The organism is Paraburkholderia ferrariae NBRC 106233 (assembly GCF_000685035.1).
Taxonomy (GTDB): Bacteria; Pseudomonadota; Gammaproteobacteria; order Burkholderiales; family Burkholderiaceae; genus Paraburkholderia; species Paraburkholderia ferrariae.
In genome coordinates, this window is the sequence record NZ_BAYB01000013.1 from 1 (window position 1) to 57,671 (window position 57,671).

Annotated in this window: 42 protein-coding genes and 3 pseudogenes (1 of these 45 running past the window's edge); 11 read left to right on the forward strand and 34 right to left on the reverse strand. The window is 61.0% G+C overall.

The window, feature by feature from the left end; all coding sequences use genetic code 11:
* Positions 1 to 573, reverse strand: a pseudogene (locus BFE01S_RS15335) (MotA/TolQ/ExbB proton channel family protein); the annotation flags it as partial.
* 86 nt (positions 574 to 659) lie between these two features.
* Positions 660 to 1,364, reverse strand: a complete 705-nt coding sequence (locus BFE01S_RS15340; RefSeq protein WP_062871682.1) for an energy transducer TonB — start codon at positions 1,362 to 1,364, stop codon at positions 660 to 662.
* Here BFE01S_RS15340 and BFE01S_RS44300 point away from each other — a divergent pair.
* Positions 1,347 to 1,802 carry a hypothetical protein gene (locus BFE01S_RS44300; protein ID WP_156967022.1) on the forward strand — a complete coding sequence of 152 codons (456 nt, stop codon included), beginning with the start codon at positions 1,347 to 1,349 and terminating at the stop codon, positions 1,800 to 1,802. The genes BFE01S_RS15340 and BFE01S_RS44300 overlap by 18 nt on opposite strands.
* An 819-nt stretch (positions 1,803 to 2,621) precedes the next feature.
* A complete protein-coding gene (locus tag BFE01S_RS15345; RefSeq protein ID WP_028226289.1) occupies positions 2,622 to 5,264 on the forward strand; it encodes a TonB-dependent receptor in 2,643 nt (880 codons plus the stop codon).
* 352 nt (positions 5,265 to 5,616) lie between these two features.
* Here the strand turns inward: BFE01S_RS15345 and BFE01S_RS45815 are convergent.
* A pseudogene (locus BFE01S_RS45815) lies at positions 5,617 to 5,718 on the reverse strand (IS5/IS1182 family transposase); the annotation flags it as partial.
* Between the two features lie 330 nt (positions 5,719 to 6,048).
* On the opposite strand from BFE01S_RS45815, the gene BFE01S_RS15350 reads away from it, so the two are divergent.
* Positions 6,049 to 7,266: an MDR family NADP-dependent oxidoreductase gene (locus BFE01S_RS15350; protein ID WP_218002913.1), complete on the forward strand. Its 1,218-nt coding sequence runs from the start codon at positions 6,049 to 6,051 to the stop codon at positions 7,264 to 7,266.
* Between the two features lie 75 nt (positions 7,267 to 7,341).
* On the opposite strand, the gene BFE01S_RS15355 is transcribed toward BFE01S_RS15350, so the two are convergent.
* The 5 genes and pseudogenes from BFE01S_RS15355 to BFE01S_RS15375 form a co-directional block, all read right to left on the reverse strand.
* The gene (locus BFE01S_RS15355) at positions 7,342 to 7,527 is read right to left on the reverse strand and encodes a CsbD family protein (protein WP_028226291.1); all 186 of its coding nucleotides are present in this window, start codon (positions 7,525 to 7,527) and stop codon (positions 7,342 to 7,344) included.
* Entirely contained in the window at positions 7,481 to 8,356 is an 876-nt protein-coding gene (locus BFE01S_RS46395) for a GNAT family N-acetyltransferase (RefSeq protein WP_084169875.1), read from the reverse strand. Before BFE01S_RS46395 ends, BFE01S_RS15355 begins: the two co-directional genes overlap by 47 nt.
* A gap of 405 nt (positions 8,357 to 8,761) precedes the next feature.
* Positions 8,762 to 9,067, reverse strand: a pseudogene (locus tag BFE01S_RS38700) (AtuA-related protein); the annotation flags it as partial.
* Positions 9,054 to 10,427: an acyclic terpene utilization AtuA family protein gene (locus tag BFE01S_RS15370; RefSeq protein ID WP_028226292.1), complete on the reverse strand. Its 1,374-nt coding sequence runs from the start codon at positions 10,425 to 10,427 to the stop codon at positions 9,054 to 9,056. The gene BFE01S_RS15370 and the pseudogene BFE01S_RS38700, both read right to left, overlap by 14 nt.
* 18 nt (positions 10,428 to 10,445) lie before the next feature.
* Complete coding sequence (locus BFE01S_RS15375) at positions 10,446 to 11,750, reverse strand: CitMHS family transporter (protein ID WP_028226293.1); 1,305 nt, start codon at positions 11,748 to 11,750, stop codon at positions 10,446 to 10,448.
* Positions 11,751 to 11,850: 100 nt separating this feature from the next.
* On the opposite strand from BFE01S_RS15375, the gene BFE01S_RS15380 reads away from it, so the two are divergent.
* On the forward strand, positions 11,851 to 12,744 hold the full coding sequence (locus BFE01S_RS15380; RefSeq protein WP_028226294.1) for a LysR family transcriptional regulator: 894 nt from the start codon (positions 11,851 to 11,853) through the stop codon (positions 12,742 to 12,744).
* 27 nt (positions 12,745 to 12,771) lie between these two features.
* Here BFE01S_RS15380 and BFE01S_RS15385 read toward each other — a convergent pair whose 3' ends face one another.
* The 8 genes from BFE01S_RS15385 to BFE01S_RS38705 form a co-directional block, all read right to left on the reverse strand.
* Entirely contained in the window at positions 12,772 to 13,746 is a 975-nt protein-coding gene (locus tag BFE01S_RS15385) for an alpha/beta fold hydrolase (RefSeq protein ID WP_042337715.1), read from the reverse strand.
* Between the two features lie 41 nt (positions 13,747 to 13,787).
* Positions 13,788 to 14,897 carry an alkene reductase gene (locus BFE01S_RS15390; protein WP_028226296.1) on the reverse strand — a complete coding sequence of 370 codons (1,110 nt, stop codon included), beginning with the start codon at positions 14,895 to 14,897 and terminating at the stop codon, positions 13,788 to 13,790.
* Positions 14,898 to 14,905: 8 nt separating this feature from the next.
* The gene (locus BFE01S_RS15395) at positions 14,906 to 15,541 is read right to left on the reverse strand and encodes a TetR/AcrR family transcriptional regulator (protein ID WP_028226297.1); all 636 of its coding nucleotides are present in this window, start codon (positions 15,539 to 15,541) and stop codon (positions 14,906 to 14,908) included.
* A gap of 219 nt (positions 15,542 to 15,760) precedes the next feature.
* Complete coding sequence (locus BFE01S_RS15400; protein WP_028226298.1) at positions 15,761 to 16,150, reverse strand: hypothetical protein; 390 nt, start codon at positions 16,148 to 16,150, stop codon at positions 15,761 to 15,763.
* Positions 16,151 to 16,240: 90 nt separating this feature from the next.
* Positions 16,241 to 17,089: a MipA/OmpV family protein gene (locus BFE01S_RS15405; RefSeq protein ID WP_084169877.1), complete on the reverse strand. Its 849-nt coding sequence runs from the start codon at positions 17,087 to 17,089 to the stop codon at positions 16,241 to 16,243.
* On the reverse strand, positions 17,086 to 18,018 hold the full coding sequence (locus BFE01S_RS15410) for an alpha/beta hydrolase (protein WP_028226300.1): 933 nt from the start codon (positions 18,016 to 18,018) through the stop codon (positions 17,086 to 17,088). The genes BFE01S_RS15405 and BFE01S_RS15410 overlap by 4 nt, the downstream gene beginning before the upstream one ends.
* 1 nt (position 18,019) lies before the next feature.
* Positions 18,020 to 18,796, reverse strand: coding sequence for a DUF4118 domain-containing protein (locus tag BFE01S_RS15415; protein WP_028226301.1), 777 nt, complete (start codon positions 18,794 to 18,796; stop codon positions 18,020 to 18,022).
* Positions 18,797 to 19,166: 370 nt separating this feature from the next.
* Positions 19,167 to 19,850, reverse strand: coding sequence for an O-methyltransferase (locus BFE01S_RS38705; protein ID WP_063834419.1), 684 nt, complete (start codon positions 19,848 to 19,850; stop codon positions 19,167 to 19,169).
* 62 nt (positions 19,851 to 19,912) lie between these two features.
* Between BFE01S_RS38705 and BFE01S_RS15425 the strand changes: the two genes are divergently transcribed.
* Positions 19,913 to 20,770: a helix-turn-helix domain-containing protein gene (locus tag BFE01S_RS15425; RefSeq protein WP_028226302.1), complete on the forward strand. Its 858-nt coding sequence runs from the start codon at positions 19,913 to 19,915 to the stop codon at positions 20,768 to 20,770.
* A 24-nt stretch (positions 20,771 to 20,794) separates the two neighbouring features.
* Here the strand turns inward: BFE01S_RS15425 and BFE01S_RS15430 are convergent, their stop codons facing one another.
* On the reverse strand, positions 20,795 to 21,475 hold the full coding sequence (locus tag BFE01S_RS15430) for a DUF4410 domain-containing protein (protein ID WP_052420881.1): 681 nt from the start codon (positions 21,473 to 21,475) through the stop codon (positions 20,795 to 20,797).
* Positions 21,476 to 21,585: 110 nt separating this feature from the next.
* Entirely contained in the window at positions 21,586 to 22,359 is a 774-nt protein-coding gene (locus BFE01S_RS15435; RefSeq protein WP_028226304.1) for an SDR family oxidoreductase, read from the reverse strand.
* Between the two features lie 168 nt (positions 22,360 to 22,527).
* Here BFE01S_RS15435 and BFE01S_RS15440 point away from each other — a divergent pair, with 168 nt between their 5' ends.
* On the forward strand, positions 22,528 to 23,439 hold the full coding sequence (locus BFE01S_RS15440; RefSeq protein WP_028226305.1) for a LysR family transcriptional regulator: 912 nt from the start codon (positions 22,528 to 22,530) through the stop codon (positions 23,437 to 23,439).
* 146 nt (positions 23,440 to 23,585) lie between these two features.
* On the opposite strand, the gene BFE01S_RS15445 is transcribed toward BFE01S_RS15440, so the two are convergent.
* On the reverse strand, positions 23,586 to 24,011 hold the full coding sequence (locus tag BFE01S_RS15445) for a VOC family protein (RefSeq protein ID WP_028226306.1): 426 nt from the start codon (positions 24,009 to 24,011) through the stop codon (positions 23,586 to 23,588).
* A gap of 180 nt (positions 24,012 to 24,191) precedes the next feature.
* Between BFE01S_RS15445 and BFE01S_RS38710 the strand changes: the two genes are divergently transcribed.
* Both BFE01S_RS38710 and BFE01S_RS15455 read left to right on the forward strand, forming a co-directional pair.
* Positions 24,192 to 25,121, forward strand: a complete 930-nt coding sequence (locus BFE01S_RS38710; protein WP_084169879.1) for a LysR family transcriptional regulator — start codon at positions 24,192 to 24,194, stop codon at positions 25,119 to 25,121.
* A 9-nt stretch (positions 25,122 to 25,130) separates the two neighbouring features.
* Complete coding sequence (locus BFE01S_RS15455; protein ID WP_028226307.1) at positions 25,131 to 25,391, forward strand: hypothetical protein; 261 nt, start codon at positions 25,131 to 25,133, stop codon at positions 25,389 to 25,391.
* A gap of 54 nt (positions 25,392 to 25,445) precedes the next feature.
* On the opposite strand, the gene BFE01S_RS15460 is transcribed toward BFE01S_RS15455, so the two are convergent.
* From BFE01S_RS15460 to BFE01S_RS15470, 3 genes are all read right to left on the reverse strand, one after another.
* Positions 25,446 to 26,384 carry a LysR substrate-binding domain-containing protein gene (locus BFE01S_RS15460; RefSeq protein WP_028226308.1) on the reverse strand — a complete coding sequence of 313 codons (939 nt, stop codon included), beginning with the start codon at positions 26,382 to 26,384 and terminating at the stop codon, positions 25,446 to 25,448.
* A gap of 118 nt (positions 26,385 to 26,502) precedes the next feature.
* On the reverse strand, positions 26,503 to 27,582 hold the full coding sequence (locus tag BFE01S_RS15465) for a tartrate dehydrogenase (protein ID WP_028226309.1): 1,080 nt from the start codon (positions 27,580 to 27,582) through the stop codon (positions 26,503 to 26,505).
* 159 nt (positions 27,583 to 27,741) lie between these two features.
* Complete coding sequence (locus BFE01S_RS15470) at positions 27,742 to 27,936, reverse strand: hypothetical protein (RefSeq protein ID WP_156967023.1); 195 nt, start codon at positions 27,934 to 27,936, stop codon at positions 27,742 to 27,744.
* Here BFE01S_RS15470 and BFE01S_RS15475 point away from each other — a divergent pair.
* The 3 genes from BFE01S_RS15475 (at position 27,936) to BFE01S_RS38715 (ending at position 30,773) form a co-directional block, all read left to right on the forward strand.
* Positions 27,936 to 28,874 (forward strand): LysR family transcriptional regulator, encoded by a 939-nt coding sequence (locus tag BFE01S_RS15475; protein ID WP_028226311.1) that lies wholly within the window; start codon positions 27,936 to 27,938, stop codon positions 28,872 to 28,874. The genes BFE01S_RS15470 and BFE01S_RS15475 overlap by 1 nt on opposite strands.
* 360 nt (positions 28,875 to 29,234) lie before the next feature.
* Positions 29,235 to 30,260 carry a glycosyltransferase family 25 protein gene (locus BFE01S_RS15480; protein ID WP_156967024.1) on the forward strand — a complete coding sequence of 342 codons (1,026 nt, stop codon included), beginning with the start codon at positions 29,235 to 29,237 and terminating at the stop codon, positions 30,258 to 30,260.
* Between the two features lie 60 nt (positions 30,261 to 30,320).
* The gene (locus tag BFE01S_RS38715) at positions 30,321 to 30,773 is read left to right on the forward strand and encodes a CBS domain-containing protein (protein ID WP_042337717.1); all 453 of its coding nucleotides are present in this window, start codon (positions 30,321 to 30,323) and stop codon (positions 30,771 to 30,773) included.
* 56 nt (positions 30,774 to 30,829) lie between these two features.
* Here BFE01S_RS38715 and BFE01S_RS15490 read toward each other — a convergent pair whose 3' ends face one another.
* The 12 genes from BFE01S_RS15490 to BFE01S_RS44305 form a co-directional block, all read right to left on the reverse strand.
* Complete coding sequence (locus BFE01S_RS15490) at positions 30,830 to 32,182, reverse strand: aminotransferase class I/II-fold pyridoxal phosphate-dependent enzyme (RefSeq protein ID WP_028226313.1); 1,353 nt, start codon at positions 32,180 to 32,182, stop codon at positions 30,830 to 30,832.
* 47 nt (positions 32,183 to 32,229) lie between these two features.
* On the reverse strand, positions 32,230 to 39,825 hold the full coding sequence (locus tag BFE01S_RS15495; RefSeq protein WP_028226314.1) for a type I polyketide synthase: 7,596 nt from the start codon (positions 39,823 to 39,825) through the stop codon (positions 32,230 to 32,232).
* A gap of 745 nt (positions 39,826 to 40,570) precedes the next feature.
* Entirely contained in the window at positions 40,571 to 41,362 is a 792-nt protein-coding gene (locus tag BFE01S_RS43030; protein ID WP_084169886.1) for an SDR family NAD(P)-dependent oxidoreductase, read from the reverse strand.
* A 495-nt stretch (positions 41,363 to 41,857) separates the two neighbouring features.
* Entirely contained in the window at positions 41,858 to 43,657 is a 1,800-nt protein-coding gene (locus BFE01S_RS38720; RefSeq protein ID WP_084169888.1) for an HAD-IIIC family phosphatase, read from the reverse strand.
* A gap of 110 nt (positions 43,658 to 43,767) precedes the next feature.
* Positions 43,768 to 44,415 (reverse strand): ABC transporter ATP-binding protein, encoded by a 648-nt coding sequence (locus BFE01S_RS15510; protein ID WP_028226315.1) that lies wholly within the window; start codon positions 44,413 to 44,415, stop codon positions 43,768 to 43,770.
* Positions 44,412 to 45,215, reverse strand: coding sequence for an ABC transporter permease (locus BFE01S_RS15515; protein ID WP_042337719.1), 804 nt, complete (start codon positions 45,213 to 45,215; stop codon positions 44,412 to 44,414). The genes BFE01S_RS15510 and BFE01S_RS15515 overlap by 4 nt, the downstream gene beginning before the upstream one ends.
* A 3-nt stretch (positions 45,216 to 45,218) precedes the next feature.
* Positions 45,219 to 46,370 carry a hypothetical protein gene (locus tag BFE01S_RS15520; protein ID WP_028226317.1) on the reverse strand — a complete coding sequence of 384 codons (1,152 nt, stop codon included), beginning with the start codon at positions 46,368 to 46,370 and terminating at the stop codon, positions 45,219 to 45,221.
* A gap of 60 nt (positions 46,371 to 46,430) precedes the next feature.
* Entirely contained in the window at positions 46,431 to 48,215 is a 1,785-nt protein-coding gene (locus BFE01S_RS15525) for an HAD-IIIC family phosphatase (protein WP_052420884.1), read from the reverse strand.
* 179 nt (positions 48,216 to 48,394) lie between these two features.
* Positions 48,395 to 53,752: a glycosyltransferase gene (locus tag BFE01S_RS41895; protein ID WP_052420885.1), complete on the reverse strand. Its 5,358-nt coding sequence runs from the start codon at positions 53,750 to 53,752 to the stop codon at positions 48,395 to 48,397.
* Between the two features lie 7 nt (positions 53,753 to 53,759).
* Positions 53,760 to 54,833 carry a tetratricopeptide repeat protein gene (locus BFE01S_RS15535; RefSeq protein WP_084169890.1) on the reverse strand — a complete coding sequence of 358 codons (1,074 nt, stop codon included), beginning with the start codon at positions 54,831 to 54,833 and terminating at the stop codon, positions 53,760 to 53,762.
* Between the two features lie 66 nt (positions 54,834 to 54,899).
* A complete protein-coding gene (locus tag BFE01S_RS15540) occupies positions 54,900 to 56,204 on the reverse strand; it encodes a glycosyltransferase family 4 protein (protein WP_028226320.1) in 1,305 nt (434 codons plus the stop codon).
* Between the two features lie 2 nt (positions 56,205 to 56,206).
* Positions 56,207 to 57,671 carry the 3' portion of a sulfotransferase family 2 domain-containing protein gene (locus tag BFE01S_RS44305; protein ID WP_042337721.1) on the reverse strand. Its footprint extends 560 nt past the window's final position, so only the last 1,465 of its 2,025 coding nucleotides appear in the window; its start codon lies beyond the right edge, outside the window; its stop codon occupies positions 56,207 to 56,209.

The following is a 57,671-nucleotide window of genomic DNA, read 5'->3' on the forward strand; positions in this document are numbered from 1 at the left end:
CGCGAGGCCGTCCTGCAGGCGGTTGGACACGCTCGTGATCGAACGGTCGACCTGTGCGTCGATCCAGGTGTTGCGGTCCACGGCTTCGAGCAGTGCTTCGTCGTGGTGTGCGCCGGCTTTGACAGCCGCTTCAGTCATAAAGCGGAACGGTGACGACTCATCCAGTTGACGGGCACCCGCCACGAGCGACGGTGCCCTCCAGACCTGCTCGTCGGCGATCTTCGCACGGCGGTTCGCATGAAACTGCTCGAAGAACTTGGTGATCATGATGTACCAGCTGCCCATCGACATGATGACGAGCAGGATCAGCACGAAGCGTGCGACGAAGTCACCGTTCTTCCACAGGGCATCAAGGCCATAAGGGTTCGTGACCTCGACGGCAGCCACTGGTGAGGGAGGCAGTGCCGCTATCCCGGCCGCCGGGTTGGCCGCTTGCGGCAAAGCCGAAGCCGGAGCGGCAACCGTCGCGCCGCTGGCCTGTGCGTACGCCATGTCTGGTGCGACCAGGGTGCCGGCCGACGCGGTGACGATCAACATGCCTGCCGCAAGAGCGGCGAGAGAACGCTTCTTCATGTTTGCTCCCAATTCAAACGTTGAGCTTCTACAGCTTCACAAAAGTGACTAAAAGGATGATGACCAGCACCATCCGGCTCTTCGGGTCAGTTCAGCGTGAACGAGAACGGAACCTGCACACGCACCGGCTGACCCTGCGAAATGCAATTGAACTTCTTGACCGCGTTGAACGCCGCAGCGTCGAGGCTGTTGTCGTCGGAGGACTTGGCCACGCGCTCGTTCGTGACATGACCTTGCGGGTCCACGACGAATTCGATGAGCACATCGCCCGTCACGTTGTTTTCCTGCGCCTCCTTCGGATACGCGATCGAGCCGCGAATATCGTCGGAGTTCGGGCACACCACGCCCACTTCGTGGCTGAGCGGCTTGGCTGCCGGTGCGGGCGGCGCGGGGGGCGCCGTCACGGGTGCGCTGACAACGGGCGCGGCCTGGTGCGTGATGGTCTGCTGCGGCGGCGCCTGGACCGGCACTTCCGGCGGCGGCACGAACGGCGGCGGCGGCGGCGCGAACTTCGGCGGCGGCAGCTGGACGACCGGCAGCGGCGGCGGCGGCGGCGGTTTCACCGGCTCGATGATCTTCGTTTCGATGGGATGCTGGATGACCTGCACGACCTTGTTCGCGAGGCCGTTGACCAGCGCATAGATCAGCACGACGTGCAGGACGATGACTGCCGCGATGCCGCCATAACGGCGAACGGGATTCTGCTGCTTGCGTCCGAACTCGCGCCGCCTCCATGCCCAATGACCTGTGGCCGAGTCTTCCAGTCGCTGCCCTTGAACTTTCACTGCCACTTCATCTCTCCTGGCGAACCCGCCCGGTTCTGGGACCGCAGCGGTTCTGTTACGTCAAAGCACGCCTGGTTTCGCAAAGAATTCGGCGCTGCAATTTCATTTGCTGTTTGCCAGAAACCCCTGCAAAACGTAAATGCAGGCCGCTGGCAACGGACGTGCCGGTTCGCGCCGCTGTTTGGTGGGAGCGAACAAGCACAGTCGCGAATTGATGCTCGCGACGCAGCGTCATCCAGGCCTGCGGGGTCGCAGCGTCTGGACGGCGCTAATCAGGGTGCACAGAGGATTAACTACGGCGCGCACCGTTTGCCTGCTGGCAAGACGGCGGCTAAAGAAAGAAGGCGCGGACGTCCTGCTGGTCAGGCAACGAAACAGATCGAAGATCGACAACTGCTGCTGTCCAAGGCATTCGCCTCCTTTGTGATGACGGCCGAATTCTAAGTACTTCCGAAATCTCAAGTCAACGGATTTCTTTGACTGGAAGAAAGATGAAGGAAAACTTCGCGGCGACACTTCAATCCTCGGGTCTCACCCGCTAAATCATGGCTTCGCGTGCGGACCATGGATAAAGAGAAAATACTGAAAAATCATGAATGGAGCGGGGTTGGACATGCCAATCTCTATAGTGAATCGCGGAAAATCCCTCAATTCCGCTACGGGCATGATTCTCCGATCATAACTATTAATATAGGATACCGAATTAACTTTCACCGTAGCAGAAAACTGTTGACGTTCAACTGTGCGCGAACCTAGAATTCGCCCGTCAAACCCAAAGGGGCATCCATCTTGGACAGTAGCAGTTGTCGATCTTCGATCTGTTTCGTTGCCTGACCAGCAGGACGTCCGCGCCTTCTTTCTTTAGCCGCCGTCTTGCCAGCAGGCAAACGGTGCGCGCCGTAGTTAATCCTCTGTGCACCCTGATTAGCGCCGTCCGGACGCTGCGACCCCGCACGTCCGTATGGCATCGCGTAGCAATGCATCAACTCGCGACCGTGTGCTTCCGGACCCGTGAACTGATGGCTCGGAGCACGCGTGCGCAAGCACATGGGTAACGGCTTCATGCAACGGGCCTCGATACCGAAGCGATAGCTTCAACACGGCCCAGTTGCCGAAGACTAGCTCATCGCCCTTGTGCTGGAAGATTATTTTTCAAAGTTACTTCTTCTGAACTTCAATTTTTAAGTTAGGTATACAAATCAATACAGTTTCTATTCGATACCTTTACCTGTTCGACGTTACCGACAAGAGAGAAGTGGAAAAATGAAACAAAGAGCGTTAGCGCTAGCTATCAAGAGAATCATCTGGGCAGAGTTCGCCTTGTCGGCCGCGTTCGTCGTGCCGGCCCTTGCGCAAAATCAGCCGGCTCCCCCGGGAACCGTTGCCGATAGTACTGGCAGTGCAGCCTCACCCGGCACACAGAAGTCCGCATCTGCAACGCCTGCGCCCGGCACTGCCGCTACAGGGCATTCAGGCAACAACGTTGCCCAGATAAAGCGCTTCGAAGTAACCGGTTCACTGATTCGCAGTTCCGACAAAACGGGATTCAACCAGGTTCAAACCGTTACGCAGAAGGATATCCAGAGCAGCGGTGCCACCACCGTGACGAATTATCTTCGCGACTCGACTGTCAACTCGGCCAGCAGCTATGGCGAGGACACGGTACTCAACCAGGCGCCAGGCGGAGCGGGCATCGCGCTGCGCGGCCTGAGCGAGAAATACACGTTGACCTTGATCGACGGGCAGCGCGCCGCACTCTATGGCTTCGCGACCGGGGGCACCGAAACGTTTTTTGACGTCAATACGATACCTACGAACATGATCGACCGTATCGAGGTCGTCAAGACAGGAGCGGTATCGCAGTATGGTTCGGATGCGATCGCAGGCGTGATCAATATCATCACGAAGAAAGATTTCCAGGGCCTGCAACTCGACGGCAGCCTAGGGGGAGCGCAACAGGGCGGCCAGGGCACTACGAACTTTAGCGTGCTGGGCGGTTTCGGTGATCTGAACTCGGACCGTTTCAATGTGACCGCCGCCCTCAGCTACTACCGCGCCAGCGGCATCACCATGGATCAGCGCGACATCACCAGCAACGAAGACTACTCCGGCCTGCCGGGTGGCTTTTTCTCGCAACCCAGTTCGTTTCTCACGACCCCGACTGGGCCGCGCGCACTGAGTCCATGCGGCCCGACGGGCACGGTGACGTCTGCTGCAAACAACCTGCAAACGCAGACCGCAGGAACAGTCTGCTCCCAGAATGGTGCGAGTGGTCAATCGCTCGCACCTCAGGTCGAGCACACAAGTGCCAAGGTGCATGCGGACTTCCAGATCAGCGATAACGTTCAGGCGTTTGCCGATCTCTGGGAGAGCTACAACACCACCTCGCTCCTGTCCGGGCTGACCGGATTCGGCGCCAACGCACTCGTACCGTCGCTCTACTATGCTCCGGGCACCGGCTTCGCGGCGTTTTCCCCCACGGTAGGCGGGAATCCGCTGACCTACTACTTCCCGTCTGCGCAGGCCGTGAATACCAACTCCAACTTCTATCGAGCGTCGACTGGCGTGAAAGGTTCGTTCAGCACAGCAAAACTCGGCGAGTGGGACTGGTCCGCGTCGTATGGCCATTCGCAAAGCGAAGTGTCCAATGCCTACACGAACCAGGTCAATGCATCGGTGGTGCAGAGCTATCTGAACGGCGTAACGCCATCCACCTTCAGCGCGGCCACGCTAAACAGCCTGCCGGGTGTGCTCGGTACTTCGTACGACCAGGCAATTTCGAAGCTGGATACGGTCGATGCCACAATCTCCACGTCGGACCTGTTCAAGCTGCCGGCGGGGAACGTAGGCGTGGGATTCGGCGCGCAGTTTCAACATCAGAGCGAGTACATCGGCCCGGGCTCCACCGCATTCGTCAACCCGTACACCCAGGCGGTGGATGGCGAGCGAAATGTCGCCGCCGTCTATTACCAGATCGACATTCCGCTGCTGCGTAACCTGACGTTCAGCCAGTCGGGTCGCTACGATCACTACGACGACTTCGGCGGCGTGTTCTCGCCCCGCTTCGCACTGCGCTACCAGCCGGTCCAACCCCTGACCTTGTATGCCTCGTACGACCGGGGTTTCCGTGCGCCGACGCTGATCGAACTCTACGAAAAGGGCAGCGTGACCTATCAGACCATCGAGGGCACGAACGTCAACGAATATTTTCAGGGCAACCCCAACCTCCAGCCCGAACACACACGGAACTACAATCTTGGCTTTGAGTTTTCGCCAACGCGCTACACTGACATCGGCCTCGACTGGTACAAAATCGACGTCAGCAACGTGATCGGCCAAGGCAATATCGTCGCCGCCTATAACGCCAATCCGGGCCAACCGTTCTACGATCTTGGCTACCAGAATTTTTCGTTCCTTCACACCGATGGCTTCGAAACCACTTTCCGGCAAGCGCTGCCGACCCGGATCGGCACCTTCACGCTCTCGGGCGACTGGGCCTATGTCTGGCATTTCACAATGCCATTGAACGGGATTGCAAGCGACCTGGCTGGCAGCAACCTCCCCAACGATACGGTGTTTGGAGGCGCTTTCCCGCGCTGGAAAGGCAACACCCAGCTGAGCTGGGCGTGGCACAAATGGACGACTGCATTGACCTGGCAATTCACAGGCCCCTATGCCCAGGTGATCGATCGCGGATCGAACGTCGGGTCTTACAGCCTCTTCAATCTGTTCGTGACTTACACCGGTTTCAGGAACTGGACGCTTTATGGCGGCATCAACAACCTGGCCAACCGCATGCCGCCCTTCGACCCGGTGTGGATGTATACCTATCGCGGCTACTACGATCCATCGGTGTATTCGGGCATTGGCCGCTACGGCCAGATCGGTGCGACTTACAAGTTCTGAGGTTCGAACGCTTCAGTGCCAGGCTCTTGCCACGAAGGAAGGCGCGTAGGGATATGCGTTGGATGCCCGTTCTTATGCGACCTCGCCGGCTCACGGTCATACGACCGTGAGCCGGCATCCGGCAACCCTTAAAGTGATATAACACTCGTTGATATCGAATAGATGACTGCGCTAAGGATGGCGTTCAAAACGCGGTCGGCAACGCCGACCTGACCGATGTAAGTATCGCCCAAGTGAAATCAGTGAGGCGAAACTCTCGAATTCGACGTTCTCTTCAGCATGGGTATAGTCCAGCAGTCCGCGTTTGCGCTCGTCTAAACCGGGTCCACGTTCATTCATGCTATGGATTCCTTTATAATTTTGTAGTGACTATCCACAGTTTTCTCAAGGCAAACAGCGTATGCAGTAGCTGCGTGTTCTTCATCAACCCGCGATAATGCACCTTTGGATAGCCACGCACCAGTTCGATACATCCGATTGCATCAGCATCTTGCGTAATTTCGTAGACGAACTTGTCCGTGTGATCTTTCCCGGGCGGCAGTGCGTCAAGTGTTTCGATGGCGGCAGTTTGCCTTCCACAGTCAAGCTATAGCCCGGCGCGCCTTCGAGCACAGCCTGCAAACGCGCTACGCCGCGCGAAGACTGGCGGTCAATCGGATGGAGTGTGAGCATCGATTTTATCGGTTCAGGTCGCTCTTGATTCTCGGGTCACGACGCGCCCCGAGATGCCGCAAAAAGAACCGCCATTCTAGAGCACATAGCCAGAACGCGAGCCGCCGTTACCATGAGTCCGCCTGCCGGTAAGTCCGAACGCCACCACCACCGGCCTGCGCGCAGCGGTCAAGCCCACAGCCGAACGCGAGTAGCCACAGGACCGCGCCCGCGCGACAATTTCAACCTGTCTGCGCAGGCAAAACCGGGCTCGGCATCCCCGCCGGCCTGCTCATCGAAGGACTCCTTAATGGCACTACGCCCTCGCTCATCTCGCCAAGTCACGCTTGCTACTCGCCCGCAAGGCACACTCAAGGCCTCGGACTTCGTCCTCATCGAGACGCCACTGGCCCCGCTCGCACCGCATCAAGTGCTGATACGAAACCGGTGGTTCCGCATCTCAATCTCCACGCGATTGATGGCCAGTCCCGATGCTCAGGATATCAAAGGTATCCCGTTTCCCACGCTCAAACCAGGCGATGTGCTCTCCGATGGCGCAATCGGCGAGGTCGTCGCAGCCGGTCCCGGCACGGAACTACGCGCGGGCGCCACCGTCTCGCACCCGCTCGGCTGGCGCGACTATGCTGTTGTCGATGAGAGGCAATGCAAAACGTTGCCACCGGGACCGGTCGATCCCGCCGCCTGGCTCGGTCACGGCTGGACCGCCTATGCCGCATTGACCCGAGGCATTCAACTACGACGCGGGGATACGGTACTCGTCTCCAGCGGCGCCGGCGCCATCGGATCGATGGCCGGGCAGATCGCGCGCCGGCTCGGGGCCGCACGCGTCATCGGCAGCACCCGCAGCGCGGCCAAAGCCCAATGGATGAAGCAGACGCTCGGCTACGACACCGTGATCGTGCACGACGGCAAACCGTTCGCGGCACAACTCGCGGAAGCCGCTCCCAATGGTATCGACGTATTCGTCGACATGGTCGGCGGCGAACAGTTGACGGCCGCCGTGGCGCAGGCCCGAGAAGGCGCGCGCTTCGCGATTCTGGGCGCGCTTGGCGCAGAACTGCACGCAGCCGGCTCCACGTCCGTCGCGCCGACCGAGATCGACGCCTTCCAGTTGCCTATCAAGAGCATCACATTACGCGGCTACAGCGCCTGCGAGGACGAGGAAAACGGCGACGCCTTCGGCGAATGGATCGCGCGCCAGCGCGCGTGGCAACAAGATGGAACGTTTCATCTTGCACGCACAATGTTCACGGGCCTCGATACAGCGCCTGCCGCCCTGCAGGAAGCATGCGCGGGCAAGCTCACAGGCGTGGTGCTGGTCGCGCTATGAGTGAAGCCGGTTCGCGCGGCATGCGCGAACCCCGCCCGAGGTGGCCCAGGCGGGGTTCCAGACCGGCTGGCCGACTCAATGGCGGCGCGTGACGTCCTTGGCGGCGTCCTTCAAATCGCCCACCTTCTTCTGGGCTTCGCCGCGCGCCTGTTGCAGATCGCCCTTGAGTTCGCGCTCCGAATCGCCCGTCGCGCGGCCCACGGCCTCGTTCACCTTACCTTTGACCTTCTCTGCCGTTCCCTTCACGTGGTCCTTGTTCATCATCCCTCTCCGGTTTCAGCGACACATGTCGCGGCCCCTCGACTGAGCATCCGGCGTGCCCGGCCAGCGAGAGGAGTCCGCCCGCCACCGGATCGAGAACGATCTCCGGAAATGGCTCGGCAATGGCGGCCCGCATTGCCGCCATTGCCGTTTCATCGAGATTTCCCATCGAGAAAGCATCGTTTCGGGCTTGTGCGCTGGGCCATTGCGCGTAGCTGTACCAAATGCCATCGGACCCTCGATGAAGCCTCGCTCCCAGCGAACCGCGCGATCGAAACTCATCCGATAAACGTATCCAGCCTTGGACAAAGGCATCTTCGCTGCCCGGATGCAGGCGCCATCGATACAGGACAACGAAGCCCGGCGGCACGCGTTTGGTCATCGGGACACAGGCCAATTTCAGTCCGCGCGCAGTGCGGTAGATGGAAACCGAATCCCCTGTCCAGCCGAGACTCCGATAAAACGGCGCCGCGTTCAACGTGGCGTCGAGCCGCATTTCGACAAGGCCATGGCGAGCGGCCAACACTTCGAGAAACTGCAGCATCTTGCCGCCAATGCCGCGCCCCATGTGAGACGGCCGCACGAAGATGGCGTCCACCTGCCCGCTTTCTACGGTGAGCATGCCGGTACCCACCACCCATCCGTCATGGACGGCGACGTAGAAGTCACGCTCCACGACGCTAATCCATCTCTCCGTGGGTGTGCCTTCCACCCATCCAGCGAGATCGGCTTCGGAATAATGGCCAGCGCACGCGGCAAGCACCGAGGTTCGGCGGATTTCCCATGCGTCGATGGCATCGTCGCGGGTCGCTTTTCGTATCGTCAACATGTCATGCCCCGCCTGGAGAACCGCGTTGGCGCGCCGTCAACGTTGCGGCGGAAGGCAATACGTATCGTGTTGTGCATGCAACCACTCCTGTTTGTGCCGAGGCAATGCGGAGCGGCTGGAAAAGACACGGCCCCGTCTTGACTGGCGGGGCCGTAGAGGAAAACTGTGTGCGATGAATAAACGTCACACTCTCCACGACCCGCCAATGGCAGTCATGGTGCACATCATGGATTGGAGCGCGCTGGAACTCATCGGGGTAGTTTGCCGTGCCCGGACATTGCCGTCAACGGCCGTCCGGCGGTCAGTGAAGTGCAAGAGTTATCAGGCGCCGGCCGGGGGCTCGCGATGTTCGCTGCGACGGAGTAACGCCGCATCTCGCGAAGTGGGTGCGGGGACATCGCCTGAGGGCTCGCCGATTTCCATGTCGAGCAACGCCGTACTCACCGACTTCCCATGCGCATCGAGCGCAAGCGAACGCGTGACCCCGCCGCCGAGCGCCCGTCCCAGCACAAAGTTGAAAGCCCCCAGCAATGCAAGCTCGTAACGCACAACATCGCCTTGCACGACCTCCGCGAGATGCGCCTTCACACGCTCGGGCGTCAGGGCCTCGCGCAGATAAGCGTAGTGCTTGTCGTCGTAGCAGATCACCGAAACATTAAGCGTATTGCCTTTGTCGCCGGTTCGGCCATGAGCCAGTTCACGCAGTTTCATCGCTTGCCTCCACGAATGCGAAGACGGGTTTCACCAGCTCGCGCGGCAGCAGCACCGATTGTACGGCGAGCACCTCCCTCGTCGCCCGGGTCACGCCGCCGCCGCCCGCCGGTCCGTTGGTGTAGAGCGTCTCAACTTCGTTGCCGATGCGGGCTGCTTCCTTCGCGCTCGCAGTACGACCCGCCACGCGTACGCGCACTTCGTACGGCGCGTCATGGTTTGCCGCCAGCGCGTCGCCGTAAAGCGCGTTCACGCCGATCAGATCGAACCGCAACTCGCCCGTATCGACGCCCGTGGCCGCGAGGCGCTCGCGCACGATATCGAGCGCAAGCCGCGCCCGTGCAACCGCACCCGGCCCACCATAGGAAATCTGGCCTTCACCGATGTAGCCGTCGATATACGCCACCGACACCTTTAGCGTACCGGTGCGAGCCTGACCCCGCCCGCCCGTCACGCGCACCCGGTCCTTCGCTTCCTGAGCAACGCGCACCTGCGTGAAGTCCGCCACGACATCCGGCTGATAGTAGCGGCCCGGATCGTGAATCTCGTAGAGCAGTTGCTCCTTGCACGTCGCCTCGGTCACGCAGCCGCCGGCGTGCGGCACCTTCGTCACGACAACGGCGCCGTTCGCGCTCACTTCGCCGATGGGAAAGCCAAGGCGCGCGAGATTCGGCACGTCCTTGTAACCGGGGTCGGCAAAGTAGCCGCCCGTCACCTGTCCCGCGCATTCGAGCAGATGCCCGACCACCGTCGCCTGCCCGAGCGTGTTCCAGTCGTCGAAGTGCCAGCCGAATTCGTGGATGAGCGGCGCCGTGAAGATCGAAGGGTCCGCAACGCGGCCCGTGAGCACGATATCCGCGCCGGCCGCAAGCGCTTGAACAATCGGTGCCGCGCCGAGATACGCGTTTGCCGAAACGATGCGCTCCCGGTAGTCGTTCACGTCGTCTCCGGATTCTTCGAAGCGCAGGTGCGAACGCAGCACGGCGTCCAGCACGTCGTCGCCCGTCACGGCGGCGATCTTCAGGCCGGGCAAGCCGAGCTCGCTTGCGATCTGCGCGGTCTTCCTCGCCGCCGCGCGCGGATTGGCCGCACCCATGTTCGAGATGATACGTACGCGCTGCTTCACCGCGGCGGGCAGTACGGCGCGCATGCGCGCCTCGAGCAACGGATCGTAGCCCAGTTGCGCATCGTTGCGGCGCGCCTGCTGCGCGATCGCAATGGTGCGCTCGGCAAGGCACTCGAACACGAGATAGTCCAGCGCGCCGTGCTCCGCGAGTTCGACCGCGGGTTCGATGCGGTCTCCTGAATAACCGGCGCCCGCGCCGATGCGCACGCGCTTTTCTGCAGGGATATCATTCATGGCGTCAACCCTACCTCGTTACAGCGGAAACACGCCCAGCACGACACAAGCAATCGTCATCACGATCGAGGCACCGAACAGCAGCGGAAACGTAAACTTCTGGTGATCGGCGAGATCGATGCCGCACAAGCCAACAACGAGAAACGTCGCAGGCGTGAGCGGGCTCACGGGGAATCCGGTCGTCATCTGGCCAAGCAGTGCCGCCTGGCCCACGTGTACCGCCGGCACGCCAAGCTGCGACGCCACCTCTGCAATTACCGGCAGCACACCGAAATAAAACGAGTCGGGATCGAACAGCATGGAAAGCGGCATCGACACGAGTCCGAGCGCAACCGGAATATGCCCCGCCATCGCGGGCGGCACGAAGCCAACCGCCGCCTGCGCCATCGCCTTGAGCATGCCGCTGCCCTGCATGATGCCTGTGAACACGCCGGCCGCGAGCAGGATGCCCGCCATCATCAGCGCGGCGCGCGCGTGGGCGTCGATGCGCTTGCGCTGCATGTCGACGTTCGGGTAGTTCACCATCAGCGCGATGCACAGGCCCACCATGAACATGATCGCGGGCGGAATCTTCTCGCCCATCGTGACCATCGTGCCGAGCACGGCGACGGTCAGCAGGATGTTGAACCAGAAGTTCCGGGGGCGGCGCAGCGCCTGTTCTTCCGGAGTGAGTTCGCGCTTCGGCATCGGAATCGAACCGGCCGCGCCCGAGTAGCCAAGGCGCTTCTCTTCACGACGGCCCAGCCACCACGCCATGCCGAACACGAAGACGAGGCCGATGGCCTGCACAGGAATCAGCGGATTGAAGAGCGACGAAATGGGCAGATGCAGCGAGGCGGACGCGCGGATCATCGGCCCTGTCCACGGCAGGAAATTGATGCCCGCGGCCATGGATACGGCCGCGGCCAGCACCCGCTTGTCCATGTCGAGGCGCTCGTAGAGCGGCAGCATGGCCGGGATCGTCACGAGGAAACACACGGCGCCCGAGCCATCCAGATGAATGAGCAGGGCGAGCAGCGTGGTTCCCATCACAATGCGCGTGGGCTTGGTGCCGACGGTGCGCAGGATGCGGTCGATGATCGGATCGAGCGTGCCCGCGTCGGTAATCGTCCCGAAGTACAGGATCGCGAAGACGAACATGCCGACCACGGGTGCGAGACTCTTGAGCCCCTCGATGACGAAATGGCTGGTCTGCAAGCCGAACCCGCCGATCAGCGACGCCGCGATCGGCACGATGATGAGGGCGACCAGCGGCGACATGCGCTTCGAAAGAATCGCCCCAAGCAGGACGACGATGGTGGCAAGCCCCAATAAAGGCAGCATGAGTCTGTCTCCGGATCTTGTTTTCTGATGCTCGTCAGCGTATGGTCGAAGCGGCGATAACACAATTGAAATGATTTGATCGCAGCTATTACGGACCATTATGGATCTCAATCTGCGCGACATTCGCGCGCTCATCGCCGTTGCCGAGGCCGGGAGCTTCACGCGTGCGGCCGAGCGGCTGCATCTCTCGCAGCCGGCCCTGACGGTGCAGATACGCAGACTGGAGGAAGCCGTCGGCGTGCGGCTGTTCGACCGCAATAGCCGCAACGTCGCGCTCACGCAAACCGGGCGCGAGCTGCTGCCGCTCCTGCGCCAGTCGCTGCGCGACATGGAGGCGGTGCTGCGCGACGCGCGGGCACTGGGCGCCGGGGAAAGCGGTTCGGTCCGCATTGCGTGCCTGCCGACGTTCGCCGCGAGCGTCTTGCCCGAACTCGTCGCGCAGATGAAGCGCGATGTGCCGCGGGTTGCGTTCCAGGTCAGCGATGGGGTTGCGAGCAGCGTCAATGCGCTCGTGCGCAACGAAGAAGCCGACATCGGCCTGACCGGCGGCGAGGTGCTCGACCCGATGCTGGAAGTGCTGCATGCCGGCGTGGACCGGCTCGTGGCGGTGTGCCCCCGCGCGCATCCGCTGGCGAAGAAGCGTCGCATCGCGCTCGACGATCTCACGGCCTCGCCGCTGGTGCTGACCGCGCCGGGTACGAGCGTGCGCGCAGTGGTCGATGCCGCGCTCAGCGCTTCGCGCGAAGCGCTCGACATCGCCTGCGAACCGACTTACATGATGACGGCCGTCGCCATGGTGCGCGCGGGGCTCGGCATTACGATCCTGCCGGAAACCGCGCGCGAGGTGCATGCGGAACCGGGACTCGTGACGAAGCCCATCGCGCATCCCGCGTTCGTGCGGCCGATTGCGATCGTGAAGAAGAGAGGCAGGACCCTGCCTGCCATAACGGAAAAGTTCGTAGTGCTAATGCGGCAAGCGTTGCTGAAGCGATGAGCGCGTACCTTGGCCCGCGCGCTGCGCTTATCGTCCGCTCAAGAACGGCAGCAGCAATTCCGTCACGGCTTCGGGCTTTTCCTGCTGGATGAAATGCCCGCCGCGCGCAATCAGATGATTGCCGGCCAGATGCGGAACGTTGTTCGCCAGGTTCGCGTACTCGTCGTGCGTCATTTTCAGCACGCCATCGAGTTCGCCGGCAATGAACAGCGCGGGCTGCAGAAGCTTCGCGCCGTCGAGGAACGGCGTCAGCTCCCAGTTCCGGTCGAGATTCCGGTACCAGTTGATCCCGCCGCGAAAGCCGGATAACTCGAAGCGCCCAACCAGATAGTCGAGATCCGCCGCGGGCAGCCAGTCGGGCAGCGTGGCGGGAATCGCGAGGTTGTCGATAAGCCGCGTGCCCTTCGCGAACCTCGCAAAGCTCATCCGCTTGTGCGCATCGTCGAACTGCGCATCGCCCGACGCGCTGTAGAGCACGCCAAGGAGGGAGCGGCGAATGTCGAGTTCCAACTCCCGCTCTACCTTGCCCGGCTCCTGAAAGTAATGCTGATAGAAGTGGTGATCCTGCGTGGCGACTTCGAAGCGCGCCGCCGGCCGCAGCTTGTGCCGCGGCATATAAGGCACGCTCAGGAGTGCGATCTTCCTGAACACATCGGGACGCAACAAGGCAGCGTACTGCACGACCATCGAACCCCAGTCGTGCCCGACGAGCGTCGCCTCTTCCTCGCCGAGGGCACGCACGAGGCCAACCAGATCGCCTGCGAGATTGAGCACGTGATACGCGTCGATGGCGAGCGGCGCGTCGGTCTCGCCGTAGCCGCGCTGATCCATGGCGACCACGCGAAAGCCCGCTGCGGCGAGCGGCGCGATCTGATGACGCCATGAGAACCACGATTCGGGCCAGCCGTGGCACAGCAACACGAGCGGCCCGGCTCCTGCTTCGACGTAGTGAACGCGAATGCCGTTCGTGAACGCATAACCATGCTTCCAATCTATCGACATCGCGCTACTCCTCTTGGGGTCGGCTACTCACGCGCTCCGGCTCAGGCCAGCGCCGGATAATCGACGTATCCGTGCGCGCCCGTGCCGCCGTACAGCGAAGCGTCCTTGAACGGCGGGTTGAGCGGCGCATTCTCGCGAAAGCGGCGCGGCAAATCCGGCGTCGTAATCATGGCGCGGCCGAACGAGACCATGTCGCCCCGCCCGCTTTGCAGCGCGTCGACTGCCATCTCCTTCGTATAGCCGTTGTTCAGCATCCAGACGCCGGAGTACAGGCGGCGCAGCGCTTCGTAGTCGAACGGCGCGTTGTCGCGCGGACCGCCCGTATGCCCTTCCACGACATGGATATACACCGGATGCAGCTTCTCGAGTTCGCGCACCACGTGCTCGAACAGCGGCTGCGGGTTGCTTTCCGACGAATCGTTCACAGGCGAAACCGGCGACAGCCGAATACCGACGCGATCCGCACCAATCTCGCCGATCACGGCGGTCATGACTTCCACCAGGAAGCGGGCGCGATTCTCGATGCTGCCGCCGTAGGTGTCGGTGCGGTGGTTCGAGCCATCGCGCAGGAAGGCGTCGATCAGATAGCCGTGTGCGCCGTGAATCTCGACACCGTCGAATCCGGCTTCCATCGCCTTCGCCGCCGCGGTGCGGAAGTCGTCGACGATACCGGCGATCTCGGCCGTAGCGAGCGCGCGCGGCTCCGAGCAATCGACAAAACCCTGATCGACGATATAGGTCTTGGCCTTCGCGGCAATGGCAGACGGCGCGACCGGCGCCTGATTGCCCGGCTGGAAGTGCGTATGCGACATGCGGCCCGTGTGCCAGAGCTGCACGAAGATCTTGCCGCCCTTGGCATGCACGGCGTCGGTCACTTTCTTCCAGGCGGCGATCTGCTCGTCGGTGTAGATACCCGGCGTATGGGTATAGCCCTGGGCCGTACCCGACACCTGCGTCGCCTCGGCGATGATGAGGCCCACGCCCGCACGCTGGCTGTAGTACTCGACCACCATGTCGGTGGGCGAGAGGCTGTCGTCGGCGCGGCTGCGCGTGAGCGGCGCCATCGCCATGCGGTTCGCGAGTTCGAGCTTGCCGAGCTTGATCGGCTGGAACAGCACGTCGGTGAGGCCGGTTTCGGTCTGGACACCCATGTTTAGGACTACTCCAAAGTTGGCGTGACGGGGGCGGCCGCCCGGACGGGCGGCGGGAAAAGACGATCGAGAATCAGCTCGACGCTCTGGCGCAGCGGCTCCACCGAGCGCTCGAGCTTCACGCGCAGCAGGGCGCCTTCCCAGGCATCCCATGCGAGACCCGACAGCGCAACCGCATCGACATCCGCGCGAATGTCGCCATGTGCCTGCGCACGGCCGATCATCCCGGCAAGGCGCTCGCGCCATTCGCGCTGCGCGTCGAGCAGCGCGACGCGGCACGGGTCGCTCGCAAGCCCGATCTCCGCCGCGAAATTGCCGACGAGGCACCCGACCTGCATCGACCGGCGCTCGTGGTACGCGATCATCTGCTCGAACACGTAGCGAATCGCGGCCATGGGCTGCGGCGGCGCGCTCGCCATCATCGCTTCCCACGAGCGCTGCAGGTAGGCCGCGTACTGCGCAATGATCTCCACCGCGAAAGCTTCCTTGCTCTCGAAGTGGTTGTAGAACGAGCCCTTCGGGACGCCCGCGTGATCGGTGATCTGCTGGATGCCGGTGGCGTTGTAGCCCTGGCGCGAGAAGAGCTCGCGCCCCGCCCTCACAAGGCGATTCGGGATGTCGGTTTTGTCGGCGGTTCGAGACATGGCCGAATAATATGACCGGTCGTCTTAAAAGTCAAACAGCCCCTCTTGCGCCCGCTTTCGCCCCCGCTTTAGCCCCTGTAAGTCGATTCCCGGCCTCCACCAACGCCTGCTGATTGCGGCGCGCGTGGGCCAGTGGGTGTTTCTGTCGAGAAATGAGGAAGCGCTCCGTGCGTTTGCGAAGCACGTTGCACTGCAACGCCAGGGATCGGCAAGCGCGCGTCAGCCCTTGCCCTTGGGCAGCACGCTCTTGTGCCCGCGTTTGCGCGGCGTCGGCGCCACGCCGATGCGCGGATCGCGTGCAAGCACGAGGCCCACGACCGTTTCCGCGGTGTCTTCGAACGCCGCATCGGCCTGCGAAATATAGAGCCATTTTCCGAGCACCGAATGCGGCTTCAGTGCCGGAAGCTCCTCGATGAGCGCGGCGTGATGCTCGCGCGACGTGCAGACGAGAAGCCCGTTCCAGGGCTCGTCGCCGTCGCCGGCGGTGAGACAGAGCAGGCCGTCCAGATACGCGGCATCGGATCCGAACATCCGCTTCGTGACGTAGGTGGCGTCGCGCTCGAGCGGCTCGAAGATCCATAGCAAGGAATTGCGGACAGTCGCGGGCATACGGTCACAGTCTCCAGGCAACGCCTTACGCATGGCGGCCGCCAGCGTTCGCAGCGGGAGGAAGCAAGCTGCCCCGCCCGCTCAAGGCGCTCAGAAACGGTAGTCCAGCGCACCAAAGGTCGTCAACTCCCGGCGGCGTTCGGTCACCGGGCTGCCCGCGGCGTAGTGTTCGAGGCGTCCGAGGGTCGCGTTCACCGAACCCACCCAGTGCTTCGAGAAGTCGTGCGTCGCGGCGAACGTCACGTGCAGATCGCGCACGCCGGAGCCGGCTTCGTATTGCGGCAGCCCGGACGCCGTGCTCTGCGCCGCCGAAACGCCGAACAGCGTGCGCGTGTAGACGGCGCTTGCCCATGTGAGCCCCGGGCCGACCGAGAAGAGCCAGCCCTGCAGCGGCAGCGACGCGTAAAGATCCGCGCTCGCCGTCGTGCCCTGGCCGTCGCCGCTGATGTCCTGGTACACCGCCACGGCGCCCGTGAACGCCCACACGGTGTAGTCGGCGAAGAGGCGCAGCTTGGGGCCGTCGTCCACGTTGCCGAGCCCGCGCAGATGCGGGTCGTCGGACGCCGTGCGCGACTGGAAATCGAAGCTCAGCGAGGCGCCCACATGGTAGTTCTCCGACGAGATCACGTTCACGCCGAGCACGTCCGGGCCCTGCGAGAAGATGCGGTCGCGCCAGGAAATGTCGAGCGCGGGGAACGGATAGACCTTCAGGCGGTTGGCGCCGGGGTACTGCGGCGCGAGATAGAAGCCGGGGCCGATGGCGATCTTCCAGTCGGAATCGGCAGTCGTGGTTGCGGTGGTTGCGGTGGTGCCGGTGCTGGCCGCCGACGCGGTGGTGCTGTCGTCGGCCCAGGCATGCTGCGCCATCGCCAGCACCGCTACCGCCGCCACCGAACACACCAGCCGTTTCCTCCCTGCGAATGCTGCGAATGGCGTCATCGCTGGCCCACCGCCGCCAGTTGACGCAGGCGCCGGGCCAGCGCCTTCGAGACGACCGGCTGGCCGCCCTCCCTGCCCGCGCCGCGCGCCACTTCGCTTTCGCGCAGGAACACGGCCGTTTCGCGCGCGACGATCTCGCGCTCGTTGTCCGAAGTGATCATGTGGTAGGAGTCGTCGAGCCACACGGTGCGCAGGAAGCTCGCGCCGATGTGGTCGATCACATAGCGCGGGTTGCGCGGGCTCGAGGTTTCGTCGTCGATGGCGTGAATCACGAGCGTATCGTTTTCGATGGCCGACACTTCCCTGCGCGCGGCGCGCGAAAGGCGCGAGGCCTCGTGCAGCGCGAGCAGCGAGATGGTGGACGGCCCGACTTCGCTGAACGCATTGCGCTGCATCGCGCGGGCGATCTTCGCGCGCAGCGCTTCGTTTCGCAGTCCGAATGGTTCGGCCTCGCGGTAGCGGTAGCGGCTGCGCAGCGGCGTGTAGTACGCCCAGTCGAGCAAAAAACGATACCAGGGAATCGCCCAGCCGTCGTAGCTGAGCGTAAGCGAGAGAAGCACGAGCGCCTGGGCATTCGGGCGGGCGCGGATCAGCCGCAGCGCGAGCGCGCCGCCAATCGACAGGCCGCAAACCGAAACCCGCTCGTAGCGCGCCGCCAGTGCGTCGAATTCGCGCACCGCGTTTTCGACCCAGCGCTCCATCGGTAGTTCGAGCGAGCCGGCGCTGTAGCCTTCGATCACCGGCACACAGACCGTGAAGCCCTCGCCCTGCAGATAGCGCGAGAGATAGCGCAGTTCGAGCGGCGAGCTCGCCAGCCCGTGCAGCAGCAGGACTGCGTGGCCGTCGCCTTCGCTGAAGAAGCGCGTGGACGGGCCGGCGGCCGTGGACGGCGCCTCGACGGCCGCCGGTTCGAAGGCTACGGTTGCCACATCAATGCTCCATGCGCAGCACGAGGAAGTCGCCTGCGTGTGTCGTGAACCGGTCGCACCGGCAGTGGGCGAGCCGGAATTCGCTCTCGTGCGGGGGCCGGCGCAGGCGCACCCGGTGACCGCCGGGCCAGAGCGCATTCGTGAGGCGCTGGATGTCCTCGGGATGCACGGCCTCGAAGAGCGGCCCCGGCGCGATTTCCGCCGCATGGGGCAGCGCCCACGACGTGCTCTGGCCCACGCTCGCGCGCGCGGCCGCATCGCGTTCGAGCGCCTTGATGAGGATGAGTTCCTGATGATGCTGCGCGAGATGGTGCAGCAGCCGGTGTGTTTCATCGACGGCGCGCCGCGCGAGCGCGCGCTCGTTGTCGTGACGCAGCAGCATCTCGTAGCGCGACTGGGCAACGGAAGCGATCAACTGCGCGCGGAACTGCTCGCGCCGCAAGCGCTCGATCAGCGTAATGACGATGAGGGAAACGAGCGGATGCGCGATCACCAGGATGAGATCGCGATGATCGAAGTAGGTGATGTTCGCGTACGGCGGCACGAACAGATAGTCGGCAATGCCGAGACCCAGCATCATGACCATCAAGGCAGGCCCGAGGCCGAGGAAATACTCGACCAGTGCCGCGGCGATGCCGAACGTCGTGCTGGGCATCACGGGACCGAGGAACGGATGGAGCGCAAGGCGCAGGCCGCTGGCCGCGACGAGCGCGCAGAGTGCAAGGAGCCACCGGCGCCTTCCCCGCGGCGCCCAGTGCCTGGCATTACGGACTTTCATGATCTGTTGAAAACGGGCCTATATCGGGGCCGCGGCGCACGAATGACGCCCCGCAGGCGGCAGGCCTTGCGTTGTAATAAGTAAGAAACGGTGTACCCCGAAGACTTGAAGCTTGCGCCACGGTGCGCGTCTCGTTCGCGCAAGGCACCGGGGATCGAACGTTAAATTTTAAGGTCGCTCATATTACCACTGATTACTTGCAAAATTTGTCTGAAAAATTGCGGCTTTCCCCAATATGGCGACCCGCCCGGCACCGGGTTACGGACGACAAACGAATCGCTTTCGTCCGCTTGAAAAGGTGCGTCATGACGTGCCGGAAAAAGCCGAGCGACGACCGCGCGCACCCTGAAACACCGCGGCAAAAACCCGCTCAGCCAGTGCGCACGAGCAGGCGGCAAGGATGCCGGGCGCCCAGCGCTTCGGTGGTTAGGGCCGCCGCCCGGTAGCCGCTTGCCGCCCGGGTCGTGTAGTCGAGAAATGGCCGTGCGTCGGGCATGTCGGTGTTGTCCGCGACAATCAGCGCACCGCGCCGCAAACGCGGCTCGACGAGTTGCAGCACGGGCAGATAGAGCGACTTCGCGCCGTCGAGGAAGACGAGGTCCAGCGTGTCGGGCAGACCTGCGGCCAGCGTCTGCTGGGCGGGGCCGGTGCGGATCTCGACCCGGTCGGCCAGGCCGGCCTCGGCCAGATTGAGGGCCGCGCGGCGCGCCTTGGCGTCGTCCAGTTCGGCGGTGACGAGGCGCCCGCCGTTCTCGCGCAAGGCCGCCGCCAGCCAGATCGCCGAAATGCCGAAGGAGGTGCCGAACTCCACGGCCTCGCGCGCCGCCGTAGCCCGCGCGAGCGCGTAAAGCAGCATGCCCAGATCGGGCGTGACGGGCATATAGGCATCCTTCATGGCGCCGTAGAAGGCCGGCGCGCCTTCGTCGAGGCCGCGCCCCGTGGCGGCTGCACGCGCGACGGGGTCGACACGCAGCGCGTCGGCATAGAGGCGGCGCAGCGTCGAATCGACACGCGCGTCGCCGATAAAATAGGATGGCAATATTTCCGGGTGCATCGAGGTGTCCTCCGTGGGTTGAACACGGCGGATGATGCGCTGGCTGGCCAATCGACGATTGTATGGACACGACACTCCTGGACCCGCAACCCGCTGCCCGCCTGATGGCCTCGCGCGCGCTCTTCGATGCGCTCGCCCCGTCTCGCGCCGACGCCTGCCATCCGGCTGCGCAGTTTGCGCAGGCCGTGGCGCGCGTGGTCAATGGTCTGGTCGCCCATGAGGTTTATGCAAACGCCGCGAGTGCGGCGTCGGCCGGCGGGCTCACGCCGCGGCAGGCGCGCGCGAACCTCGCCCGCGCCGCGGCCTGCGACGCGAGTCCGCTGGCCGCGCTCTTTCCGGCCGGGCTCGCGACCCGCGCTTTCGAACAGCGCTGGAACGCCTTGAACGAGGCCGCGCGTTTTGGTGTGGCGACCACCGTGGCAGCGCCCGGAACCCGGGCGGCGGCGATTCACCGAACCCCACGCACACGGGAGGAGGACAACCCGCTGCGCGCAGCGCTAAGCGAGTGCTGCATCGAGTGGCTCGCAACGCGCTCGGCCGAGGACGACCCGACGGGCGAGCAGGCGCTGGTCTCGCTCTCGTTGCGGCTCGGGCAGGAGCGCGGTGCCGCTCATGAAGTCGCGGCCTACCTCTATACCGAACCGGAAGCGGACCTGGAAACCTGCGCCGCCGAACTGGCCGTCACCCCGCGCACGCTACAGCGCCAGTTGGCGCGCGGCGGTCTCGCGTTCGGCGTGCTGCGTCAGGCAGTACGCCTGACGATTGCCGGGCAGCGCCTGCGCAGCCGCGCCGGGTCGATCACGGCCACGGCACATGCCGCCGGCTTCTACGATTCGGCCCATTTGACGCACGCGTGGCAGGACGCATGCGGACTCACACCCTCGGCTTACCGGGCCATCGCGACGATCGCGCGCGCGTAGCGGGCCACCCGCGCCCCGCACCGCTCATTGCGGCGGCCGCACCTTGAGCGCCACGCCGTCGGCCACCTGCTGCGCGGCACTCGTGAGCGCCTTGCGCTCGTCGCCGCGCGAGAGGACGAACTTCGCAATCGCCACATAAGGGTTGAGCGCCACGGCCGCGCCCGGCAGATGCTGGCCCGACTGCCCTTCCACTTCCTGATAGAGCGGCGTGGGCGTGGCCTGCACGGCGAGATCGTCGGCGGCAAAGGCCACTTCGAACTGGCTCTTGCCCGAGTTGAACCCCACCATCGCGCGCCGCACGCGATTGCCTTCATCGACGCTCAGGAACACGCCGCGCACGAGCCAGCCCTGCGCGGGAGCGGCACTGCCCGCCGGCAGCCGGCGCGCGTCGATACCCTTCTTGCGCAGATCGTCGACGACCTTGTCGGACATGGTGGCGACGATCTCCGGTGCGCTCATCTGCGGGTCGCGGCGGTGCAGCAAGCCGCCGCCGGGCAGAATGCCGCCCGCGAAGCGGCGCGCCTGATCGACGGGATTGGTGTCCTGCGTGACCTCGGCCGTATCGAGCTCGAAGTCGCTCACGTACACCACCGGCGCCGGCCCCGGCGGCGTGCCCAGGGTCTGCGCCTCGGCCCCCGGCGCAAACGCCGCCAGCCAACCCACGATCAGCAAACCGAAAAAACCGAACCCACGCGAAGCTCTCATCGGGCGCTCCGGGCAAAGAGAGGGCGATGCCGTCATTCTGCCCGCACCGGGCGCCAGCCTCTCGCCAGGTGCGCACCGGGTACCTGGCCGGTGCGCCCGCGGCAATGCGCTTACTTCGTGGTGTATCCGCCGTTGATGAGAATGGTCTGCCCCGTGATCCACCAGCCGTCGCTCACCAGATGACGAATGAACGGCACCACGTCTTCGATATCGGTCAGCCCCGTCTTCGAGAAACCGGAAAGCGCGGCGGCTGTCTTGTGATAGGCCACGGCATCGGCACCTTCGGCCGGATAGAAGAACGGCGTGTCCATCGGGCCGGGCCCCACCGCGGTTACCGAAATGCCGCGCGCGCCGAATTCCTTCGCCGCCGCGCGCGTAAAGTGCTCCACCGGTGCCTTCATGCCCGCATAGGCCGCATAGAACGGCGTGAATGCGCCCAGCAGCGACGTCACGAGCGTTACCACCTTGCCGTTGTCGTTCACGTGCTTGCCGGCTTCGCGCAGGAAGAAGAACGCCGTCTTCGCATTCACGGCGGCCATTTCGTCGTACTCCGCCTCGGTGATCTCGGTAAAGGGCTTCTTCAGCACCTTGCCCACCGTGTTGATCGCAATATCCGGGCGCCCTACGGCGGCCACCGCATCGGCGAAGAGCTTTTCGACCGCCGCCGCCGAGGTGAGATCGGCCTGGATCGCCACCGCCTCGGCGCCTGCCGCCTTGAGCGCCGCGACCGTTTCGTCCGCGGCGGCCTTGGTGCCTGCGCTGTTGTAATGGATCGCCACCGCCTTCGCACCGTGCTTCGCCAGATCGCGCGCAATCAGGCCGCCCAGGTTTTTCGCGCCGCCTGCGATCAGGACGGTTTTGCCTTCGATGCTGTGGTTCGCCATGACTCATTCCTCCGTAGTGCAGCCGCCCCATGCGGCTGCTCGATGTCGTCGATGATATAGTCCAGAAATTGGGTATAAAGCCGCTATTTCTGGAATCACCATCCAGAAATAGCGAACACTGATTCCCCTACTTTCGTATGACCTGCTGCTCTCCGCCGGAACGCATTCGTGGATCGCATTGAACTCTTTCGTGTCTTCGCGCGCGTGGTGGAATGCGCGAATTTCACGCGTGCCGCCGATACGCTGGGCCTGCCGCGCTCCTCGGTTTCAGCGGCCGTGCAGGAACTGGAGGGGCGCGTGGGCGCGCGGCTCCTGCATCGCACTACGCGCAGCGTTTCGCTCACGCAGGATGGCGCCGCGCTCTACGAGCGCTGCCTGCGCCTGATTGCCGACGTCGAGGAAACCGAGAACCTGTTCCGCCACAGCGCCGTGGGGCCGAGCGGCCGCCTGCGCGTGGACGTGCCGGGGCGCATCGGGCGGCTGATCGTCGCGCCCGCGCTGCCCGCGTTCCTCGCCGCGTGGCCGAAGATCGACATCGAACTCGGCACCACGGACCGCGCCGTGAACTTCGTGGAAGAGCGTGTCGATTGCGCCCTGCGCGTGGGCTCGCTGCACGATTCGAGCATGATCGCGCGGCCGGTCGGCAACTTCACGCTCATCAACGTCGCGAGCCCCGGCTATCTGGCGCGGCACGGCACGCCGCGCACGCCCGCCGATCTCGCTGCGCACTGGGCCGTGCAATACGCCTCGCCCTCGAGCGGACGCATCGCGCCGTGGGAGTGGCGCGAAGGCGAGGCCACGCACACGATGGCCGTGCCGGGCCGCGTGACCGTGAACAATGCCGAGGCGTATATCGCCTGCTGCCTCGCGGGCCTCGGCCTGATCCAGATTCCGGCCTACGACGTGCAAACGCATCTGCACGCCGGGGAACTGGTGGAAGTGCTCGGCGCGCAGCGCGCGGCACCCATGCCGATGACCCTGCTCTACCAGCACCGCCAGCATCTGTCGCGGCGGCTTCAGGTGTTCGCGGAGTGGCTGGAGGCGCTGCTGCGCGAGCGGCTTGCCGGCGATCCGGCGTGACGCCGCTGGAAACCTGCTCGCCGTTTATTCTGTAGACCTGATCAATCGATCAAACCAGGCTGCACGAACCGTTCGCCTGGCGCGCCGGCATCCACGAAGCGGTCCCTGCAATCCCGCGCCGATCAGGCCGCGAGACGCAGCCCTGCTCACTTGGCGAAGAGCTGCCCGATATCCTTGAACGCCTTGAATTCCAGCGCGTTGCCGCACGGATCGAGCAGGAACATCGTGGCCTGCTCGCCCACCTGCCCCTGGAAACGGATGTACGGCTCGATCACGAACTTCGTGCCGAACTCCCGCAGCCGTTCCGCCAGCGCCTCCCACTCGTTCCACGGCAGCACGATGCCGAAGTGCGGCACGGGCACGTCGTGGCCGTCCACCGGGTTCGTGTGCGCGTGCTCCTGGGAAGGCGTTTTCGGATGCTCGTGAATGACGAGCTGGTGCCCGTAGAAGTCGAAATCCACCCACGCGCTGCTGGAGCGGCCTTCCGGCAGCCCGAAGACGCGCCCGTAGAAGTCTCGCGCGGCGGCGAGATCATAGACGGGGATGGCCAGGTGAAACGGGGAAAGACTCATGGTGCGCTCCGCAGGATGCTGTGCCGTACCGTGCCGGCTGCAACGGCGGGCACGCTTGCGCGCGCCGCCGGATGCGACCGGATGCGGCCGGACGTGACGAGGAAATGGGGAGATGGTAGAAGCCGCCAACGAAAAATAAAATCAATATATAGTTTTCAGAAATATAAATGGAATTTGTGAATGATCCGGGAACTGAAAACGCTGACCGCGGTGGCCCGCGAAGGCACCTTCGCCGCCGCCGGCAAGAAGATCGGCCTCACTCAGGCGGCCGTGAGCGCGCAGATGCAACGCCTCGAAACCGAACTCGGCTTTGCGCTCTTCGACCGCGAAGGCCGCACCGCGCGCCTGAACGCGCGCGGGCAGCAACTGCTCGTGCAGGCGCAGGAGGTACTGCGTCTTTATGCGGGGCTCAGCGACGTCAACGTGGATCCGGCGGTGGCGGTGCGGCTCAATGTCGGCGCGATCGCCTCGGTCCAGCGCTCGCTGCTGCCCGATGCGCTCGCCGACTTCTTCCGGCAATGTGCGGGCGCGCAGGCGCGTGTGGTGCCGGGCCTGTCGTCGGAGCTCATCAACATGGTGGATATCGGCGACCTCGATCTGGCCGCCGTTATCCGGCCGCCGTTCGCGCTGCAAAGCGACCTGCGCTGGACGCCGCTCGCCCACGAACCGTTCCGCCTGATCGTGCCGCGCGCCGTGCGCGGGCGCGACTGGATCGAGCTGGCCACGACGCTGCCCTTCATCCGCTACGACCGCAGTTCGTTCGGCGGCCGCCAGGTGGACCGGTTTCTGCGCCGCATGCAGCTTGCCGTGTGCGAGGTCTGCGAGCTAGACGAACTCGAAGCGATCGTGAGGCTGGTGGGCAACGGGGTGGGCGTGGCGCTCCTGCCGCAGACCGATGCGCACGGCCGCTGGCCCGCAGGCGTGCGCGCCGTCGATCTGGGCGAGCACACGTTTCACCGCGATATCGGGCTCGTCCACCGCGACCCGCGCCAGATGAGCGACGCGGCCAATGTGCTCGCGGGCATCGTGGCGCGACACGCCCACGCGTTGCACGCGCCCGCACGCCGGAGCGCCGATCCTGCCCCGAAAGCAGCCGGCAATTCCGGTTAAACTTGCGTGATGGACACATGCCGTTACTGCGGAAAAATGCGTGACGAATGGGACTGTCACGGCCAGCAGTGCCGTACTGCCATCGCACGCGCGCTGAAACGCCAGCGCCGGGGGCTGCCGATGGTAGCCAACGTGATCCGCAACGAACTTCCCGCTCATGCCAGCACCGGCGAGGTGATCGCCGTGCTTTCGCGTCAGCGCATGCGCGCGCGCCGTGGCAATGAAGAGCGCCGCGAGCGCAAAGCGCTCGACAACGCCGACGGCGACTGACACCCCGCGACACCCCGCGGCCCGGGCGCCCGCACTCCATCCGCCTCCCACCCGCTAGCCGCGCCCGGCTTCCCCCGCATCGTTGCCCGGCCCCAGCCCGGCAAACGCTTGCGCCAGAAAATCGACGCACACCCGCACCTTCGCCGACTGCGCGAGCCGCGCGGGATACACGGCCCAGACGTTGGCCGGCTGCGTGACGCCGGGCAGCACGCGCACGAGCCGCCCGCTGTCGAGGAGCGGCTGCACGTCCCAGACCGAACGCAGCACGATGCCCCGCCCGGCCAGCGCCCACTGCACCGCCACTTCGCCGTGATTGGTCGAAAGCGGGCCCGTCACCTTCGCCGATACCGTCTCGCCCTTGAAGTCGAGCCGCCACACGCCGAACGGGTGGTCGCGCTCCTTGATCGCGAGGCACGCATGCGAAGCGAGATCGGCAATCTGCCTGGGCGCGCCGTGCCGTTCGAGGTAGGCGGGCGCCGCGCACAGCACGCGATGGTTCGACGCCAGCCGCTTTGCGATCAGATGCCCGGCAATCTCGTCGCCGATGCGCACGTCCAGGTCGAAGCCCTCGCCCGCCACATCCACGAGCCGGTCGAACAGTTCGAGCCGCACGTTCAGTTGCGCGTAGCGTTCCGAAAACCCGGCCAGTGCAGGCGCGACAAAATTACGCCCGAAACCGAAGCTGCTCGACACGCGCAGGGTGCCGCGCGGAATGCGCCGCGTGGTCGAAACGTCTTCCACGAGGTGATCCACGTCGTCGAGAATTTTCTCGGCCCACGCATAAACGCGCTCGCCGGCCTCCGTCACGGCCACGCGGCGCGTGGAGCGGTGCAAGAGCCGCGTGCCGAGGCTGGCCTCCAGGACGCCCACGCGCTTGCTCACGTAAGCCGCCGAAACCGAAAGCGCTTCGGCCGCCGCGCTAAAGCTGGACTTGCGTGCGACGGTGCAGAAGACGCGCAGGTCGTCGAGTTCGGGCGTGGCGGGGATTTTCATGAGGGCTGCGCGTGGCGAGTGGAAAAACCCCGGCGATTTTACGCGCACGCGCGCTGGCAAGAACCCGGGCGCTCAGAAGGCGTGGCGCATGCCGATGGTTTCCCCAGCCTCACTCCCCTTAAAGCGCGGCCGCGATCGCTTCACCCACAGCGGTCGTGTTCGCCGTTCCGCCCATATCGGGCGTGCGCGGCCCTTGCACGAGCACCTGCTCGATCGCGCGCATGATCGCGTCGTGCGCCGCCTTGAACTGCGCGTCGCCGTTGCCGAGGAACTCCAGCATCATCGCGCCCGACCAGATCATCGCCACCGGATTGGCGATCTGCTTGCCGAAGATGTCGGGCGCCGAGCCATGCACCGGCTCGAACAGCGAGGGGAACTTGCGCTCCGGGTTCAGGTTCGCCGAAGCCGCGAGACCGATGGTGCCCGTGCAGGCGGGGCCGAGATCCGAAAGAATGTCGCCGAACAGGTTCGACGCCACCACCACGTCGAAGCGGTCGGGATTGAGCACGAAGCGCGCCGAGAGAATGTCGATATGCTGCTTGTCCCACTGCACCTGCGGATACTGCTCGCCCATCGCGGCCACGCGTTCGTCCCAGTAAGGCATGCTGATGGAAATGCCGTTGGACTTGGTGGCCGCCGTGAGTTTCCTGCGCGCACGCGTGCTGGCCAGGTCGAACGCGTACTTGAGAATGCGGTCCACGCCGTGGCGCGTGAACACCGACTCCTGCAGCACGAACTCGCGCTCCGTGCCCTCGAACATCTTGCCGCCCACCGAGCTGTATTCGCCCTCGGTGTTCTCGCGCACGACGAAGAAGTCGATATCGCCGGGCTTGCGGTTCGCGAGCGGGCACGGCACGCCGGGCAACAGACGCACCGGGCGCAGGTTCACGTACTGGTCGAATTCGCGGCGGAACTTGAGCAGCGAGCCCCACAGCGAGATGTGGTCGGGCACCTTCTCGGGCCAGCCCACGGCGCCGAAGTAGATCGCGTCGAACGTGGACAGCGTGGCGAACCAGTCGTCGGGCATCATCTTGCCGTGCTCGAGGTAGTAGTCGCAGCTCGCCCACTCGAAGTGCGTGAATTCCAGCGCAAGGCCGAATTTCGCCGCGGCAGCCTCCACCACGCGCACGCCCTCAGGCATCACTTCCTGGCCAATGCCGTCGCCCGGAATGGCGGCAATCCTGAATGTCTTGCTCATGTCTCGTTCTCCGTTGCCGGCGCGGACCGGCATTGGCCCGCGCTTCATTTCCGCCAGCATGCCTGAAAACGCCGCAGAGATAACCCGCGCCGGCGTGCAGTCATTCAACACGAAACGTGAACAATGAGGGCTTCTTGTGCGCCCTGGACCCGCCGGCGCTCAAAGCCCGACGATCTCCTGCTGGTACGTCCGGCACGCACGGCGCACGTCTTCGAGTTCGTGCAGTACCGGCAGGGTGGCCATCGCGCGGAAACACGCGTCGCGGGCCGCGAGCGCGCCCACCAGCAGGAGGCGCGTCGCGTTCGCCAGCCGGAAGATCGCTAGAATGGCGGGACTCGCCAATGGAATGGACAATGGATATCAACGGGTGTCTTGCCTTCGTCGCGGTAGTCGAGCGCGGCTCGTTCGCCGCCGCCGCGCGCGAGTTGGGCTTGCCGCGCTCCACGGTGAGTGCGCGCGTCGCGGCGCTTGAGGCGCGTCTGGGCGCGCGGCTGCTGCGGCGCACCACACGCCAGGTCGCGCCCACAGCCGACGGCGAAGCCTGGTACGCCACCGTCTCCGACGCCATCCGCACGCTGCGCGAAGCCGACCGCCGCGGCCTCGCGGGCCATGCGGCGCTCGCCGGGGCGATCCGCCTGAGCGTCCCCCCCGACTTCCCCAACGATCTCCTGAGCCGCGCGATCACCTCGTTTCTCGACCCACACCCTCTGGTGCAGATCGACGTGCACGTGGGCAACGAAGGGGAAGATTTCGTGGGCGGCAATTTCGATCTCGCCGTGCGTGGCGGGCGGCCCGGCAGCGAAGAAGCCGTGGCACGGCGCATCGCGGGATTCCGGCTCGGCACCTTCGCGAGCCCGGACTGGCTCGCGGTGCATCCGCCGCGCACCGAGCGCCTCGCTTTCGCGCCCTCCTTCTGCGATCGCCCCCGCCATGGCGGCGCCAACGTGCGCGTGACGGCAACGAGCTTCGCACTCCTGCTCCAGCTTGCGATCGACGGTGCCGGCGCCGCCGTGCTGCCCGTGCATCTGTGCACCGAAGCCGTGGCGGCCGGCCAGCTTGTGGAGATCGTCGAGCCTGGCGCCGCTGCGCCGGAGGCGGACCTCTTCATCGTCTATCCATCGAGGCGCGATATGAGCGCACGCGCACGCGCCTTTGCCCAGCATCTGGCCGCCACGCTGGAAACGGGCGGCGGGATCAGCGCCCATGCGTTGCGCCCGGCGGGCCGGGAGACTGCGCTCGCGTGGGAGCAGCGTGCGGCCAGCCTCGTGAAACGCATCGAATCGAAGAAATAGTGGAGCATGCTGCCCGGCGCCGCCCCGGCACCGGATTGCGCATTATTTCAGATTCCTAATTATCAGCAAGGGCGAAAGCTCGACCCGCTTCGTGCGCAGCCCGGTCGGCACTGTCACCCGCGCCGACCGCTACGAGCCCGACTCGAACCAGTACGGCAATCCGCGGACTGATTCCGCCCGCGGGTTTCCCCTCCCCTTTTCCTCTCTCCCAAAGCTTACACGCACGCTTTGCGCGTGGCGCAATCCGCAATCATTACGCCGCGATGACAGGCTGGAGACTCAAGAATCACTACGAAACGCAACAAAAAAGCATTGAAATCGACGTAACGGATTTGGGATAATCGAGACGCTGTTTCGGGGTTGCGTATCGTCTCGCGTCAACGACCAGAATTAAAAAAACGAAATAAAATCATAATGTTAATACACCGTTACTTTTGCATTTCCCTTCAATCTTCCGTAGATCGAAGGGAACTGATGATGGACCAGTTCCACAGGGCGGGGATCGAAGCTGAGTTCTTCGACGGCATTCTGATTCCCGACGGCAACCCTCACGCTGCGGCACAAGCGGAAGGGGTGTCGCTCGGCAAATTCGCGCGCAGCCTGACCCGCGGGGAATTGGGCTGTTACTTCAGCCATCGCCGCCTCTGGCAAGCCCTCGTCGATTCGAACTGCGACGCCTTCGTGATCATGGAAGACGACATGGTTCTCGAAGACGGCTTTCGCGAAACGGTGGAAACCGTACTGAGCGGCAAATGGGATTTCGATCTGGTTCGCCTCGGGCCGCTCAGGCCGCACGAGCGCAGCTACGTGGACGTCGATCTCGGCATTGGCCGCAGGGTGTACTGGACCCGGCGCACCGCACTCGGCATGGGCTGCTACACCATCACAAAGGACGCGGCGCGGGCCATGCTGCACGCCACGAGCACGATCGTCGGGCCGGTGGATTACGACGTCGATCGCTGCTGGGTGCACTCGCGCAAGGTTCAACTCGTCTATCCCGTGGCGGCCAGAATCATGAACCTGCCGACCACCATCGAAGGCCGCGTGGATGATCGCGACCGCGCGATCGGCTTCCACGAAAAATGGTGGCGCCGCTATACCAAGCACCGCTACAGGTTTTTCGTCACGATGCAGCGCCTTGGCGCAAAGCGCGCGGCGCAACGCGATGCCGGCGTTCATGCGGCGATCGGCAACGGCCAGCGTGCGGTTTTCGCGCGTGCGAAAACCGATCTGCGCGAGCTGATGGCGCTGGTGGCCGAAACCGAACGCTACGACGCCACCCTCGCCGCGCGGCCGGAGACGAAACCGACTCCGGTGGCCAGCGAGGAACGTCGCCGCAAGGAATCGCGCAAGCGGGAATTACTTAAGAAGTACGAACTGATTTGATGGTCCGCTGGCGGTCTGCGGAGAGATCGCTAGCGCCCGGAGCAAGCAAGGAGTGCAGCCATGAAAGTAGCAGACCTGATGACGACGCGGCTCGTAACGGTAGGCTTCGACGACACGCTCGAAACCGTGCGGGAGATCTTCAGCGAAGCCGCGTTCCATCATCTGCTCGTGGTCGAGGATGGGGAACTGCAGGGCGTGGTGTCGGACCGCGACCTGCTGCGCGCGCTGAGCCCCTTCATCGACAGCGTGGTGGAAACCCCGCGGGATACCGGTACGCTGAACAAGCGCGTGCATCAGATCATGAGCCGCCAGCCGATCACGCTCACGCCCGATGCCGAGGTCGCCGAGGCCGCGCGGTTGCTGCTCGCGCACGGGGTTTCGTGCATTCCTGTGGTGAACAGCGAATCGCGGCCGGTGGGGATCGTGAGCTGGCGCGATATTCTGCGGGCGTATGCGGCGGCGCTGGGGGAAACGGCGGGGGATGGTCCGGAAGCGGGAGTGGCGGGGGAGTGAGGGGGCTGCGGCTGCCGTAAATCCGCTCTATTCGTCACGCCCCCGAACCCATCGCCCTATCGCTTTGCGATCCGTGCAAGCGTATCGACGGTGCGCGTGATCTGCGCGGAATCGTGCGTCGAGCAGATAAAAAAGCGCAAGCGGGCCGCACGCTCTTCCACGGCGGGGTAGAAAATGGGCTGCACGTTAATGCCCTCTTCGAAGAGCGCATTCGCCCATTGCGCCGCCTTCAGCGAGCTGCGGGTAATGACCGGTACGACTGCATAGCCCGCACTCGTGCCGGTATCGAAGCCCGCCGCACGCGCTTCTTGTAGAAATTGTTGACCACGTGCTTGTAGCGCCGCAACACGCTCTGGCTCTGCGAGCATGCGTTGTAGTGCCGCGAGCGAACCTGCCGCAAGGGCGGGTGCGAGTCCCACGCTGTAAAGAAAGCCGGGGGCGAGATGGCGCAGCATGTCGATGAGCGGCTGGCAACCCGCGATGAAGCCGCCACAGCCCGCCAGCGTCTTGCTCATCGTGCCCATCCACAGATCGACCTCGTCCGGCGCCACGCCGCTATGTTCGCGGATGCCGTGACCTCGCGCGCCCAGCACGCCCAGCGAGTGCGCCTCGTCCACCATCAGGAACGCGCCGTGCCGCTGCCGGATCTCGACGAAACGTGCGAGATCGGGCAGATCGCCATCCATGCTGTAGAGACCCTCGATTACCACGAGCACATTGCGAAATTCGTGCCGAACCCGCGCGAGCAGCGTATCGAGCTCACGCCAGTCGTTGTGCGCGAAAGCAAGGCGCTTCGCGCCACTCAGTTGGGCACCCTGCACAATGCTGTTGTGCGCGAGTGCGTCATGCACGATCAGGTCGCCGTGGCCGAAGAGCGCGCCGATCACCGTCACATTCGTCGCATGGCCGCTCACAAACGCCACACAATCGTCCGTGCCGTACAGGTCTGCCAGTGCGCGCTCGAGTTCCCGCTGCACCGGCCGCTCCCCCGCCACCATGCGACTCGCCGAAGCCGACATGCCGTACCGGTCGATAGCGTGCTTCGCCTGTGCCGTAACCGCCGGATCGGCCGAGAGTCCCAGGTAGTTATAGTTAGCGAAATTAATATACTCACGGCCACCAATGGTCGTGGTCGCGCCAGCCGCACCCTCATGTACGCGGAAGAACGGTGATTGAACTCGCAACGTCTCGCCCATCTGGCGTACGAGGCTCACCTGCTGATAAAGCGGCATCGCCTCGAAACGCGCACGCGCGTTCCAGGGTTCGCCGGCCGCAGGTATCGCCTGGCGTGTCTTGCCGTCCGCCCCGGCCCCCGACGACTGCGCCGACACCTCACCCGACACGCGCTCCAGCTGACGTTTCAACGCCGCCGCTGCAAGCTGCTTGCGGATCTGATCACCCATTCCCATTTGCTGCTGTTCCCTTCAACAGTAATTCGCGCGGGATCGCCGCACACTTATTCCACGAGTTCCGGCTCGCCCACCGGCTTTGGTTGCGCTGCGCCGCCCGCCGGCAACTCGCTGTCGAGGGCGTGCCGGTTCGAGAATTGAGCGATCGCCGCCGCCTGCTCGTTGCCCTGCGTTGCGCCCTCTTCCTCGCCCGCCTCGTCGGCCTCGATCGAATCCACGATGCGTTCGGCGAGCGAGCGAACCGTTGCGCCCTGCGCTATGACCATCACCGAAAGCTTCACCTCGAACATTTCCTCGACGGCCATGCCGAGTTCCATGCCCATCAGCGAATCCATGCCCATATCGAGCACCGAGCGCTCCAGATCAATGCGTTCAGGCGCGAGGTGAAGAATGCGGGCGATCTGGGCGCGCAGTGTCTCTTCGACAAGCGCGAGCGCCTCGGCGCGTGGCATCACGCGCATGCGGTCGCGCAACTGATGCGAGCCCTCTCGTGCCGGCTCCTGCACGCCATGCGCCTGCATCGACGCATAGCGCCGCGCGGATGCCGCCGGCATGCCACGCGCAAGCGCCTGCCAGTCGAGCCGTACGACGGCTTCACCCGCACCGCCTTCGACGAGCATCCGTTCAAGTGCTGCCAACGCCTCATCGGACGTGATCGACACGCCGCCGATGCGAGACTGCAGCGCCTCGCGCGTCTTCTCGTTGCGCGCGAGGAAACCAACGTCCTCAAGCGGCCCCCATGCCATGTACGTACCCGGCAGACCCACGGCTCGGCGCGTTTCGACGAGCGCTTCGAGGAAACTGTTCGCTGCCACATAGCTCGATTGCCCGGGATTGCCAAGCGCTGTCGTGGCGGACGAATAGACGATGAAGAAGTCCAACGCGAGGTCCATCGTCGCGCGATGCAAATTCCATGCGCCTGCAACCTTCGGCTCGAGTACGGCTTCAAAGCGGCTGTCATCGAGATTGCGCAAAAGACCATCGTCGATATGCATGGCCGAATGCAATACGCCCTTCAACGGCGTGCCGCGGCCCTCGATTGCGATTACGAGTGCCTTGACTGCAGCCGCGTCGGTGACGTCGCACGACACCACGTCCACGGTCACGCCCGCTTCGTCGCGCCAGCGAGCAACTTCGTCGCGAGCGGCCGCATCCAGCGCACCTGAGCGGCTCGCGAGCGTCACGTGTCGCGCACCGCGCTCGACCATCCAGCGCGCCGTTGCGAAGCCCAGACCGCCCGTGCCGCCGATCACGAGATAAACGCCGCCGGCGTCGAGCCGCAAGGCATGCCCCGCGCCGCGTGCAGGCTGAGGCGTTCCCGCGGGATAGCCGACGAGCACCTTGCCAATCTGGCGCGCCTGCTGCATGTAGCGGAACGCCTCCTCCGCATGGGCCGCGGAGAACACGCGATAGGGCAGCGGGTGCAGCACCCCGTCTGCGAAGTACTGCATGACCTCGCCGAACAGTCGCGCCGTGAGCTCGGGCAATGCGCCCATGAGCTGGTCGGCGTCGATACCGAAGTAGCTGATGTTGTTGCGGAATGGCCGCAAGCCAATACGACTGTTCTCGTAGAAGTCGCGCTTGCCGAGTTCGAGGAAGCGGCCAAACGGGCGCAGTGCGTCGATGCTGCGCACCATCGCCTCGCCGGCCAGAGAGTTCAGCACGACGTCCACGCCTGCGCCGTCCGTGGCTTCGCGGATCTGGTCGGCGAATGCGAGGCTACGCGAATCGAACACCCGATTCGCGCCGAGCAGGCGCACGAATTCGCGCTTCTCGCGGCTTCCCGCCGTCGCAAACACCTCGGCGCCTAGATGACGAGCTAACTGGATCGCCGCGATACCCACCCCGCCCGCGCCGCCGTGCACGAGCACGCGCTCGCCGCGCCGCAAGCGCGCGAGTTCGACAAGTGCGTAGTACACCGTAAAGAAAGTCGTAGGAATGGTCGCCGCTTCCTCGAACGTCAACGAAAGCGGCTTGTGCGTGATCGCGCCCGCACGAGTGCGGACCCGCGTTGCAAACGAAGCCGGTGCAAAGCCGAGCACGGCGTCACCCGGGTGGAAGGTGCTCACGCCGGTACCCACGCGCTTCACGCGCCCGGACAACTCCATGCCCACGGTCGCACCCGCGAAGCCCGTTTCAACTGCCTCGTCCGAAAGCAGTCCCATCGCATACATGACGTCGCGAAAATTCAGACCAGTGGCAACTGGCTCGATCTCCACCTCGTCCTGTTCGAGTTCACTTTCGGGTAGCGCGAACCACTCGAGGTTGCGAAGCGAACCCGGCATATCGAACGACAGCACAGCCGCCGACGCATCGCCGGCGTTACCGGTGTCATTCGCGGTATCGCGCCGGTGCGCTTCGGCTGCGTCCAGCATGCGCGGCACAAAGCGGCCCTGGGACGTCAGCAGCACTTCCTCTTCGGTATCCGCCGTGATGAGTTCGTGGGCCAATACGGCAACCGCGTCCTCGCATGCCGAGGAAACATCGATCAGACGGCAGCTCAATTCGGGATGCTCATTGGCCAGCACCCTTCCAAGACCCCAGAGCGTTGCCTGTTCGGGACGCCGCACGCTGCCGTCCCGAACCAGACCGGCGAACGGTGCCCCGTCGCGCGTGACGACGCTCAGTCGTACCGGCACCGCCTGCACACCGAGTTCACGCACGAGGCGCGCAAGCGCCACGGAAGTAACGCGCTGCGCTTGCATGAGGGCAGTCCCGTCGACGTCGGCCGACAGCCCGATATCGGGTGCGAGGAATACGAGGTTGACTGAAACTCCGTCGCGCGCTCCCGAGCACGCGAGCAGCGCGTTCGCCGCATCTTCCTGCGTGGCGAGCACCGCGTCCCCGCCACGCGCACGCAACGCTTCGCCCAGCGCCTCGGCCAGCTCATCCGCATTGTCGCCAGCGTGAACGAGCAACCACGGAGCGGCCTCACCCGACGGGATCGAAGCGGTACGCAACGATACTGCAGCATCGGCGGAAACGGGTGTGCGCGCAACGATCAGCGTCGGCATACCCTCCAGCTCGAGACCTTGCTCCGCAAACGACACCACATCGGCAAAGCCCGCCTGCTCCAGCAGCCGCACGATCTCCGGCGCCGGCAGCAACGCAGGCGTCGAAACCTGTCCCGGGCCGAACACAATGTCGGCAAACCGGCTACGGCGCGACTCCGCAACCACCACGAATGCACCCGGGGCCAGCCAGCCACGCAGCGCGGTAAGCGCGCCAAGCGGATCGCGCTGGCCCGCAAGCAGTTGATTCGCGATGACCAGGTCGTACGGTGCCGCGTCGTCGGTCTTGAGCGTCAGCCGGTCAGCCGCGGCGAGCGTGACGAGGCGTGCCGCGTGGCCGCCCTCCGCCGCCAAAGCCGCCTGCTGCGGTGCCGTGCACGCAATGGCGTAGTCGCAACGCGCCACGTTCAGCGCCAGCTCCAGCGGGCGCGGCACATCCACGTCCGTACGACCGATTTCGAGTACGCGCAAACGGCGGGGCGACGGCCAGGCCCGTACCGCACGCTCGGCGAATGCGCCCATCAATTCGCGCACGTATGACCAGGTCGGCGACGCCTCGAAGAAATGCTCGGCAAGACTGCTGCCCGTGGGCGACATCAATCGCTCCGGCGCGATCTCGCCCTTCAGGAGCGCGGGCAGCGATGCTCCGCAGTGCGCCAGCAGCGTCAGCTCGGCAACGTGGGCCGGCGACTGTTCGAGCAGACCGCGCCACAGTTCGTCCACGGGCGGCAACCCGTCACAGGCTTCGGCGTCGCGCACGAGGCGCTCGCCATCCCGGCGTGCGAGCCCATCTTCGACCAGCATCTGCGCGAGACGCGCCTTGAGTTCAATCAGCGGACCACCGGGCAGCCGGGGAGCGTCGAAAACACCTAGCGCCTCGAATGCGCGCAGCGCGTAACCGCTCGCCAGCACGTCGAGTAGCGGCAGCACTTCGGTCAGATGCATCGTCCGGCGTGCCTCGTCGCCGCGCACGGCGAGCACATTCACCGCTTCTTCGAGCAGCGCAGCGCCAGCGGGCAACGCCGAGGCATCGAAGCCGCCGTCGAGCGGGCGCCCTTCGAGACGGTAGGTATAACGCGAAGGGGCAACCTGACGCCGCGAAAGCAGATCCACACGCCGGAAGCGGCATGAACCAAGACGGGCAACCACACGCCCCTGTCCATCGAGGAAGTCGAATGACGCCACGACGGAGTGCGGACTACGACGCTCGATCGTGGCAAGCACGCGCTCGACGTTGTCGCCGCGCAGAAACTCCACGCGCAGCAGTTGCACCGGCACGTAGACCGCATGATCGGCACCGCTGGACTGATCGGCGAGCAGCGCGAATAGTGGATGGAAGCCCGCATCCATCAGTGCAGGATGCAGCAAATACGGCAAAGCCGCCGGTGCCGCAAGCTCGGCCAGCGCTACCCCGCGCATAGTACGGACCTCGCGCACCAGCCGGAACGCCGGCCCGTACGAAAGCCCGATGGTCTCCGTGCTCGCGTAGAGCGTCTGCGCATCCAGCGCCGGTTGCGCCAGCAACCTGTCGAGCGTGGCAGCGGACACGGTCGTCTGCGCATCCAGCGTCGTACCGCCCGAGAGCATCCGGCCAACGACATTGGCCGCCCATGCGTCCTCGCTCATGCGGTCGCGCGTCTCGATCGTGAAAGCCGCCGTGCGGGCGTCGATCGTCAGGCGAAACAGCTTGGCATGCTGCGCCTGGAAGACCACGGGCTGACGAATTTCGACGTTTTCGAGCGCACACGACGGCGTGCCAAAGAACTCGCGCGCCGCGGCAAGCGCCATTTCCACGAAACCCGCACCGGGGAAGGTCACACCGCCGTCAACAACATGGTCGGCGAGGAACGGCAGGCGCACGGGGTCGATCTGGTTTTCCCAGGCAAAAGCATGCTCGTGCAGACGGTAGCCCAACAGCGGGTGCTCGCGGCGGCGATTGGCCAGCCCGTAACCCTCGACGGTAGGCACGACCCAGTAACGTTCGTGCTGCCAGGGATAGTTCGGCAGCGCAACGCCCGCCGACGCCGGCAAAAAGGCAACGAAGCGCTCGCGATCCACCTGGGCGCCGTGCGCGACGGCGGAAAGGATCGCGCGATGTAGTGTCTGCGCGCTGTCGTGATGACGCTTGAGCGTGGCGAGCGTGACGCCCTGTACCTTCAGCGCATGGAGCGACTGCTTCACGTAGGTGCGCAGGATCGAGTGCGGACCAACCTCGATGAACATGCTCACGCCGTCGTCCACGAGCTTCGCGATCGCCTCGCCGAATCGCACGGGCTCCCGGATGTTGCGCCACCAGTACCCGGCATCCAGCGCCGTACCGTCGAGCGGCGCGCCCGTCACCGTGGAGACGAAACGATGCTCGCCCATGCGCGGCGCAAGACCGGTGAGACGTTCGCGCACAGCCGACTCGATCGGATTCATATGACGGCTGTGGAACGCGTAGTCGAGTTCCAGCAGCTGGAAGAACTGACCGCCAGGCCGCAACGCGGCCTCCAGGGTCTGCAGGCCCTGGAGCGAACCCGCGAGCGTCACCGATTGCGGGCTGTTGATACCGGCCACTTCGACCTCGCCCGCCAGGCCATGGCGCGCGATCAGCTCGCGCGCTGCGTCCTCCCCAATGCCCGCCGCGGCCATGCGGCCCGTGCCGCGCGTCATGGCCTGCGCGCGGCTGCGGATCTTCACAACGCGCACGGCATCCGCAAGCGTAAGCGCGCCTGCGGCCCACGCCGCAGCGACTTCACCGACACTGTGGCCCACACTCGCGCAATACTCGACGCCGCGCGCCTCGATCACCCGCACGATGCCAACCTGGATCGCGAAGAGCAGCGGCTGCGCATGCTCCGTCGCAGCGATCACGTCTGCCTCGACGCCGGCCTCCAGCACGGCCAGCAGTGACGGACTGCCGTCCGCGCACCAAAGCGCGTCGACTTCAGCGACCGCGGCACGGAACGTTGCGTCTTCCACGAGCAGTTGCTTGCCCATGCCCGCCCACTGCGCCCCGTTACCCGAGAACACAAGCGCAACGCGCGCCTCGTCCTCCAGTGCACACGCGTGTACGACGAACGGCGACCCGTCTTCGACCTGCTGCAGCAATGCGAGCGCCGCGAGCCCTGCATAGCCCTCCTCCACACCGGCGGGCGCAATGATCGCGCGCTCTTCGAGCCACTGACGACGATGCGTTGCCGCGCTCGCAAGCGCGTCCCACGACGCACCCGCGTCGAGCCGAGCCTTGTAGCCAGCCGCGAGCGCGGCAAGCGCCGCCTTCGAGCGAGCCGTCAGCACAAGCGGCCCGAGCGAAGCGTGCCCCGTCTGCGCCGTTGCGCTGCTGCGCCCGGCGGCCGGCGCCTCGGCGAGCACCACGTGAGCATTCGTGCCGCCAAAGCCGAACGAATTGACGCCAACCACGAGCCGATGACCGTCCTCGCCCATCGGCGTGTAACGGTCTACGACGCGCAAGCGGCCGCCATCGAAATCGATATTCGGATTCGGCTGCTCGAAATGCAGCGTACGCGGCACGGCGCGATGCTTCAGACAAAGGATGGCCTTGAACAGCCCCGCCATACCTGAAGCCGTTTCGAGGTGGCCGATGTTGGTTTTCACAGAACCGATCAAAAGCGGCTGGTTCGCGGGACGACCCGCACCCGCGACCTCGATCAGTGCACGCGCCTCGATTGGATCGCCCACCGCCGTGCCGGTGCCGTGTGCCTCGAGATAGTCGACCGTGTGCGGATCGATCCCGGCACGCTCGTAAACCTTGCGTAGCAGAGCGGCCTGCGTGGCCGCGCCCGGCACGCTGATGCCTCCCTGCGAGAAGCCGTCTGAATTGACACCGGTTCCAGCGACAACGGCATGAATGACGTCGCCGTCCGCGAGCGCACGCTCAAGCGTCTTCAGCACGACAACCGCGCCACCCTCGGCACGCACGTAGCCGTCGCCCGTCGCGTCGAACGCACGACAACGTCCGCGCGGCGACAGCATCGACGCCTTCGAAAAGCCCACAAACCCGAAAGGATGCAGCAGCAGATTCACGCCGCCGGCGAGCGCCACGTCGATATCGCCGGCCTGCAGCGCGCTCACGGCCTGGTGCAGCGCTACGAGCGACGACGAACATGCCGTATCGATCGACATGCTGGGGCCGCGCAAATCAAACAGATAGGAAATGCGATTCGACGCGATGCTAAGCGTGTTGCCCGTGGCCGAATACGGATCGACCGAATTGAGGTCGTCCATGCTGCGGTTGGCGTAGTCGGTACTGGCGACGCCGACGTAAACCCCGCAATTGTGCCCGCGCATGTCTCGCGGACGCACGCCCGCATCCTCGAAGGCCTCCCAGGTCAGTTCGAGCAGGAGACGCTGCTGGGGGTCCATCTGCGTGGCTTCACGCGGCGAAATGCCGAAGAAGTCCGCGTCGAAACCGGAGACGTTGTCGAGCACGCCGGCCGCAAAGGTGTACGCCTTACCGGGCTCGCGCTTTGACGGATGCTGATAGAACTCCGTGCCGAAACGCTCGGCGGGAACTTGTGTCACGACGTCGCGCTCGCTTTCGAGCAGACGCCAGAATTCTTCCGGTCCCGTAACCCCACCCGGGAATCGGCACGACATGCCGACAATTGCAATTTTCGTGTTATTCATAGCTGCGGTGTTCTCTCCGACGCGCCTGCCGAAACTCCCGCGCCCACTTGCGGCCACGACGTGGAGCAATGCGGTGCCAAGGTTCTCGACGGCTCTGTCTTGCTTCCTGGCGGACCGGCCTCCGGGCTTCCACCAGATGAAGTAATAGCTTTGGCCCGGTACGTTGCCGGGCCGATCGAATACATCGGGTAAAGCGGGAATATATCCCTATGTAAGCACACGACTGTATCGCCACAATCTTCGCGCAGGCGCGCAAGCCGACACCCGATCATGGCCCGGCTCAGATACGCCGAAAAATCGCCTAGCCAGAATCTTTGCCCAATGGATGACCGCACGCAGCTGCGCCTGCTTCGCCACGATCGCGGTACACCTGCTCGGTAGGGCCGTCGCCATGGCAGAGAAAAAAGGAAGCAGCAAACAATTTCTGTCATGCAGCCATGATTATACGGTCGAGGCTACCTGAACCGGATATATATAGACGAGTGTGTGTCGCATTTTCGAACGCATAGATTCTAGCGTGGTAAATGTGCTTGCGAGCAAAGGAACTTTACGCCGTCGAGCCCTTGAACCTGAGAAATGTACCGTGTCGAAGGCGGTTGAACCGCCGACTACGAATAGAGTACTCACGAGCTGGGGTGCCTGCGCCACGAGACCATTGAGCCGCCCCCCCCGGGCCACGCACCTCTCGGTGACACATGACAGGCCGATGACAGCGGCAAACACGCACTCGAGCGAAAGCAGCACGTTACCTCCCTTCGCGAGGCACGTACGACAGGCGACGCAGAATCGCGTCTGCAATAGAGGGCGGCAGCAGAGGCAACAAGCGCGTGCCGAAGGCAAGCAAGCCTGGAAAAGCAATCTCCGCGCGCCGGGCGGCAAGTCCCCGCCGGATATGATGTGCTGCCTTTTCGGCCGACCATAGGAGTTTCCTTTCACCGGGAAAGGCGTCGCTCATCGCCGTCTTTATGAAGCCTGGCAATATAACCGACAACCGAATGCCGTCTCGCGCAAGCAGTGGACGTACCGAATCACCCCAAGCCTTCAGCGCCGCCTTACTTGCACAATAAGCTGGAGAAATCGCCATACCGCGAAGCGCTGCAATCGAGCTGATCAGCGCAATCTGGCCGCGGCCACGCGTACGCATGCGATCGACGACGGGAAGAACAGCATGCATCGCGCCGTAGAAATTCGTATCGACGATTGATGTCGTGCATTCGCGTGTCTCCCACTCAGAGGGATGAGCCAAGGTACTCGATGCACCGGCGTTGGCAATCAAAAGGTCGATGGGGTGAGTGGCATCGAATTGATCAAGCCAGCTCTGCATGGCAGCGGCGTCGCGAACATCGACCGTTGCGGTAACAACCGTTGCGCCGCGGGCGCGGCAGTCGGTGGCACTCGCTTCAAGACGATTCGCGTCACGGCCGCTCAGACCAAGTACGACTCCCGGGCATGCGTAAGCAAGCGCGAGTGCGCGGCCGAGGCCCGCGCTGGCGCCGGTAATGGCAATATGCCGGGGAGGAGTTGCCCTATTACTCATCTGTGAAATCTCCCGGCCGGTATACCGGTAGTATCGACGAGGGGCCCAGCAGTCGTACGCGCAATCCTGGTTTCGCAGCCGCGCCACTTGAATAGACCAATAAAGCTAGCACTATAAAAATTACTATCCAGAATTGAACGGTGCTGCGTGATCCGGGCGGTCCAGAACCGACCGAAAAACTGCAAAATTCTACCCAGTTGGACTGGAAGGAGGCGTCGCATGTAAAAATGACCGAACTGTCTGAATTTACATACCGACCACCCCCGAGGCGCATTTCTCGCACAGCGAGCCTGTCCGGAAGTCTTAAGCAGCATTGGAAAGTTCTTTCAGTCCAAGAGGAGAGCACATCAAAAAATCACAATGAAATCCAGGCTTACCTGAACATCTTCTTCATTCGCAACAGCCAATCTGCAACTACTGGCATATCCTGATCATTGTTCCGGATACCCGCCAAGCCAACGAACGCATCAACTTGCGGCACCGTAGATCGTCTGGTTACGAATCGAGACTTATCCAGGCTGGATAGTCCGGAAATTGTGTTGACTCAAAAGTCCCGGCCTCGATTTCCAGGAAATTATTTTTTATAAAGAAATCGTGGCATGTATGGTTCTTACCAGTATTCATTACAATCGCTTTAACCGGTCTCTCACCAGCCCTGATGCTTTCCATTGAAAATCTCAGCATGGCCTTCTCAACATCAAACCCAAAAACCCTGCAGGATAGAACGACCTGAATTATTTCCCTACCCAAAATCATCGTGGCACCAATCAATCCATTCTCCACAAGACGATCGCGGGAAAATGCGCAAACAATAATACCGCCCGCAGAAAAAAATTCCACAAAATCATGGGCCTGCCAGCGCTTACCAGTAGTATTAAACTGGTTAGTTTTATTAATCAACTCTGAAGCTCGGGCGAAATTATCATGATTTACCGAGTCAACTATTACGTGCCACTGTCGAATCTCCAGTGATTTAATCCACTCCTCTCTGGAAATGGTTTGATCTACGTTCCGACGCGTAATTGCTGCCTGCACGGACTCAGTTCTCCGCAAAGATTCAGAGGAAATTCTCTCCACCTGTAACTCGGGGGCCATCAGGACAACTCGCCGCCAATCATAGTGCTGCCTCGAAAGCACACGAATTTCCGGAAAAACCCGAATTACCTCTTCAACTTCGCGTGGATTATCATCAATAAAAAGAACATTTCCCGGCAAAACGTTCACATCCCCCAATATTCTTTGAATATTGGAGGATTTTGTTTCAAAATTTATCTGAACAGACACGAAATCCGAGAGTTTCATACTATTCCCCATCATCTCGGCAAATCGTTCTCTTGTCGGTTCATCATCGTTTTTGCTGCAAATAGCGAGCATCCCGCCACGCGCCTTGAATATCAGCAATGCTTCCGCGAGCCCCTTTGGCCAGCCCTCGGTCAACTGCCACTTCGGTCGATCACTATCAGCGGCAACACCCCGCCACATCGTGTCGTCGAGGTCTACAACGATTAATTTTATCGAGTCAATTTTATTGATAATTCGCAATGCATCTATGATTCTCTCTGCAATGTAACTCTGGGCCTCTGAAATTCGATCAGATGCGGAATACATTGCACTAGGAGGCACAGATAATTGCAGACGCTCGTTATCTTCCGATGCAGTAATATATTCATCCGCCTGATATGAGGCATGCCCGATGTGCCAGAATATATCATCCTGCACGCCAGATCTTCCGACTGAATTCACCGCCTCATTTATATCGATGCAATAACCCAGCGACAGATCGGAGACGCACTCCTCAAGGACCCTATTCAGTTCCCTAACAAAGTGACCCGGATTATCAAGTGTATATTTCTTTGAGAGAACACCAACAAAATTCTGCCTCGGCTCCATGAATGTAAGAAATATACAGGGCTTCGACACGGCGATTGCCTTGTAAGAAAGAACTCTCTCTTTTATATTAGCGGCACAGTGCTCAAAATAATCAGCCATTCCAGGACGACCAATCAAGCGCGCCCATTGAATCTCCGAGCCACCGCTCCCTCCATCAAACGAAGGAGTATGCTCGAGGATATGCCGCAGGGTCAAGGCAATAACGATTCCGTCATATATCGAGTATTCGATATCCGGCGGCAAAGAATAAGGTCGCGACTCAATCAAATAGTGATCTGCAACAACGTCTGAGGCGAATTTATCCACCAACGGACCGACGGAGCATTGACCGATAACAGCAAGCCTGAACTTCCTCGAAAACTTACCCAACGTTTCGGCGGAAGCGCTCGGATAATTTATGGGCATCGCGATCCCTTGAAATTAATCTAAATATTTCCAGCCCAGGCGAGCAGGTGCTAGTAGTAGTTCGGTGAATTGCGCGCTCATCCTTCGAAGAAGTAAATAGCCTCAATCCATCACTGGCTTTCGTAAAAATTATATGCCTCGTCGATCGAAGGGAAATGATGTAGCCTTCCGTCACGGAGCACAGATGCTCTCGTGCAGTGCTCCCTGATCAAATGAGGATCGTGTGAGACAATTATCATCGCTCGATCACTCCGTTTCTCAAAGAGCTCTTGGTGGCATTTTCGATGAAAATTCGAATCCCCAACTGCAATCACCTCATCAATGAGAAAGCAATCAAACTCGATTGCCATCGATAGCGCAAATGCGAGGCGCGCTGTCATCCCAGCGGAGTAGGTTTTCACCGGTTCCCGCAGATATTGCCCTAACTCCGTAAAATCCTCTATAAATGGGAGTACACCGCGATAATCGGCATCGTACACTCGGCATACGAACCGTATGTTATCGAATCCCGTCAAACTCCCCTGGAATCCGCCACTGAAGGCCAGAGGCCAGGAAACCGACATGTTTCTTTCAATATGACCAGACGAAGGCAACTCCGCCCCACTGATCAGGCGAATCAATGTTGACTTTCCCGATCCGTTCCTGCCGAGAACGCCAACTCGCTCACCCTTATCTATCGAGAAAGAAACGTTCTTCAGGATATGACGACGCCCCGCTCGCGTCCGGTAATACTTATTCAGATCATGCAGAGCAATCATTTCGCGTCGAGCCTTGTGGATGCCCCCCTAACCACGAGCAATCCAAGCCAGGTAAGAATAAGGCAGATAGTACATGTGTACGGAAGGTTATAATATGGGCGCACAACATCCCCAAAATACCCCAGGCGAAAAACCTCCACTGCGTTTGGCGCAGGAAACATAAGAACGATACGTCGAAAATTCTCGGGCAGCCAAGCTGCCATCGCGAATGCACCCGAAAGCGGTAACTGAAAATAAGCTATCGGGTGCCACAACCTCTCGACCAGATCGCTATACTCGCTGAGCCCTCCAATCAGAAATCCGAGCGCGGCAGCATACCAGCACAAAATTAACCAACCTTTAATCATAGTGAGCACATCCACCGGAGGTGGAATCACTCCCAATGCAATAAAAATCGAAAGCATGGCGAAAGCAGAGAGGCTGGCTCCGGCGATCTCCAGCACGATTCTCGCAATAAAGAAGTCAATCGGTCGTACATTTCGATGCACCAGCAACGACATGTTTGGAACAATGGCCATAGTGCAACGGCCGATGGTGTTCCGCCAGACTAGAACCGTTGAATAGCTCGTAATTGCATACGCCACGATATTAATATTATGCGTAGCGCTTCCTTCTTTCAAAGTACTCCATAACGCCACAATGCCGGAAGTAAACAACATTGGCTCCGCAAAGAGCCAAGCGAATCCAATATTGTGGCGTCCATAACGCGTGATGATCTCGCGCATAATTAGCGCAAACACGATTCGCGTCTGAATTTGCAACGACCGATAGAGGCTCGTTCCTGCATAGCCAATAGTCATAATTCAATCTCTATGCTCTTGGATACTTGCGATCAGCAAACTCAGAGTGCCCCAGCAGATGAGTCCAAGCGCAAATACTGTTGCAATACCGCGTAGTCTCTTGGGTTCAATCGCAATATCCGGAGTATTGGGTTGCACCAGCTCTTCCAGATATAGTTGTTTCCTTTCAGCCTCCCCTCTGGCACTTTGCAGAGCCGCCATGGCTGACGCAAGTTGCTTGTCAGCAAATTGAGAGTCCAGTTGCAGCCGTTCGTAAGCGGTCATCTTCTGCGAAAAGGAATCCTGCGTACCCGCTACGGATTCGGTCATCGCTTCGATCTGCTTCTGAATCGAAGCGATATTCGTCTTGAGCGCGGGAATCTGCGGATTCTGCGGAGAAATCGACTCAAGCTGGGACAATTGAGACTGTGTCGAGAACAATTGTGCCTGCAATGTTGCGACCTGCTGCAAACGCAGCGCCGATTGTCGATCTGGATCGAAAACGGAGTGAGAATTTCGGTATGCGGCTAGTGCCAGCGCTGCCTCTTTGGCCTTTTGAGCCGCATCATCAACCTCTTTCTGTGCAAAATCCACTGTGTCGGATGCCGCACGCGCATTCATCCTGTTGATAAGGCGCTCCGCCATCCGGACAAGTAAAGCGTTTATATTCGACGCATCATTTGCAGTATATGCGCGCACTTGAAGGATAGTAATTCCGGACGCAGTGTCGGTATCAATTTTGACGATACTCTTACTGTAATAGCGCCACAGTGCCTCGAAGCTGCCGTCCAACCCGGCGTGGAACTGGCTAACGAAATCACCCTGCCTCGAATAACGATTCAGGATAAAATTATCCTTGTTCAATTCCTTAAGCGCGTCGCGGGACTCGATATAATCAATTACCGAGTAAACATCATCACCCGATCGGGAAAAGCCGCTGCCCGAGAGCAATGCGCCGAACGCACTCAACTGCGGTTGTTGCTGAGCACTACGCACAACGAAACGGGACTCCGAGACGTAAACGTCCGACGCAATCAGTCCATAATATATCGTCGCCAACGCCGTAGGGATAAGCACCGTAATGGCAAAAAGCTTGTTAATCCCTTTAATTTTGGCAATCCATCCGCTCGTCTCCGCAACCTGAGACGAAGAGGGAGAGTTATTTGAAACGTCCACCAATCAAATTCCTTATAATAAAGCCAAAATTTTCAGAAAATTCGAAATTATCTGAGACGGTCAATTATTTTCTGCATTAATCCATTCCGGCACCTGCGGCACGGAATTCGTCTCGTAGCGCTCGTTTAATTTGGCAAACCCAAGTCGATCATAATAATCGAAGCTAGATTTGTTTCGACCGGTATCCACGAAGCTGGCATGAACTGAGGGATATGCGGAAAGCATCTCCGAAAGCACGATATGGCCAAGATACAGTTCAACGTCCAGATTGAATACCCGGCAGGAAAGGACAGTTTGAATGAACTCGTCTTGACAAACGAGGGCAAGGCCGACGAGACCGTTATCGACATGCTTGTCGCGAACAAACATGGCGACCATACGGCCGTCCCGACCGAATAGATCCTGCGCTTCGCCAAGGCTCCAGCGCCTTCCCGTCGTGTTGAACTGGTTTGTCTTGTTCAGGAGTTCAAAAGCACGAGAAAAATTCTCGTGTTCCACGCTGTCAATGACAACCGTCTCGCATCGCACCTGAAGTGCAGCGAGCCATTCGTCCCGGCTCATCGTCTTTTCTTCGGTGTCGCGGAGTATCTTGGCCCGAATCGTTGTCGTGCGATTGGCAGATTCATTCGTAATCGTCGACACTTGCGTGGTCGGGCTACTGATGATGAATTCCCTCCACCCAAAATACGCCTTCGAAAGTGTTCTCAGTGTCGGAAATGAATTCTTGACCTCATCGATCTCTCGAGGATTATCATCAATAAATAATGCGTTCTCCGGGAGGAGATTCACCTCCGAAAGAATCTCTGAAATATTCTTCGACTTCGGATCAAAATTTATCTTGACCGAAGCAAAATCACTCAACGAAATAACACCGCTGACGAGATGTTCGAATCGCCCTTCAATAAAAGCATGATCGTTTTTGCTGCAAATGGCGAGCAAGCCACCGCGCTTCTTATATACGAGCAGTGCCTCCACAAAGCCCAAGGGCCAGCCTTCGCTGAACTCCCAACCGGCTTTGTCTTCGTCGGCTGCAATGCCTCTCCAGAGCGTGTCGTCCAGGTCGACAATGATGATCTTTACCTGGTCTCGCTGCTCCAGCACATCGAGTACGTCTGAAATACGTTCCCCGAGTGCAGGAATCGTTTCCTCCCGCCCTCTCTTCACATCATAGAGTTCCGAGCGGCACATCGGCCCCTGGACACGATTGCTGTCCCAGGAATCGTGTCCGACATACATATAGCTCGCATGGGACATATGGCTTGTGTAGCCGTCGTGGATATTCTCGCGTCCTTTCGCGGACAATATGTCGTTGATATCGACGAAATGAAAGCCGCTCCGAGCGCAAGTTTCCTCGGACATGCGCTTATTGATCTCGCGAACAATCGATGCGGGGTTCATGAGACTGTACGGGCTCAGCAGGTCACCCAAGTAATTCCGATGTGGTTCCACGATCGAAAAGAAGAGAACCCGCCGCTTCGCCGCGATTTCGGTGAACTTCTCCATGACCGATGCCAGCGCATCACCGCAACTTTGAATGTAAGCCGCAGCCTCTTCTTCAGAATTCAAGCGGGTCCATGCCACGTCGCTCGCCTTGACACCTTCGCGAGGGAAACTGGCCTGATGGAACAGGTGTCGCAGCGTCGGCTGCACTACGATCGCGTCATATTCCTCAAAATTCACACTCGGCATCGGTGAATGCCTATAGCTCTCGAAGAGATAGTGATCGAACTGAATCCTCCCGGACGCTCCCCCCGTCACCGCTTCCATCGTACAGGTACCCAGAAGAAGCACTTTTCGCTTCTTATCAGTGTCCCTTCTAATACTTTCCACATGAAATTTGGTCATTCTGGCATCCTGTTCATCTACCCATCAGTGGGGTGAATGCATGTATTTCGTCAACGCGCCAAGACATTCACTTGTACGCTTCAGCAATGAAGCTCCACATATCATGGCAAGAAATCGCTTGAAATCTCGCAAAGCGAGCGCCAGCCCAAGATACCGGCGCCCCGCTCAAATCCGTCGTATTAGCCGACATTGTTTCTCGGACTTCCCCAGCCCAAACGTTTCTGCCGTACCAAACCGTAGATCATATCCTCCAGAGTTGTCGCCATGCGCTGCCAATCATGCGCCGCCAACCAGCTATGCATGCCAGCCTGTATCTCGCGACGCTTCTCTGGGCTCTTGAGCAAAGACGTAATAGTACGCACCAATTCGTCCGGATCGTTATTGTTCGCCCAGGCAGCAGCACTTCCCAGTTCTGCAAAAATCTGGACACGCGTTGCTACGAGTGGAACCATCGTAGCCATGACGGTTCGCACCGCGCCGCTCGCCGAGTCGTCACTCTCGTTGTATGGCAACGCGATCAGATCACACCCCGCCAGCAAACGTTCGATTTCCTCTACGGGCAGGAAGTCGAGATGCCAGTCGATTGCGTCCTCCATGCCGACTTCACGTGCAATCGCCCGGCATTCGTCGATCGTCCGATCGTGTTCGGCACCGGGGAAACGAGCATTGACTAACCTTAGCCTCAGTCCGGGCCACTCGCGTCGCAAAGCGGCTGCCGCGCGGATCAGTTTATCAATACCCTTATGACGGAAGAAGAAACCATGGCAGCCGATGATCGGGGCGTCGCTTGGTCCGATCAGGCGCGGCCACGGCGTCTGCCGGGGCGTGAAGGCACCATGCGGGAAGAGCCCGAGGTTGCGTCGCAAGCCGAGGTTCAGGAGGAAATTCATGTCGTCGATGTTATGCACGAGAACGCGCGTCATCTTGGACAACCCCTCTATGACCATCGCCGCCTCTTCACCGCCTACTCGTCGCAGGTTGCGTGCATTGTGCAGCACGACGACCGACACGAAGGCCTGCAAATCGGGATCATTGCCAATGCGACCAAGTTGCTCCCACGAAATCAAACCGTCCTGATGTTGAATGACAAGCGCCTCGACCTTTCGGTCCTGACCAGCCTGAACAATCTCTCGCGCCTTATCGCCAATGAATTGCCAGGCCGGGGAATAAGCGAGTTCCCCTTCGTTCAGCCTGACGGGAGTCTTCGTGCGGAAATCACAAAGAATCGTCGTGTTCTTCTGCTGATCCTCGCTCATTCGATCCAGCAAGTAGCCGGAATATTGAGCAATGCCACACTGAATTGCCCAAGTACTGACCCAGCCTAGTTTGGGACTCCGCAGATCTTGCGGCTTCAGCAGAGCACCTACCATCCCATTGAAACGACCTACCCATGCGTCAGCATCCCCTTCGACATTCGCTGCCGTCAGCGCATTTTGGCGGCGGCGCTCTATGACAGCCAAATTGGCTGGATCCGCGTGTTCACGTAGCGCAGCAACCAGATCGTCGACATCAGGTTCAACCCACATTGAATGGCTACCCGTGACATGACTCGCTGAACGGTCGAATCGGAACTGAATCATGCGTGCCTGGTCCGGCCCGCAGAAGTCTCGATGCCCGCCATGCCCGGTTACGATCAACGGCAACCCTGCTGTCATTGCCTCAAGAGCCGGCAGGTTATAGCCCTCTCCTCGAGACGGCAACACCATCGCGTCGGCGTCAGCATAGAAAGACGGCATTTCATCCCGGTCAGCGTCGCGATTCACCACCTCGACAGGCGCCATATCGGGATATTGCTGCCGCAATGCCGCCAATTGCTGTTCGACATTGTTGTGCGGATTAGGGAACGTTTTGATGACCAGCACGACATCGTCACTGCACACAAACGCCCTCGCCCAAGCCGCCAGCAACACATCGATGCCCTTGCGTGGGAAGCACGAGGAAATATGCAGGAACCGGCGAATTGGCCTCGCCGGCCTGTCACGTGCAATCCGATGGAACGGAGCCAGATCGACTGGCTGACCGATCGTCGCGGCAGGCAGCCGCAGACCCGACACGCTTAGTGCATCCGTAACACACTGCGCCGGCGCTATGACCGCGTCGAAGCCATCGGCCAGCGTCTGCACAATCCCGGCAGGAACATGGCTTTCCTCCCAAGGGAACAATGCGAGCGCCAGACTGGGTTGCCCCTTGGGAGGCATGATGGGCCAATGCTGACTAATGACAATCTCATGGTCTTGATTCGGACGAGGCCGTTCGCACAGCTCGATCATTAACGGCTGCTCATTCGGAGGAACGCCTTCCGTGTGGTAAATCGGATCCGTTTCGTAGGGAAGGTAATGCGTATGTCCCGGCGAAGCTCGCTCCAATGTCGTAGCAACCGCGCGGTTAATGATCGCGAGACTATAACTTCCGAGCAGGTGTCCCATGACCGTGTATTCATGAACAGGAGTCGCTGTTCCCGCTCTACCTTCCCCTGCCTTGTCTTCTTCCGACAGGCGTGAAATTGTCGATTCCACTGCGGCCGAAACATCAGCGCGCACAAAGGCACCAGACGACACCGAGTTCGTCTCACTGTCCGGCGTGCCGTCGAGCGCAAGCACCTCGAGCGGCATATTCGCCGCAATCGCCGAGTGCATCACGCTCATCAACGCATGCCCGGCAGACGTCCGCGCGCCAGTGGACGAGGGTACAGCCACTCGACGAGCGACATTGAACACGGCCTCATTCGCCCAGACATGAACAAGGTCCGCAAGCACCTCCTCGTTGCCCCCCGAACGGGCAGCGTTTCCAGTGGCCGCGTACATAATTACGGCGCCGCGAGACTGCAACTCCTTCAACGCAGTCATCGATACTGGTGCGAAAGAGTGCAGGTAGTCCAACCCGATAACGCGGTCGCTCGGACGAACGACCAGAACTTCGTCGGGAAGATAAAAGTCGCGCACGCCCACCAAGCTCGCCAGGAACTGGTTGGCGACAATGAACTTGCCATCTTCGAAAAAAACGGCGCAAACATTTCTTTCGCCACGCGCGATCAACGCCAGCAATTTCTGCCGCGTTGCCCAATCCAGGCGTCGTATCGATCCCGGTGCAGCATAGGCCGTAATATCGATACACGTCAGAGGTTCGCGCTCAAATACGAGGTTATTGGCCAAGGCAATCGAAACAAGGCCGAGGTCCCGGGAATCGGCTCGCTTGTTACGGACGCTACCCGGAAGATTCTTTTCAACAAAATCAAGCTGCGACGGACGACGACGCGCAATAGTCGCCAAAGATGCCAAGATCTTGTCTACCCATACCTCAACCGGTTGTGGGTCGACCGGAGCAATTAGTGCCGCAGGGCGCTGGCCGCCGTCTCGCACGCTTGCCAACACACCGAGCATTTCACCAGCCACATCGTGACGGCCTTCGCCTTGCGAAACAACCTTAATCTTGAGACCCGACGCATCCACCATGCATCGCTCGGCAAGTGTGGAGGAAATATCACCCCCTATCAGCAACAGATCCGCCGCTGAGAAAATGCCGCGGTAGTGCATCCCCAAACCGCCCTTAACCCGCCGGATGCGCCCCTGCATATGCAGTACCGAAGGCTCGGACTTGTCCTCAGATGAGTCATCCACGACATGAACAACGAAATGAGCATCGACCTCCGAGGTCGCCACAGAGCGAAAAGCAGTCGTGAGCTCGCCAGCCGTCTCATTCTTGCCGACAATCGCAATCAAAAGCGGAGCACCGCTGGGCACACCGACAACCTCGCGATAGCGATCCGCGGCCAACCTATCTCCAAATAGCGGCAAATAAGGCAACCCGTCGTCACCTTCCTTCAGCATCAACTTGGCCGATTGACGAACACTGGTTCCGGTCACGGTATGCCAATGCACAGCATTCTGCGGTTGCGTAGCGGCCTCGAGAATCCCACCGATCCCAGCATGGGCAACGATATCTCTTTGAACAGAAACAGACAGTTCAGATTGAATACCGTCTACACGGTCAATCGCATCGAGTTCCAGATAAATACCAGGATGCGCTGCTATAACGTGGGCGAATTCAGCGGCGCTGAATTTATCGCCGGCATAAATAATCTCGTCGACACGCGAAGCATGCCAGTCCAGCCAGCCCAATTCGCGCCATTCGACTTGCGCGGCGGCCCAACGATCGGACGGAGGTGTTCCCGGAGAAACCAGCGTGACGTCACAAACACGCGCAAGCGCCGAGATCAACCCGGTAAAACGCCCCACTACATGACTTCCAGCATCCATCCGTGAGCAAACGAACGCAACATGTGGCCGAGCGGGTATCGCTATGTCGACAGATTTGCGCTGCACACGATCTTGATATACCCGCGCAAACGAAGCGAGAATTTCCCGAGCCGGGCGCTCCCAGGTAAATTCCTTTGATCGCTCAATTCCGAATGCGATCAGTTCCTCGCGCAAAGCCGGGTCGGTCAACACGCGCTCCATGGCCAAGCCCATTGCGGGCGGATTGGAGGGATCGGCCTGCATATCTTCCCTACCCACGACCTCAGGCAACGAAGTTGTATTCGCAACAATAACTGGTGCTCCGCATGCCATGGCCTCCAATGGTGGAAGGCCAAAACCCTCGCTCCATGAAGGAAAGGCAAATAGAGCGCATTCCGAGTACAAAGCGATCAAATCGTCATCGGATACATAGCCGGGCAGCACGATCGTATCCGCTGGCAATCCTTCTGCCGCGGCCAAATCGTTGAGGTACTTCCTGGCGTAGTCATCCATCTTGCCAGCGATGACCAGTTGATGTCCTTCGCGCACTGCCTTCGACATAGAGGCATAGGACGCGATCAATCCTTCCAGATTCTTTCTATATTCAAGCGGACTAGTGTTGAAAACGAAAGGACGTCTGATCCCGGTCCGCTTCATCAATTCGGTTCGATTAACGCTTCCCGGCGCGGGAGGTCTGAAGCGCTCGTCAATCCCGTTGAGTGCAACGACCACTCTGTCTGGATCGGCGGCCATGCGCCTCCGTGCTTCTTCAGCAACAAAGGAGGAAATTGCAATCACCAAGTCGGCACGCTTCGCGTCCCTTAACCGACGCAAATAGGCATCTTGATCGTTACGGGCGGGAATATAGCGTTCAGGTTCCTCGAGAGGAATCAGGTCGTGCAGCGTTACCGCAGTTGGGTAGGACGCAGGATCCACAGAAACCACCGTGTTATCCCAGAACCCCTCGAAAAGACTTGGGATAAACACCATATCCGGCGTCAGTCGCGCAATAAATGCCGATCGCAGCACCTCAGCTGCCCGGTTGCGCCATGCGTTATTCGGATCGGCTGCCGTCGTTCCCTCGAACAAGCTGCATACGAGAATCGCATCTTGAGAAACGTAGCCGTCCAACTCCTTGCGGATCGACTCGATGGTCTGTGGAAAACGATCTGTCAAGAAAATCAAGAACTCATGCCCTGCACCAGCACGGATCATTGCCTTTGCGAGGCTCATGGCATAGCGACCGATGCCACGATGACGGCTGCCGTTCTGGCACGACTGAAGATCAATAACGATACGCATGAATAGTCTATTCCTTGTAAGCCAGAGAACCGGAGAGGTACTTGAAAATCACCCTCTGCTTGCGATCTAGCCACGGTTCTTCGGCAAGCTGCGATCGTTCGATCTGTACAACGCGCTCGATAATAGTGGCGTTACTTTCCTGCGTGCCACCTGAGGCCTGCAGATCATCGCCGGAGAAATCCGCCCTCAAAGCGCGAATCTCGCCTCGTACCTCCGGCTGCCCCGGTCGGAGACGCCAGGAGGTCAGATAGGCGTCCAAGGCAGCTTCGTTTCGCCCGAGGTGTTTAAGCGCGTGGCCCATATGAATATATGGATCAGGATCCCTCGGGGTGAGCAGTAGCGCCCGTCTGTACACGGACAGGGCCTCGGCCGATTTACCTTGCTCACGTAAGGCGTGACCAAGCTGGGTCAGAAGCCGAGGTTGTCCCGGTACCCGCTTGATGACCGCACGGTACGCACGCTCGGCCCCAAGCCAATCTCTCCGCCTAGACGAGGCTCTCGCCTGCCCGAGTGCGGCGCTCATGAACAAACGTGCAAAGGCCCCAATCGGCTTGATAGGTTGCTCACTGCCAATCAACGCGCCCTTCAGCGTTATCGCGTCCAACTTCTCGGCGTCTTTAATACCGATATCGCGCAACTCATGCTGAACGTCGACGAGATTGCTATCAAGCACAAGTGCACGTGCAAAGTAGGAAGCAGCGTCAGTGTGGCGCCCCAGGCGTCGCAGAAACAATCCCGCTTGCCGCTGCGCATCCACCGAATGTCGATGAAGATCCGCTGTCCGCAAATACACAGCCAACGCCCCCTCAATGTCGCCGGCCTCCTTCAAGGCATGTCCGAACTGAATCGCGTCGCTTATCTTATTGAAGCGTCCTCGGCAGAGCTTCTGATAGTAGCTAGCCGCCAAATCCCACTTCCCACTGCGCGCAGCATTTCGTGCTTTGTTACGTAAAATCGTGTTCGTAAGCATATCGATCCGAATTGAGTGGCGGCCAACGCACCATACCTGAACGGCGAGATACCAACTGCAATCCATCAGGGATTTAAATAATTTCAACCAGGTGGCTCTCGATTCAATCATGAACCTGCACCACGCATCATTCGATCCGGAAAATTTCCGAGTCAGCGTTCTATCGCTCAATTGCCGTCAGAGCAATGAGTCGTACATCTCCTTTAATCGAGCCCTATAATTTTCCGAGCTAAATTCTTTTGCCCGATTCAACCCCAAACTTGCAAGCGAAGAGCGTAAATCTGCATCAACGTCCATTCGCTCCAGCGCGCGAGCCATTCCCGAAACATCATAGGGATCGACTGTCATGCTCGCATTTGCGGCGATTTCAGACAAAGATCCGCCATTGGAGCACAAAGTCGGAATTCCGAGTTGCATAGCTTCCAACAATGGCAATCCAAACCCTTCATACAGAGATGGAAATACAACCGCTTTTGCACATCGAATCAGGCTCATCAAAAAGGTTCGAGGCGCATAATCGAAAACCCGGATATTTTTACCCATAGGCGATTCATATTTTCCAATACCCTCGAGCAGCCTGGTTTCTTCCCTTGCTTTCCAGGCTAGCGCCCCAACGATCACCAGTTTTGCATTCTTCCGCGAAGAGAGATATGCCTCCACCAATCGACCGACATTCTTCTTAGGCTCGATTGCGCCAAAAAACAGAAAATAGCTGTACGGCTCAAGTCCGTAGATACCCTCTACTTCCAATTCTGCCTCCTCTATGGACTTCATTGCAGAAGCCCCGGACGTATCGACAGACTGGTAGGTATTGGTCACCTTCCCATCAGCCTCACCGAAGAAATGAATAATATCCTCCTTCGATTTCTCCGAAACTGTGCAGATATGATCGCCATATTCAATACAACCCTTGATAAGTTGCTGATAGTAGCGCTTGTCGTCAAGCGTCGTGTAAGGCAGCTTTAACGGAACCAGATCGTGAAGCGTATAGATATTCGGCACTCCGTCCACCCTAACTGGCAACGGATATGTCCAGTGCATGATGCTGGGCTTCTCCGGAAAGCGGACGCTCAAGAATTTCCCATATCTTTTGAAATGACTGCTCGCTACCGAGAATAGGTCATTGACGTTGAATACTCGCGCGTTCTTAGGCAACCGACTATCGAAACGACGAACCTCCACCATGCCACTTAGAGGAATTTCCATCGCCGAATAGCCAAACGGCGAGCGCATGGATCCCACCGCCTCTCTGCGAATGCTCTCCAACCGCCCGCGTCTCTGCGCAGCCCCTCCCAGATAATCAATGAAGGAAACCTCGCGAAGCATCGGATTCTGGTTATCGGATATGGGCGCACCATATAGTGTCCAGGCATTCCATCCAATGCCACTAATATTGTCCGCGAGATTCTTCGCGTAAGTAGCGACTCCCGTTCCGCGCTGCAACGCAAGATTGTGTCCATCAATCGCGATGATACGTCCCATGCTCACTCCAGATTACCCTCCATGGTTCGACGCTCATGCGCACCCGCACGCGCTATGTGCAGGGCGTGAACTTGTATCCGACTCGCCTCGGCAACCCAGAGTCGGACCTCGACTCCACTTACAACTTCGGGCAATTCGAAATCGACAGAAACTAGCCGCCCATCGAGGCCGACATCAACCATATCCTTCCTGGCAAAGACCGTTGTTCCCTGATGGGCGCATACATCTATCGTCATACCGCATCCATCGGACTCGATTGTGCCGATTAACGTGGCCGTATACGACCCCGAGCGCAGTTCGACATACGGTCCGAACAATAGATACCCCGCCTGTCCCGTACTCACGATTTCACCGGCCGCACGTTTCCCGCACTGTGTGAGCAGACGAGTATCCGACGCCAGATACTCTCTCTCGCCGGAGTCTTCCACGACGTCCACCAATAGCTTGCGCAATTCGAACCCCAAACTGTCGAATCGGCAGCGCCCTATTTGGCGAAGACAGATCTCGAATTCATATCGCCCAGGCACGTCGGGAGCAATTAAATTCAACAACACCTCGATGCTTTCACCTGGCTCTAATCCTGCGCCAGGCAAACGGGTCTGCCCATCCGGCTCGACAATCAAATTACCCTTACCGTCGCGGCGACCGCATTCCAGCAGGATTGGATTTCTATACGTTCCTCGCCACGTCTGATCGGAACCATTTCTGACGGTTACGGGTAGCCCCCATGTTTCACCAACAACAACCTGGCCGATATTTACTTCGCTACGAATATCCCCTGCAGCATCGGATATTTCGGTGATCAGCGCATCATTAATAGCGATACAATCGATGTTCAAATCTGCGCTAACGTAACCGCTCTCAGTGCCCAGCCGAGGTATTTCAATATAAAATTTGAAAATTCCCTCATATCTTGCGAGGGGCGCCAATTCTCCTATACCACTGCCAATAACCGAAAGACTCGCGTAGTACAAACCCTCTGGAAAATTTGCCGCCAAATGACCGCGCAGTCGATGAGTCCCATCCATCAGTCTGGATAGACGCATACCCAAGTCAGCACAATTTATGGACGATGCCAACCCACCGCGCTCATCCCTAATCTCCAGGATCAACTCAAGATCTTTTGCATTTGCATTACAACTGCAAAAAAAGATGTCAAATTTTATAAGCTGACCACTCAAATGGATCAGAGAATCATCAAAATCAACTGATATGAGAGAAAATTCTTCCGCATCATATTCATAAGCGGGTGGCCGATTATAAGGTGCGATTATAGCCGACAAATCGCAGTCAAATTCCCGATAGTCCTGCTCGGCACTCCAGATTTCCATCAATCGCCGATAAAATTCCAAATCAAGCTGATTGTATTTACCCAATTTCTCGCGAAGACCTGAAGAAATTGCATCGGCCTTTGGTCGAGAGCGCGTGACATTCACTTGTCGGAGATGAGTCGGCGCAGGAACTCCG

Excerpts from the sequence above, each read along its gene's own strand:
- BFE01S_RS15515 (WP_042337719.1), bottom strand. The coding sequence starts at position 45,215 with ATGACTATTGGCTATGCAGGAACGAGCCTCTATCGGTCGTTGCAAATT.
- BFE01S_RS15435 (WP_028226304.1), bottom strand. The coding sequence starts at position 22,359 with ATGGCGAACCACAGCATCGAAGGCAAAACCGTCCTGATCGCAGGCGGC.
- BFE01S_RS15460 (WP_028226308.1), bottom strand. The coding sequence starts at position 26,384 with ATGAAAATCCCCGCCACGCCCGAACTCGACGACCTGCGCGTCTTCTGC.
- BFE01S_RS15375 (WP_028226293.1), bottom strand. The coding sequence starts at position 11,750 with ATGCTGCCTTTATTGGGGCTTGCCACCATCGTCGTCCTGCTTGGGGCG.
- BFE01S_RS15430 (WP_052420881.1), bottom strand. The coding sequence starts at position 21,475 with ATGAGAGCTTCGCGTGGGTTCGGTTTTTTCGGTTTGCTGATCGTGGGT.
- BFE01S_RS38710 (WP_084169879.1), top strand. The coding sequence starts at position 24,192 with ATGATCCGGGAACTGAAAACGCTGACCGCGGTGGCCCGCGAAGGCACC.
- BFE01S_RS15380 (WP_028226294.1), top strand. The coding sequence starts at position 11,851 with ATGGATCTCAATCTGCGCGACATTCGCGCGCTCATCGCCGTTGCCGAG.
- BFE01S_RS15390 (WP_028226296.1), bottom strand. The coding sequence starts at position 14,897 with ATGGGTGTCCAGACCGAAACCGGCCTCACCGACGTGCTGTTCCAGCCG.
- BFE01S_RS15445 (WP_028226306.1), bottom strand. The coding sequence starts at position 24,011 with ATGAGTCTTTCCCCGTTTCACCTGGCCATCCCCGTCTATGATCTCGCC.
- BFE01S_RS15535 (WP_084169890.1), bottom strand. The coding sequence starts at position 54,833 with ATGATTGAATCGAGAGCCACCTGGTTGAAATTATTTAAATCCCTGATG.
- BFE01S_RS15540 (WP_028226320.1), bottom strand. The coding sequence starts at position 56,204 with ATGGGACGTATCATCGCGATTGATGGACACAATCTTGCGTTGCAGCGC.
- BFE01S_RS15525 (WP_052420884.1), bottom strand. The coding sequence starts at position 48,215 with ATGACCAAATTTCATGTGGAAAGTATTAGAAGGGACACTGATAAGAAG.
- BFE01S_RS15490 (WP_028226313.1), bottom strand. The coding sequence starts at position 32,182 with ATGGGAATGGGTGATCAGATCCGCAAGCAGCTTGCAGCGGCGGCGTTG.
- BFE01S_RS15345 (WP_028226289.1), top strand. The coding sequence starts at position 2,622 with ATGAAACAAAGAGCGTTAGCGCTAGCTATCAAGAGAATCATCTGGGCA.
- BFE01S_RS15510 (WP_028226315.1), bottom strand. The coding sequence starts at position 44,415 with ATGATTGCTCTGCATGATCTGAATAAGTATTACCGGACGCGAGCGGGG.
- BFE01S_RS41895 (WP_052420885.1), bottom strand. The coding sequence starts at position 53,752 with ATGCGTATCGTTATTGATCTTCAGTCGTGCCAGAACGGCAGCCGTCAT.
- BFE01S_RS15425 (WP_028226302.1), top strand. The coding sequence starts at position 19,913 with ATGGACACGACACTCCTGGACCCGCAACCCGCTGCCCGCCTGATGGCC.
- BFE01S_RS15415 (WP_028226301.1), bottom strand. The coding sequence starts at position 18,796 with ATGAAAGTCCGTAATGCCAGGCACTGGGCGCCGCGGGGAAGGCGCCGG.
- BFE01S_RS15405 (WP_084169877.1), bottom strand. The coding sequence starts at position 17,089 with ATGACGCCATTCGCAGCATTCGCAGGGAGGAAACGGCTGGTGTGTTCG.
- BFE01S_RS15475 (WP_028226311.1), top strand. The coding sequence starts at position 27,936 with ATGGATATCAACGGGTGTCTTGCCTTCGTCGCGGTAGTCGAGCGCGGC.
- BFE01S_RS15400 (WP_028226298.1), bottom strand. The coding sequence starts at position 16,150 with ATGCCCGCGACTGTCCGCAATTCCTTGCTATGGATCTTCGAGCCGCTC.
- BFE01S_RS38720 (WP_084169888.1), bottom strand. The coding sequence starts at position 43,657 with ATGCCCATAAATTATCCGAGCGCTTCCGCCGAAACGTTGGGTAAGTTT.
- BFE01S_RS15465 (WP_028226309.1), bottom strand. The coding sequence starts at position 27,582 with ATGAGCAAGACATTCAGGATTGCCGCCATTCCGGGCGACGGCATTGGC.
- BFE01S_RS15370 (WP_028226292.1), bottom strand. The coding sequence starts at position 10,427 with ATGAATGATATCCCTGCAGAAAAGCGCGTGCGCATCGGCGCGGGCGCC.
- BFE01S_RS15455 (WP_028226307.1), top strand. The coding sequence starts at position 25,131 with ATGGACACATGCCGTTACTGCGGAAAAATGCGTGACGAATGGGACTGT.
- BFE01S_RS38715 (WP_042337717.1), top strand. The coding sequence starts at position 30,321 with ATGAAAGTAGCAGACCTGATGACGACGCGGCTCGTAACGGTAGGCTTC.
- BFE01S_RS15350 (WP_218002913.1), top strand. The coding sequence starts at position 6,049 with ATGAGTCCGCCTGCCGGTAAGTCCGAACGCCACCACCACCGGCCTGCG.
- BFE01S_RS43030 (WP_084169886.1), bottom strand. The coding sequence starts at position 41,362 with ATGAGTAATAGGGCAACTCCTCCCCGGCATATTGCCATTACCGGCGCC.
- BFE01S_RS38705 (WP_063834419.1), bottom strand. The coding sequence starts at position 19,850 with ATGCACCCGGAAATATTGCCATCCTATTTTATCGGCGACGCGCGTGTC.
- BFE01S_RS15495 (WP_028226314.1), bottom strand. The coding sequence starts at position 39,825 with ATGAATAACACGAAAATTGCAATTGTCGGCATGTCGTGCCGATTCCCG.
- BFE01S_RS15385 (WP_042337715.1), bottom strand. The coding sequence starts at position 13,746 with ATGTCGATAGATTGGAAGCATGGTTATGCGTTCACGAACGGCATTCGC.
- BFE01S_RS15395 (WP_028226297.1), bottom strand. The coding sequence starts at position 15,541 with ATGTCTCGAACCGCCGACAAAACCGACATCCCGAATCGCCTTGTGAGG.
- BFE01S_RS46395 (WP_084169875.1), bottom strand. The coding sequence starts at position 8,356 with ATGTTGACGATACGAAAAGCGACCCGCGACGATGCCATCGACGCATGG.
- BFE01S_RS15355 (WP_028226291.1), bottom strand. The coding sequence starts at position 7,527 with ATGAACAAGGACCACGTGAAGGGAACGGCAGAGAAGGTCAAAGGTAAG.